The organism is Paenibacillus elgii NBRC 100335 (assembly GCF_004000865.1).
GTDB lineage: Bacteria > Bacillota > Bacilli > Paenibacillales > NBRC-103111 > Paenibacillus_G > Paenibacillus_G elgii.
On record NZ_BIMB01000005.1, the window covers coordinates 1 to 57,671 of the forward strand.

Below are 57,671 nucleotides of genomic sequence, written 5' to 3' on the forward strand. Positions count from 1 at the left end.
AAAATATCTCTCCATTCTTGAGTAGGTTGGGAGGCTAGGTAGGCGGAGTATTGCCTCGTTATTACCTTCTGCGGGTCATTGGTTATGGTCCCTGCTCCTGCTATATAGTTTGTTCCTGTGAAGCTTCCTCGTTCAAACGATTCTACATCATATATATTCTCATATAGTCCATTGGAAATAGATGCTGCTGTAACAAGCCCCTGACTACCGTAACTTATTGGTAAGGAAGGATTTGCATAGCCAATAGTTGGTAATTCGAAAAACAGCCATATACTTATAAAAGGTATTAAAAATATTATTCGTAAATTTCTTACATGTAATAATACAATTAATATGAAGTTATTGTTTATGTGTGATGCCACTTTTCAAAACTCCCCCTCAGCTTTAACAACAAAGTTTATGTCTCACTTGCCTGCTACCGCTTCACTCAACCGCGTATAATCCCTAAATTTACCCTTTAATCTATTTGATTTTACGGTTGTGTTTTAACCAATTGAATCAACGCACTCTCGGTTGTCGCTATTACGGTAAAATAACCTCTTTACCAACCATATTCCCATTACTATCGTATTTAATTTTGGTAATGGGAACTTTGCTGTTATTTTTTTGTATCTCTAATAATCGTCCGTTCGTGTCGTATTTGTAATTTAATCCTGCGCTAATATCTACGTATTCATTCCATTCAATCCCTTTGACCTTAAACTCTACATTTCTGTACAGAACAAATCCTGTAGTACCTGGACTGTTAGCCATAGTGGGATAAAGCAATAGTCTCGCTATGCTGGATGTAGGTTTACCTGTGTGTTCAAAGTGCTGCCATTTACCTTTATTCGCATTGTCATAATATATAGGTACTGTAAATGCTCCTTCGCCTTGAGCGATGGCTGTAGTCCCTGTTTGGGCGATGTTGGCATCCGATGAAATATACGCATCAAAACTCCAAGTATAGATTGCATTTGGATCAACCGGGATATCGAAACCATGCCATGTCCAAGGCAGATTTTGAGCATAGTCATAGCTATATGTATTGTATGTCTTGCTCGTTAATACTCCTCCGCCCCTAATCGTAAAACCCTCATTTGTCGTCGGTTGCGGAAAAAGATTGGAGACCGTATCCGTTTTTCTAAAGTCCACGTTTTTATATAAAATGTACCCTGTTGTTGCCGGAAGATCCCCAAATGTCGGGTATAGCAGAATTCTTGCTACATCAGATGCCGGTTTGCCGGTAAACTCAAAATGCTGCCACGTTCCTTTGTTTGTATTATCGTAACGGAAAAGTGCAGGGAACCCGCCTTCTCCTTGAGCTATAAACGTATTTCCTGTTACAGCAATATCCGCATCCGGAGAAATATAAGCATCCAAGCTCCACGTATACGTTGCATTGGGATCTACTTTGATGTCGAAGCCATGCCACGTCCAGGGCTTTTTTTGCGCATAGTCGTATTTATACATGCTGTTTGCATAGGATTCTGCAGTAAACAAGCCGCCACCTTTGACACTAAAACCTTCATTATCCGAAGGTTGTGGATACAAGTTAGCTGCCGTTCCTGCTTTTCTAAATTCGACGTTTCTATATTCAATGTACCCTGTTGTTGCCGGTAGACTTTCTTTGGTCGGGTAAAGCAATAGTCTGGCTACATTTGAAGTCGGTTTGCCCGTATATTCAAAATGCTGCCATACCCCTTTTCTCGTATTATCATAATAAAACGAGGCGCCACCGAAACCGCCTTCTCCGTTGGCAATAAATGTACCTCCTGTTACTGCAAGGTTGGCATCAGGGGAAATATATGCGTCAAAGCTCCAGGTATAAGTCACATCCGGATCCACTCCGAGATCAAATCCATGCCATGTCCATGTCGTTTTTTGTCCATAATCGTACTTATAACTGTAAGACTGGTTACTATTTATGATTCCATTATCCCGTTTTGTAAACCCACTGTTATCGCTAGGTTGTGGGAAGAGATTAGTTTCTGATGGAGGGTCAAAAAAATATTTACCAGTTGCTGAAGCATCGAAAGGGAGAGCAAGCAGTATTATAAATAAATTCAAAAAAATGATCGAAATTTTTTTAAAACCATCGGGAAAGACCATAAAATATTTCCTCCATATGTCTGATGTAAATTCTACAGGACTTTCTTACTAATATTTTCCGTGTTAAATTATACCTTTGTCAGATAGTGTCTGTATATAGCGGAGTATGTAAAAAATAATAATATTCCCATCACCCGCTGGCATGGTGACCAAATGGGCGGTCCGCTCATAAAATGCATCATTCAAGCCGCGGGAGATGAAGACTATGAGCAAAGCGAAAACTGCCAAAAAGAACGTCCCGGCGTCGTCTATCGACAAAACCAAGTTCAACATGAAAGTGGTGACCTCGGACGTGTGCGCCCGCTGCCGCAAATGCGAGCGCGGACTGCGGTATCTCGAAAAAATGTCCCAGCCGGGCGCCGTCGGCAACGGGGTGCCTTGCATCTTGACCAAAGGCAAGGCTTACGCTTAGCACAATGCCTCTATGACGAATCAGCGCCGGCGAAACGAAAAGGGCAAGGTACGTTTCCGGCGGTTCCGGAATTCGTCCCTTGCCCTTTTGTATGATAGTTTGCGGTTAATCACGATTCCTTGCAGTTCACTATCTGTCCTTCGCTCGTCGTCAGGCTTTTTTCTATCCCTTCAGCACGTACGTCCGCCCGCCTTCCGCCTCGAACGTGAGCACGCCGTCGCGGACCTCAAACGCCACCGCTTCGCCGTCCGCCACCACAGCCGACACGGCCGTCTGAATTCGAACCCGGCAGGTGCCGCTGTATCCGGCGCGAATCGTCGCTTCCGTCAGCCGGTGGTCGTCCCACGTCATGGCGACCTCGTAGCCGCCGCGAGCCCGCAGCCCGTAAACGCGGCCCGATGGCCAAGCCTTCGGCAGCGCAGGCAGCAGCGCCAGTTCGCCTCCGTGAGACTGCAGCAGCATTTCTGTGATCCCGGCCGTGCCGCCAAAGTTGCCATCGATCTGGAACGGGGGATGCGCGTCGAACAGGTTCGGGTACGTCGACTGGGCAAGCAGCGCCGCTACGTTGTCGTACGCCTTGTCGCCTTCGCCGAGCCGCGCCCAGAAGTTGATAATCCACGCCCGGCTCCAGCCGGTGTGCCCTCCGCCGTTCGCAAGACGGCGCTCCAGCGTCCGCTTGGCCGCCACCGCCAGCTCCGGAGTACGGTGAAGGTGAATCATCTCGCCGGGATGCAGCGCGAACAGCTGCGAGATGTGGCGGTGGCCCGGGTCGGCTTCCTCGTAATCCTCCAGCCACTCGATGATCTGACCGTGTCGTCCGATCCGGGTCTGCGGCAGCTTCGCCATGGCTTTCGCGAGCCGCTGACGGAACGCCTCGTCCAGACCGAGCACAGCCGCCGCTTCCCGGCATGCCTCGAACAAAGTGTAGGCAATCTGCGAATCCATCGCAGGCGCCATGCATAGATTGCCCGTGACTCCATTCGGCAGCACGAACTTGTTCTCGGGAGATATCGACGGTCCCGTCAACAGCCGTCCCTGCTCGTCCTCCAGCAAATAGTCCAGCAGGAACTGCGCCGCTTCCTTCATGACCGGATACGCCCGGTCCGACAAGAAGGAACGGTCAATCCCGAAGCGGTAGTGCTCCCACAGATGAAGCGACAGCCAAGCTGCGCCCATCGGCCAAATTGAGGCGCTGACCGGAATGCCCTCTACATGCGTATCGCCCCACAGATTCGTATTGTGGTGTGCCATAAAACCGCCGCAGCCGTATACCTCCCGCGCCGTGACCCGACCATTTTCGCGCATCCGCTCGATCAAATCGAACAACGGCTCGTGGCACTCTTGCAAATGGCACACTTCCGCAGGCCAATAGTTCATTTGTGTGTTGATATTAATCGTATACTTCGATTCCCAAGGCGGCGTGTAGCTATCGTTCCATATGCCCTGCAGCGTGGCTGCGAGGGAGCCAGGGCGCGAACACGACAGCAGCAAATACCGCCCGAATTGGAAAAATGTTTCCACCAATCCCGGATCGTCATGCCCCTCCTTCACGCGCTGCAGTCGCTCGTCCGTTGGCAAAGAGGCTGCCGCATCCGGTTCCGGCTTCGCCAGCTCCAATCCGACCCGTCGGAAATAGCGGGTGTAATCTTCCGTATGCGCGCGCTTCAACTCTTCATACGGCAGTGATGCCGCCCTTGCTATTTGCTCCAGGCAGACGGCTTTCGGATCATCATGCCGAAACGTCGTGCCCGCCGCAAGTAGCAAGGTCACCGCATCCGCACCCTCTACCGAGATAAAGTCGCCGATCGGCTTCACGCTGCCGCCCTCGGCAATCGCTTTCAAGACCGCGCTGAAGCGGACGCCTTCCGTACCGCACTCGCCGTACATGATCATCGTATCTTCGCCGTATTTTTGGCTGCCCATATCGAACGGCCGGCGCATCATATGCGTACTGAACGTCAGGCTCCCCGGCTGGTCTACCGTCAGTCGGACGGCCAGCACCTGATGGACCGCGCTGCTGAAATATTCCCGGGTGTAGCGGACGCCGTCCATGTCATAACGAACCCGTACGAGAGCCTGCTCCAAATCGAGCTCCCGCTCGTAGGCTTGCGGCGGCTTATCATGCCCGAGCATGTACAGGAGCAGATCTCCTAGCGGCTGGTACGGATGCAAATATTTAGGCGCCGACATCAACGCCATCCGGGCCAAATGCTCCGCTTCCTGCTGCTTGCCTTCCATCAGCAGCCGCCGGACTTCTGGCACGTTCGTCCGCGCGTCGGGATTGTTCGCTTTTTTCGGTCCGCCGTACCAGACGGAATCTTCGTTTAATTGAATTTTGTCCTGCCCTACCGTGCCGAATACCATACCGCCGAGCCGGCCGCCCCCGATAGGTAGCGCCTCCTCCCACCTGCGGGCCGGAGCCGAATACCACAGCGCCAATCGACTGGAACGTTCCTTCATCCGCCATCCCTCCCCTATTCTTATTATTGTAGCCGATCGCTCGGCGTAGGGATATGTACTTTCTTACGATGCATTTGGACAAAAATAAGGTCCAGGACGAGGCACGCCCACGACCCGGACTTACGTACGGCATAACGTCAGAGCGATACTTGCTGCTCATTCAGCCACGCTGTGATATGCTTTTTGAACTTTCGCGCAGCCGGAGAAAGCTGCTTGAAGGATACGGCCGCGAGCACGATCGTGCGGTACGGATCGCCTTCGAGGCCGATCATGTGAATGCCGTCCAGCGCTTCGTACAGCACCATCGCCGGCAAAATGCTGATCCCCAGCCCGTTTTTCACCATCGCCATGATCGCTTGATCTTCCAGCACTTCGTATTTGATGTTCAGCGATAGCCGGTTGATTTTGATGATGCGCAGCAGGTCGCTTTCCTTGCCCCACTTCGGCATAATGAACGGCTCCGCTTGCAGTTGGGCAAGCGACATGACCGTCATCTCGCGGTAAGGGGACTCGTCCGGCACGATGCAGAGCAGGTTGTCCTTGGTCAGCGGGATGATGTCGAAAGGCCGGGCTGCCGTTAACGAAACGAAGCCGAAATCGACCGCGCCACTCGTAATCCAATCGTTAATTTCGTCGTAGTCGCCCTCCAGCAGCTTAATCTCGATCGCCGGGTGCTCCGCCTGGAACCGCTTCATGATGCCGGGCAGCCATTGAGTGGAAATGCTCGTGAAGGTGCCGATCCGCACCGTACCGGTCTCCAGCCCTTGAATCGAAGCGACCTCCTGCTTGAGCAGCTCGCTTCGCTGGATAACGTCCCGGACATGCTTCAGCACGCGCGCTCCGTTCGGCGTCAGCCCGATTCCGGCGCGTCCCCGGGTCAGCAGCGCGAAGCCCCACTCGGTCTCCAGACTGGCGATGGCATGGCTGACCGCCGATTGAGTCAGTCCGAGCTTTTCGGCCGTCCGGGTCAGGCTCCCCAGCTCGACAACCGTGCTGAATACTTCGTATTTGGCCAATGACATGGATCGTCTTCCTTTTCATGAAAATAATTCACATATTATATGATAAACATTCATTTTTCTTATTCATAGTGTACCGTTATACTAATCGATGTGTAAATACATATCGTGTTGGGAGCCAGACAGATGAGAACGGAAATGAAAGCGGATTTGATGATGCTGGGAGCGACGATGCTATGGGCGTCTTCGTATTTGTTCACCAAAGTCGGATTGCAATCGTTAGAGACATTCAATCTTATTGCTTTGCGGCTGCTGATTGCATTTCTGTTATCGGCGCTTGTCTTTCATAAACGTGTGAGGAGCGCCAACTGGTCGACGGTGAGTTCGGCTTTTGTGTTGGGCTCGATTTTGTTTCTCTGCTTCGTGTTTATCACCTTTGGAGTCCGGTCGACCTCCGCTTCGAACGCAGGCTTTCTTGTCGGTCTCTCGGTGATTTTCGTTCCGATCCTGTCGATCCTTTTCCTGAAAAAAAGACCGGAGGCGCGTCTTCTTCTGTGCATCGGACTGGCTATCGTCGGGATCGGCCTGCTGACGCTGACCTCGTCGCTGACGATCAATCAAGGGGATATTTACTGCTTGCTCGGCTCTCTGCTCTTCGCCGTGCATATGCTTGTTACGGGCTCGGCCGTCAAACAGGGGGATGCGATCGCCCTCGGCGTACTGCAGCTCGGGTTTGCCGGACTGTGGGCGCTGTCCTTCTCCTTCCTGATGGAGACCCCGAAGCTGCCGGATACGTTCGATGCCTGGACGTCGATCCTCGGCCTGAGCGTCTTATGCAGCGCCGTCGCCTTCGTTCTGCAGGCCAGCGTGCAAAAGTACGCCTCGCCTACGCGAGCGGCGCTGATTTTCGGCATGGAGCCGTTGTTCGCGGCGATCTTCGCTTTTGTTTTTGCAGGGGAAACGTTGACATCCAGAGGATACGTCGGCGCGGCGCTGCTGCTGCTTAGCGTATTTCTCGCGCAGACCGATGTGAAGAAGCTGTTCGATGGGAAACGGCTGGCCGTCAAGAAGCACCGGCCGGTAAGCAAATAGCTTTGAAGCATATAGAGGAACTCCGATGTCTTAACGTCAGCGAACCATCATTGATTTGAAAAATAAGACATCTGCGGTGCGCTAACCAGACTGTGCGAGGGCAAAATTATATTTTTCGACAAGCATAGAGGAACGTGCGTTCCTCTATCGTCCGCGGTCCAATGCAAAAAGCTACGATAGCGGATCCGGGTTCCTCTAATTTTCGCAACGCACATTTTCCTGAGCGCGGCTTCCAATTCGCGAATCCCATTCGCCAGTTTCGGCGCTGCGAGGCTGTCGGTCAAACCCTACGTCGTTACAGGCGTTCAGCCTCACAAAAGCACGCCCCGCGCACTCCGCAAACCACAAGATCCCGCCTGCTTCCTTTTCGGAGCATGTGCGGGATCTTTTCATCGCGCCTCAAATCTTGAACCGGTACCCCGCGCCCCAGATCGTATCGATATACTGCGGATTGGACGGGTCCTGCTCGATTTTGTCCCGCAGCTTGTGGATATGCACGGTGACGGTTGCGATATCGCCGACCGAATCGTAGCCCCAGATGTGCTCGAACAACTGGTCCTTGCTGAACACCCGGTTTGGATTGGAAGCGAGAAAGGTCAGCAGATCGAACTCCCGGGTCGTAAACGTCACTTCCTGGTTGTTCACGAACACGCGGCGGGACGACTTGTCAATGAGGAGACCGCGGATGCGGATTTCCTCCGTCTGCGAAGCCCGGCTGCCGAGCAGCCGCTCGTAGCGCGACAGATGCGCCTTCACGCGGGCGACCAGCTCGCCCGGACTGAACGGCTTGATGATGTAATCGTCGGCGCCGAGGCCCAGGCCGCGGATTTTGTCGATCTCTTCCTTTTTGGCGGACACCATCAGAATCGGAATATCGTGCTTGTCGCGGATTTTCCGGCATATCTCGAAGCCGTCCACTTTAGGCAGCATCAGATCGAGAATGATCAGGTCGTAATTCCCCGTGAGCGCCTTCTTCAGCCCTTCGTCCCCGCTGTGCTCCATATCGACCTGATACCCGTTAATTTCGAGATAATCTCTCTCCAGCTCGGCAATGCTCGTTTCGTCTTCGATAATTAAAATATTTTTCATCGCTCAGTCCTCGCCGCCTGTAGTTTGATGGAGCGTAAAATAAATGCTCGTGCCTTCGCCAAGCGTGCTTTTAGCCTGAATGACGCCGCCGTGCTCCTCGATAATATGCTTCGCAATGGCGAGTCCCAGCCCGCTGCCTCCGGTGCCGCTGTTCCGCGACGGGTCCGCCCGGTAAAACCGGTCGAAAATATGCGGCAGCGCCTCCGGCGGAATGCCTTGCCCGTTGTCCCTGACTTCCACGATGACCCGTTCGCCGTCGGACTGCATCCGAAGCGTGATGAGTCCCTCTTCCTTGTCCATATATTTGATGGCGTTGCCGATCAAATTGACCAGCACCCGCTTCAGCTTCTCCCGGTCAGCCGTAACCCACACCGGAGCTTGCGCCTCCGGAGCGTCGAACCGAAGCGTGACGCCTTTCTTTTCAATGTCGGCGTGCAGCTGCATGTCGAGGGTGCAGTCCTGCAAAAAAGCGTTCAAGTTCACCGGTTCAAAATGAAACGGCAGCTTCTTCAAATCCAGCTTGGAGAACAAAAACAGCTCGTCGATCAGATGATCCATCTGAACGGCTTTGGCATAGATCGTTTTCAAATATTTATCCAGCTTATCCGGCGAATTCGATACGCCGTCCATTATACCTTCGACATAGCCTTTAATGGCGGTCACCGGCGTTTTCAGATCGTGCGAGATGTTGGAAATGAGCTCCTTGCGGTTCTCTTCGTACTTGAGCTGCACGTCGACGGATTGTTTCAGCCTCCGGCGCATCTGCTCGAAGGATGCCGCCAGCTCGCCGATCTCGTCCTTCGCCAGCGGATTGACTTCAAAGTCGAGATTGCCTTCGCGAATTTCGCCTGCCGCCCGCTGCAATTGACGAAGCGGACGAATTACGCTCCGCGACACCCAGTACGTCAGCAAGCCGTTGGTCAACACGAGAATAACGAGCAGGGAAATAAAAAACGCCACGGTGTAGGTGCGGGCGAACTTGCCGATAAAATTGATGTCTGTGGCGACAAAAACAGTCCCCGGACTGCCGTCCTTGAACTGGAAATCGTACTGCTTGGATAAGAACCACGGGCCTCGGTCCTTCATCACCCGGCCGTTGTTTTCCGAATCCGCCGCTCCGTACGGCGGCAAATTGTGAAGCAGCCCCGGCTTATTCAGCTTCTCCGAGACGTAGGCGACGCCCGCCTGCTTGCGGATGATCAGCCCCATATTAATCGGCTTCAGCCGCTCTTCGAACTGCGCCACGACTGCCGGGTTCAGCAGGGAGTCCGGATCTTCCGTCGTCTTGAGCTTCAATTCGGCACTGATGGCGGCTTCCTTCTCGATCACTTCCTCGATGGGATTGTGGCCCTTCATATCGACATCATACAGCGACCGGACGTCGCCGAAAAAAGCGGCGACAATGATCAAAAACGCGACGCCAGCAAGGATGACCGGCACGATAAGCATCAAAAAATAGGAAAGCACCAACCGGACTTTGATGGACATTGCTTCGGTCTCCTAGTATTGTTTTCGCTCGAATAAGGTATAGCCTCCTGTAAAAAACAATATACAACAAGCGGCCAGAAACATAAAGACGTTCAGGATTTTGCCGGACGCCACGGAGGCTCCAAGCCACAGCATATGCCAGTCGGTGTAAGCCGCAGGGGTGTACACCGCCAGCGCAGGCACGAAGTAAGCGCCAAGCTTTGCCAAAGCATACAGCAAAATGCAGACTGTCAGCGCGCCACTGCCGTTTTTGAAAAATTGGGCGATAAAAGCCGCGGCCAGTCCGAGTGTGAACAGAGGCAGCAGTGCCGTAACATAAGCGGCGGCCGTCCGGCCCAGTCCCTGTACAACCGCATATCCGCCGCCCAGAAACAGAAGGCTTGCAACCGATACGACTAGGGCGATCGCCAGATGCAGCGCCGTATACCCGAGCATGGCGGCCAGCTTGGACGCGAACGCTTGAAATCTCGTAATCGGACGGGTTAAGAGCAGCTTCATCGTCTTGTCGCCCGCTTCCCCGGCGAACATATCGGACGCCGTCATGAAGAGCAGCAGCGGCAAGTAGACGGCGGTATAAAAGCCAAGCAGGACGACCGGGAAATCCGCAGAGGTCAGCGCCCCTACGCCGAAGCCGAATTGAAGCCGCGAGGCGGCAGCTGCCGCGATAATCGGGATCAGGGCGGTCAGAACGAGAAAAACAACCGTTTTGCGCCGGGCCAACAGCTTTGCCAGCTCGTTTATCGTATTCGCATAAAAACTAGGCATGCACTTCCGCCCTCCTTTCTTCGCGCACTTGTTCCATAAAATAATTTTCCAGCGTCATCGGGTTCGCGCCGCGGACAATATCCGCTACGAAATCTTCCCGAATCAGTCTTCCGTTATACAAAATGCCGATCCGGCTGCACAGCTGCTCCATCTCCGTAATCAGATGACTGGATAAGAAAAACGTAATGTGCTGCTCACGGGCCAGCCGGGCAATCAATTCGCGCATCTCCACCATGCCCTCGATATCGAGCCCGTTTGTCGGCTCATCCAGGATAAGCAGCTCCGGCTCGGATAGGATCGCTGCGGCCACGCCCAAACGCTGCTTCATGCCCAGCGAATATTGGCTTACTTTCTCGTGCTTGAAGGCGGCAAGTCCGACCAGCTCCAGCACCTCGTCGATCCGTTTGCGGGGCAGCTGCGGGTAAAACCGGGCGGCGAGCTCCAAATTTTTGTAGCCGCTCATATAATCGTAAGCATCCGCCGTTTCGATAAGCACGCCCACCTTGCTCATCGCTTTCACGAAGTCGGCTGAGGCATCTTGCCCGAACAAGCGCACCTGCCCCCGGTCCGCCCGGCACAGTCCGGCAATGATTTTCATCACGGTCGTCTTGCCCGCTCCGTTCGGACCGAAAAATCCGTAAATATCTCCACGCTGCACTTGCAGCGTAATATTTTCTACGCCGCGCCGGTTGTGGTAAATTTTGGTCAATCCACTTAACTCCAAGACAGCTTCCATCGGCTCATCTCCTTCTTCATCGAAGCTCAACCTTTTGCGTGGACGGCGAAGGACGGCTGACGGGCCGCCCCTCTGTCCCGCTGCGGCAATAGCGCTTATTCTCCGTGTTTTTTCACATCGAGCGTCTTCACTTGCTTGCCGTTCAGATCGATATGATCCGGTGTCGTGCCGTTGAAGTTCGACAAGCCGAAATCAGCGGCAACAACGACTTCGTGGGAAACGCCTTGCGCATCCTTACCGCTGATCGTCAGCGTCATTTGCTGCTTCTCGATCCGGTTGTCCGCGTTGACTTGGGCAGCCAGATCGAACTTGTCGATCTTCACGTCCTGCGTCAGCTTCGGCATGCTGTCTTGCAGGCCCTGGAGCTTATCGCCGAACGGCTCTTGGACGCCTTTATGATGCCCTTCTGCGTTTGCAGCCTGCTTCACCACGAGCGATCCGATCGCATTCGCCACTGCCGGAATTTGGCTTCCGCTCAGCTGCATCGAAATGTTCTTCGTCCCATCCGCTTGCGGCGACAAGGTGACATAATCCTTCAGATTGCCGACCAAGGCGTCGACGACATTCTCGACTTCAGTGCTAATGCCGTCCGGAGCTTGCCCCCGGTGTTCGCCCGCTTTACCCTTCCATTGTTTTCCTTCAATGACGTTGTATATATCGTTGTCGCTCGCTTTGAAGATTTGCCTGCCGTCTTGCCGGTATAGATTAATTCCCTGACTTGCTGTGCCGCCATTGAGATTGATATCTGCGCTCATTTCGTTCTTCGCCTTATCTTCTTTGACGGTCGACTGCACGTCGAGCAGCTTCGTTCCGTTATCCTTCACCGTGACATTCATTTGCTTCGTCACATTTTGTACTGCGAACGTTTGCTTGACGGCCGACTTGTAAGCGTCGTACCCCGGGGCATCTCCAAGCCCCGCATAGGCGGAGCCGATCATAAGCAGGCTTCCGACGGCTACGCTGACTCCGGTTAGTGCGACTCGTTTGTTCATGGTTTCTTCCTCCTTGGGATTGGGGTTTGAAAGCATCTCCGGCTTCCATAATTCCATCCTAAACGGAAGAGCTAAACATTCTAGAAACCGGGGATTAGCCGTTTCTAAACAAATCATTAAAACTTTATTAACTGGTCGCCCGATTCTCCCCCAGAAATACGAAAAAACCCGGATCGTTCTGATCCGGGTGGTAGAATTCGGCTAAGATTCAACAAGACGCCGGTAATTTTGTTTGGTCTTCTGAACGCTAACCGCCGGTTCAAGCACGGTTAGCGTGTTGTTGAACGTATTCAGGTTGACGATAGCCCCGATAGGAATAGCCACTTTATAGCGGCCGTGTCCGGTTGCGAGATTCGTCAGAAGAGGCTTGCCGAGAGGAACGACGAATTCGGTGATTACATTTTCATAGGACTTCTCGTAAGCGGCCGGACAATCCGTGCATTCGCCCATGACGATGCCAAGACAGTCTTGGAATTTCCCGGCCAGCTTCAAATGATTCAGATACCTGTATACCGTATTGGCCGGCTCGTGGGTTTCTTCCAGAAACAGCACCCTTCCCCTTGTATCAATCTCGTAAGGCGTACCCAACGTATCGACAATGGAGGTCAAATTGCCGCCGACGATCGGTCCGGTGACATTCCCCGGCACACGGCTGACAAGCGGAACATTCGGCGGATTGACAATGGAGCGGTAAGAAGATAATGACGATACGGCGGTAAAAAACTGGTCGAAATTATACGCAGGGGTTTCCGGTTTGAAGTCAATCAGCATGAGGCTGTGAAAGGTAATAAGCCCGCCATACAAGTACAGCGCGTTCAGAAGAAACGTCACGTCGCTGTAGCCGGAAATGATTTTCGGATTGCTTCGGATGATGCCGAAATCAAGGTAAGGAAGCATGCCAGACACACCTACGCCGCCCCGGGTGGGAAGAATCATGTTGACCTGCGGATTGGCGAACATCGTCATCAAGTCGTACGCCCGCTCTTGGTCGGTGCCGGCAAGAAAGCCGTTGCGGGCATACGCGTACCGTCCCAAGACGACCTGAAACCCCATCCCTCTTAACACCTGGACGCGCGCATCGATTACGTCAGCCTCCAGCGGACTGCCCATGGCAACGACTCCGATGGTATCGCCTCTTTGCAGCGCAGGCGGTCTAATGGCCATATGCCCACCTTCCTCTCCCAAAGCGTCGTGCGACTTTCGTCTTTTCAAGTATATGGGAGTACGTATCCGGGCATCCCTATTTTGCGCGGCAAATAAAAATGATTTATCATGGGCTCGCAATCGTAGAGTTCGCGGAAATCAACCGCACCTATGGCGGGCCGGGACACTAGAATCCGGATTAAATCAACTCTATCTTATTCCACCTTCGCGCCGTGCGAGCGCAGAAACAAAATCGCTTGCGCCGCGTCCATCCGGGCGCCCTTGACCTCAAGCGACTTAAAATCGACGCCGTCCAGGTTCGCGCCGCGCAGATCGGCTCCGTACAGCTTGCATTTGGCCAACTGCGTGCGGGAGAGGTCGGCTTCCCGCAGGTCCGCTTTTTCGAAATTGCATTCGTACAAGTCGGCTTCCGTGAACCGGACTCCTCTCAACTGCTGCTTGGACAAGTTGGCGTGTCTTAGATTTGTGTACGACCAATCGCCCCGCTCGATCGTGATCCCGTCGAAGCTGGCCTCGGAGAAGTCGGAGCCGACCATTTTGCACTCCTCGAATTTGGCGACAAACAGATTCGCGCCTCGAAAGCGGCAGTTCGTGAAAGCCGAGCCGTGATGAACGGACGCATTGAACTGAGCCCCGGTGAAATCGCAATCGATAAATCGGCAGCCTGACGTCAACAGCTCCTCCAAACGAGCGGCGCGAAAACGGCAGCGTGTGAACGTGCAGTTGCGCAGCTCCCCCTCGCGAAAATCCGCCTGACTGAAATCTTTTTCGTCGAACGATTGATCCTCATATTTATACATACGATATCATCCATTCCTATGAATAGTAGGAAAATAACTAATTAAACCCGAACAAAATAAGAACAAATGTTCTGTTTTTATCATAGCAGATATCGGAAAAAGAAACAAGGTTTAGGTCTGACTAGTTCATCCTTCTATCCTTCTGGCAAGAACACGGGGTCATACGTTACAATAGAGCAAAAACTAGTCTCAAGGAGTCGTTAACTCATGATCGATCATGCCCGTCTTATGGAATACGGACTGAAGAAGCCCGGAACAAGCCTCAAGTATCCTTTCGACCCGGACCTGCCCGTCCTGTTCGTCGGCGACAAAATGTTCGCTCTGCTCGGCACCCATCAAGGCATCCCGAGTGTCAATCTGAAATGCGATCCCGACAACGTCTGGCTCGTACGGCAAACATATCCGACCGCCGTGCTTCCCGGCTACCATATGAACAAGCGGCACTGGAATACGGTCGTGCTGAACGGCGAAGTTCCGGACACCGAGGTGCTGGACATGCTGGAGGAATCGTACCAGCTTGTATACCGAAAGCTGACCCGAGCCGTGAAAGAAGCGATCAACGGCGGTTGACGCATTTGCAATGAAAAACAGCATCCGGTTGGATGCCGCTGCTGCACTATTCCTCCCTAAGCCTTAAGCGCGGCGGTCGATTCCCTGATGACCAGCTCGGGCTTCCATTCGACCGTTACGCTTGCCGTCGAGCCGGCTCCGATCCATTTGAGCAGCAGTTCGACGGAGCTCTGGCCGATGCTTTCCGCAGGCTGACGAACCGTCGTCAAATAAGGACGAAGACGGGATGCAATATATTGATCGTCATATCCGATAACCGACATTGCCTCCGGCACCCGCATCCCCTCCTCCGCCAAAGCGTTTACGATTCCGACCGCGATATAGTCGTCGCCGGCGAATACGGCCGTAGGCAGCTTCCCGCTCCTGATCCATGACTTTGCCGTAGCGTAACCGAATCCGATTTCGTAGTCCCCTTGCACCACAGCGAACGGAGAAAGTCTCGCCTCCCGGAGCGCATCCAAAAAGCCCCGCTTTCGCTCCCGCGTGCTCAAAAAATATTCCGGCCCGCATACGTGGGCGATCGAAGTATGGCCTAGCGAGAGCAAGTGCTTCGCCGCTTCGTAGCCTCCGTAGTAATTGTCCGTCAGCACCGAAGGGACCATGTGATCCCGTCTTTGATTATCGATGAGCACGAACGGAATGCTCCGCTTCTTCAATTGGGCGACATATCGGTCCTCTTCCGGCAAAGACAATAGAATCAAGCCGTCCACCCGGTCTTCGTGCATCAAATCGTGACTTTCGCGGGAACGAACATCATTCGAGACAGAAAGCGCCAGAAAATAACCGTACCGGGCAAGCGTGCGGTTGATTTCATTGACGACCATCTCAAAAAAGCGATCATGCAGCGCGGTCATGATCAAACCGATGATGCGGGTATGACCCCGGGCAAGACTTTGCGCTGCGGCATGAGGCCGGTAATCCAAAGCCTCGATGGCGTCCAGCACCTTTCGCCGGTTTTTTTCCCGCACGTTGCCCGTGTTGTTTAACACCCGGGAGACGGTCACCACCGATAATCCGCAATGTCTGGCTACGTCGTATATGCTTGCTTTCATGGGGTAGGCTCCTTCCGATACGCGCTATGAAAATTAAACCGCTTTAATTTTTGAAATAGGCAAATCGAATCGCCGGATGGCGGCAAGAAGCGACAACAATTTAGGAAAAATGTAACAATACTTTACTTTTGTGAGCCTATATTACCATCCTCCCCCTTCGATAGCAATGTGTTTTTTTTGAATGATCCTGGCGTTCGACAGCGCGGCGCCTGTTGAAGCAGCCGCTATGTGGCGCAGCGAACGAGCAGATGATGAGCTCTCCTCGTCATTTTCTTCCGCCACGAAAGCAAAAGACGCTTTTCTCTTTCGCCGGATTGTTCCGCAGCACGGCCGCTTGGCGTTACAATACGGATAGAAAGCAAATGCAGAAAACAATGGAGGAACCGTTCCTATGGAAATTCAACTCATTCGAAACGCAACGCATTATATCGAATACGGCGGAAAAAAGCTGCTCCTGGATCCGATGCTAAGTCCGGCCGGAGCCATGCCTCCCTTCCGGAATACGCCGAATTCTTTTCCGAATCCGACCGTGAATCTAAAAGTCTCCATATTCCATCTGCTGCAAGCCGACGCCCTCCTGCTTACCCATAGTCACCCGGATCATTTCGACGCCGTCGCGGCAGCGCTGCTGCCGAAGGATATCGTCTTTTTCTGCCAGCCGGAGGATGCCGGGAAGCTTCGGGAACAGGGCTTTCGGGATGTGCGGCCTATCGAATCGGACATAACATGGGATTCCGTCAGCATCGTACGAACCTCCGGTCAGCATGGCACGGGCGAGATCGGAAAGCTTATGGGGCCGGTGTCCGGCTTCGTGCTGAATGCGCCGGGCGAGCCCGTTCTTTATATTGCCGGCGATACGATCTGGTGCCCGGAGGTAGAGCAAGCCTTGGCACAGCATAAGCCTGACGTCGTCTTGCTGTTCGGAGGAAGCGCGCAGTTCCTGCAGGGCGGACCGATTACGATGAACGAAGCGGATGTGACGAAGGTCGCGAGCACCGTACCGGACGCTCAAGTTATCGTGGCTCATATGGAGGCTCTGAACCACTGCCTGCTGCGGAGAGAAGATTTGAGAGCGTATGTTGCCGGGCTCGGTCTCTCCGAAAGAGTCCGTGTCCCGGAGGACGGAGAGTCCGTCCGCATCCATCCGTCCTCATCGCGCATGTAATAGAGGAAGCCTTGTTTCCGGAGGACGGACACGGTACAATCGGTTTGAGCAATCTTCCATACAAGTAGGTGTATTCATGGAACTGGATCAAACCGATATTGAGATTATCCGTCTTCTCCGGCAAAATGCCCGTATCCAATGGAAAGAGATCGGGGAAAAAGTATTTTTATCAGGGCAAGCGGTCGGAAACCGGATCAAGCGGCTGGAGGATTTGGGGATCATTCAAGCCTATACGGTTCAGGTGAACGAGGAAAAAATGGGCCGCTCCGTACTCGCCTTTATCACGGTATTTATGAAATCGACGAATCACAGTGGCTTCGAGAGCTTTATTCAGGAACAAGAGGCGGTGCTCGAAGCTTACCGGGTCAGCGGCGAAGGGTGCTATACGGTTAAAGCCGCGGTGTCCGACCCGGCCGCATTAAACGTTTTGCTGGATGCGATTCTCCAGTACGGCAACTACAAGGTCAACCTGGCCATCGGAAAAGTAAAATAGACGGAGTCTCGTCGCCAATAACGCCCCGAATTGCGGGGCGCTATTTCTTTTTTCCTGCCGAGAAGCTGTGCTCCCCCCGCTTCATTTTCACCCAAACGCAAAGTCCCTCTTGCCATTAGTACGAAATCGTAGTAAAATGAAACCGTAAATTAATTCCATATCGTAGTAAACGAATGTCGCAGTACATTGGAGGATACAGCCGTTGATGGAGCAGATGCTGGAGTTATTTTTCAAACACGGTCTGCGGCCCATGAGCTTGATGGCGGAGGCGACCGAGCTGGAGCAAACGCTGAACCGCTCCGAAATTTCCGCGCTCATGTTCCTCGAGTATCGCGGTGAGCTGACCATGTCGGAATTGGCCGCGGAACTGGGAGCGCCGCTTAGCACGGTGACGAGCCTGACGAAGCGTCTTGTCCGCAAAGGTCTTGCCGAACGCAATCAGTCCGACAAAGATCAGCGCATCATTCTGGTCAGGCTGTCCGACGAAGGCCGCAAGCTGGCAGGCCAGGCGAAAGCCATGATGGAAAACATGTTTGCCCGCGTGCAGGCGGCTCTTTCCCCGGAGGAGCTGCACCAATTTCTGACACTGGCGGTCAAAGTAGGCAAAGCGCTGCAGCACAAAGAAGATAAAGACAGCGCGCCGTCCGATCGCACCGTCCGGAAAATCCGGATAGACGATTAAATTCGGTCGAACCGCAGCCCCTATTTTTTTAACTAAATACTACGAAATCGTACTAAATGGAGGGATACGATGAGAATCATTCTATATACCGGAAAAGGCGGCGTCGGCAAAACGAGCGTCGCTGCGGCGACGGGCGTTACGCTTGCGGGGCAAGGACTTCGCACGCTTGTGATGAGTACGGATGCGGCGCATAGCTTATCCGATTCGTTCGATCAGCCGCTGGGCAGCAGCCCTGTTCCCATTGCCGACCGTTTATGGGGGCAAGAGGTGGACAGCTTGCGCGAAACGGAAAGGCACTGGGGCGCGGTCCAAGGCTGGTTGGCCGGTTTGATGAACTGGGCCGATCTTAGCGACGTGACGACCGAGGAAATGCTGGTGTTTCCCGGCATGGAAGAGCTGTTCAGCTTGCTGGAAATCAAACGCCATGCGGCCAGCGGCGATTATGACGTCATCGTCGTCGATTGCGCGCCGACCGGAGAGACGCTCCGGCTGCTCAGCTATCCGAACGTGCTCGGCTGGTGGATGGACAAAATTTTTCCGTACGAGCGCCGGTTAGTAAAGCTGGTGCGTCCCGTCGCCAAAATCGTCACAGGCGGGCTGGAGCTGCCCGACGATAACGTCATGAACAGCATCGAATCGCTTGCCCGCGAGCTGGAGCTGCTGCAAAGCCTGATTCTCGATTCGGAGACGACGTCCATCCGTATGGTGCTCAACCCGGAGAAGATGGTCATTTCCGAGGCTCGAAGGGCGTTCACCTATTTGAACTTGTTCGGCTTCAATACCGATGCGGTGGTTGTAAACCGCGTCTTACCGGAGGAGGCTGGAACCGGTTATTGGGCCGGATGGCGGGCGGCTCACAATAAATATGAAGAAGAAATCCGCGACTGCTTCAGCCCGCTCCCGATCTTTCGCATCCCGCTGATGCAATCCGAAGTACACGGCCTGCCGCTGCTCGCTCAAATGGGAGAGGCCGCTTTCGGCAGCAGGAATGTCTCGGAAGTGCTCCATTCGGGTAAGGTACAGGACATCCGCAAGGAGGACGACGTTTACTTTCTGGATCTGACACTGCCTTTTGTAGACAAAAACGACTTGTCGCTCAGCCAGAAGGGCGACGAGCTGACCGTCCAAGCGGGTTCTTACAAGCGCAAAGTGGTGCTTCCGCGCATCCTGCTCGGCCGTCCGATTGCCGGCGCCCGGTTTACGGAGCAGAAGCTGTCGATCCGCTTCGGCGAAAGGGAGCTGCCGGAAGAACCTTCAAAGGAGGAGAACGATGAGAGCCGATAAGGTAACAAGATTGTTGGATAGCTTGTCGGAGGCGCAAGAAACGTTGCTTGCCGAATTTATTCCCGCCGGGGCACGCAGCCATTTTCTCGCTTCCCGCAGAGAAGCCCTGCTCGGCCTTCGCAGCCTGCTCGATGCCGCAATCGACCGGGCGAAGGAGCCAACGGAGGCAGCCGGCAAAAAATCACCCCCCAGCCGTTCCCGTGGTGTGATCGACATTTCCGATTGAGCCATAGCACAGTCCGCCGCCCAGAGCTTAGAGCTTGATACGAGGAGGAATTGCCCATGCTGATCGACCGCTATTTGCCGGTCTACCATTACCACGAAAAGCATTCGATCGACGTCCGCGCACCGAGGGATGCGGTCTATCGTGCGATTCGCGAAGTAAAATACGGCGATATTCCCGTACTGAATCTGCTGTTCGGCATTCGGATGCTTCCGGCCTGGCTGGCCGGCAAAGTGAAAACAGGGGCTTCGGATGGCGACGACCCGTTTATAAAGCGAATGATGCGCTATGGATTCATGCTGCTGGAAGAAGCCGAAGGGCAAGAGCTCTTGGTCGGCGTAGTCGGCCCATTCTGGAGACCCATCCGCAACGAGCCGATCCACTTGGATTCGGCACAGGCTTTTATCAATTGTGACTCCCCGCGTCATGCGAAGGCGGTCATGAATTTCCAAGTGCGGGAGCAGTCGAGCGGAACGATGACGGTCATGACCGAGACGCGGATTCTAGCGCAGGACAGGTCCGTTCGGCTGAAATTCGGACTGTATTGGCTGCTGATCTATCCCGGCAGCGCCTTGATCCGGCGCGGCCTGCTCAGAGCGATCAAAACCAATGCGGAAAAGGAGCGAGTTGTTTATGGCAGCCAAACTTAAATCTTATTCGGGCACGATGCTTGCATGGACGGCAGTACTGCATACGGTAGTCGGCATTATCATTTATTGGCAGCCGCTCACAGATATCGGACGGAGCGGATTATTTAACAGCATTGGTCCTCATTACGACAGGGGTTCGGCCTCCTGGTTCCTGCTATTCGGCGCCCTGCTGTTTATGCTGGCCAGACTGATCCACTGGCTGACCCAGGTCAAAAGAATGGAAATCCCGAAATTTATCGGCGTCTACATGCTTGTGCTTTGTCTCGTCGGCGTCTTTTTCATGCCGGTGTCAGGCTTCTGGCTTGTCATTCCCCAAGCGCTTATCATAATGCGGGATTGAGCCGGATGTAAGCGTACGGTATTAATAAAAAAAGAGCCGTGCGCCAACACGACTCCTACACAATAGCCGCTTTTAAGGGCGGTGGCTAAGTAAAAATATGGATGAGTAATGAAACGACCGCTACCTTTGCCTTTGCCGAGGGCGGTCTACTTCTTTTTGTTTCGGGAAATCGCATTGACAATGGTCACAACCAGAGTCAACAGCGCAATTCTATTGTGATTGCCTAACTTAAACCATAATTCCGGCATAGAAAAAAGGGGCGGTTTCCCGCCCCTCAGACTGTTGAGAAAGAGGTTTTTGACTGAGATAGAGAAACATACGGAGGTGGGGTATCTACTGGAGAAGCGATAGCGGCCGCCTTTGTCTTCGGGAAATGTCCGCTATTAAGCGGCTTCTAATCAAATTTCCCGAGGACCCGGGGTCCCCGCAAAGTACTCGGACTAAGCTTCCCTGATTCAACTTCACTTTGTGGGGTGGAGCAGCGGTCGGAAGTAGATACCCCACCCCCTCGTACTTGTCTATCACTCACTTAACCACTTTCTCCACAAGCACAGGGGCGGTTTCCCGCCCCCTCACATCAATGCGCTACCGCATTGTAAGTCATAATCCAGATCGAGCCTGCTACGATCGTAAGCAGAATGATCATGCCAAGCAGCAGCGCCATCATGTTCCAACGTGCGTTCTCGCCTTCGCGCAGGTGCATGAAGAAGACGAGCTGCACGACGAACTGAAGGATTGCCATCGCAAGAATCACGACTAGCGTCGCGGTCTTGCTCAGCATGCTGTTCATTACGATGGTAATCGGAATGATCGTCAAGATGATCGAAAGCACGAACCCGATCGTATAAGACTTCAGCGAGCCATGGGAGCCGTGCTGGTCATGCGAAGAAGCTCCATGCGAATTCCCCATCTTACATCACCCCCATCAAGTAGACGACCGTAAGGACGAAAATCCAGACGACGTCAAGAAAGTGCCAGTACAAGCTGAGATTTTCCACTTTGCGCTTGGTGACGGGAGTAATGCCGCGTTTGCGGAGCTGAAGCATGAGCCCGATCATCCAAACCAAGCCGAGCGAAACGTGCATGCCGTGCGTCCCTACCAGAGTAAAGAAGGAGGACAGAAAAGCGCTGGTGGAAATCGTCGCGCCCTCGTGCACCATATGCACGAACTCCGTCACTTCCAGTGCGATGAACGCCGCGCCGAGCAGCGCCGTAACCGCAAGCCAGCCGATCAGCTGCTGCTTGTTGCCGCGATGCATCGCAAGCACCGCAATCCCGCTCGTAAAGCTGCTTGTCAGCAAGATGAATGTTTCGGCAATAATGCCGGGCATTTGAAACAATTCCTCGGGCGTCGGTCCCGCATTCGTATTGCCCCGAAGAACGATATAAGTCGCAAACAACGTGCCGAATAAAATAACGTCCGTAATCAGAAAGAGCCAAAAGCCGAACGTCTTCAGCGACTCTTGATCATGATGATCGTGGTCGTGAGCGTCGTGTCCGTGATTTGCCGCTGTATGTGCCATTAAGCTTTTGCCCCCCTTGCCAGTTGCTCGGTCCGCTTTACTTCATCGACCGGAATGTAATAGTCGGTATCGTACGAGAACGAACGCGCCAGCATGCAGATCGCGATGCCGACAAGCGCCGGAATCGTCAGCCACATCCAGTTCCATACGAACCCAAACCCGGCGAAGAACCAAAGCGCCGACTTGATGAACGGAATCGCCGAGTTTTTCGGCATATGGATCGGCTCCAGCTTCGCATCCGGAATCGGAGCGAGCGGCTTCTCGCCTCTTTGCTTCCGCTCCCACCAGTCGTCCGTTTCCTGCACGGTCGGCGTAATAGCGAAGTTGTACATCGGCGCCGGCGAAGGAATCGTCCATTCGAGCGTGCGGCCGTCCCAGGCGTCGCCTGTCGTATCTTTTTCATGATTCTTGATGCTATAAGCAATCTGCCATACTTGGAAAATGAACGCAATCCCCATCAGGAAGCCGCCGATCGTCGAAACGAGGTTGAGCGGTCCCCAGCCCATATCAAAGCTGTACGTATACGTACGGCGTGTCATGCCGTCCAGTCCAAGAAAATATTGCGGCATGAAGCACACGTAGAAGCCGATGTTCCAGAACCAGAACGCCCATTTGCCGAGACGCTCGTTCAGCTTGAAGCCGAACATTTTCGGCCACCAGTAGTAAAGACCTGCAAAGTATCCGAATACGACACCTCCGATGAGCACTTGGTGGAAGTGCGCAATCAGGAAGTAGCTGTTGTGAAATTGGAAGTCAGCCGGTGCAACCGACAGCAGCACCCCAGTCATCCCGCCGATGACGAAGCACGGAATGAATGCGACCGCCCACATCATCGGTGTAGTGAAACGAATCCGGCCGCGGAACATCGTAAACAGCCAGTTGAACACCTTGACCCCCGTCGGTATGGCGATCAGCATGGTCGTTATCGCGAAGAACGCATTGACATCCGCGCCGGAGCCCATGGTGAAGAAGTGATGGACCCACGTAAAGAACGAAAGTACGCTGATCCCGATCATGGCGAATACCATCGAAGAATAGCCGAACAGCTTTTTCCTGGAGAAGGTCGCAACCACCTCGGAAAAAATACCGAACGCCGGCACGACGACGATATACACTTCGGGGTGACCCCACATCCAGATCAAGTTGATATACATCATCGGGTTGCCGCCGCCGTCGAGCGTGAAGAAATGCGCGCCGACAAAGCGGTCAAGGAACAGCAGGAACAACGTGACGGTCAAAATCGGGAACGCGAAAATGATCATGATACAGCTGGACAGCACCGACCAGGTAAACATCGGCATTTTCATCAGCTTCATGCCGGGCGCGCGCATTTTGAGAATCGTAACGATAAAGTTGATCCCCGTCGCCAAGCTCCCGATCCCCGAGATCTGAATGCCCCAGATGTAGAAGTTTTGACCGACGCCCGGGCTGTGAGACAGCTCGGACAGCGGAGGATATGCCAGCCAGCCCGCATCCGGCGAGCCGCCGATAACGAACGAAACGTTAAACAGCATCGCTCCAAAGAAGAACATCCAGAAGCTGAGCGAGTTCAGAAACGGAAACGCAACGTCGCGCGCGCCGATTTGCAGCGGAACGACGACATTGAACAAACCGAACATAAGCGGCATCGCCATGAACAAAATCATGATAACGCCGTGCGTCGTGAAGATGGCGTTATAGTGATCCGCCTGCAAAAATTCGACGCCAGGCATCGCCAACTGCAGCCGCATAAGCAGCGCATCGACGCCGCCGCGGAACAGCATCAGAATGGAGCAAATAATATACATGATGCCGATCCGCTTATGGTCGACGGACGTCAGCCATTCGCGCCACAGCCAGCCCCATTTTTTGAAAAACGTAAGCACGAAGACGATGGCTACCATCGCAAGCCCGATGCTTACCTGTGCCCCGAGAATTAGCGGATCCCCGGTGACGAAAAACTCCGATGCGAATTGTTTAATGGTATCCAGCATGAGTGGGCCTCTTTTCTGTTAAAAATAAATCTAGCGTTGCGTTTATTTTCCGGAGGCGCTGTGAACCGCTCCATGAACCCCGTGGGCTTCGCCTGCGGTTACGTCCTCCATCTTGTTGCTGCTGACTGCAGCGCCCTGCTTCCCGCCAGATTCGTTTCCGCTGCCGCCGGATGTCGCTCCGTGAGCGCCATGAGCGCCGTGTGAGCCGCCGACTGCATATTTCGTAACGATGTTGTAGAACAGGTTATCCGGGAACGCCGAGAAAAACTGCTCGCCGGAGCGTCCCGGTTTGGCTAACGCGTCATACCCGGCTTGCGTCAACGGACTTGCCGACTTTTTGACCCCTTCGGCCCACTTGTCGAACTCTTCCCGCGACGTCGCGTGAACGTCGAATTTCATATCGTTAAAGTGCTCCCCGCTGAAGTTCGCGGCGGTGCCGAAATATTTGCCTGCCTCATCGGCTTGCAGATACAAGGTCATCGCCATGCCGGACATTGTGTACATTTGTCCGCCAAGCTGCGGGATCCAGAACGAGTTCATCGGAGCGTCCGACGTCAATTCGAACTTAATCGGCACGCCCTTCGGAATTTGCAAATAGTTCACCGTTGCAATTCCCTGCTCCGGATAAGTAAAGAGCCATTTCCAATCCAACGACGTCGCTTGAACGACAATCGGTTTCTGGTCCGATTGAATCGGCTTGGAAGGTTCCAACGCGTACGTATATTTTACCGTCACGCCGCCTAGAATAAGGATGATGACGATCGGAATCCCCCACCAGATCATCTCCAGCTTGGTGCTGTGCGCCCAGTTCGGCTTGTAGGCCGCCTTGTTTCCTTTCGCGTCACGATAGCGCCATACGATAACCGCCGTCATGGCCAGCACGGGCACCAATACGATAAGGCAAAGCACGGTCGAGATCACGATCAGGTCTCGCTGGTCTTGGGCAATCGGCCCTTTTGGGTCGAACACCATCATTTCTTGTCCGCAGCCGGTTAGCAGCGCCATCATCAGGATGAACAGCAGCGCTAGCGAAATTCGGCCGATTTTTACCGGTTTTCTCATGTCGATCCTCTCCCAAGCTCTCCGAAATGCTATGATTGTTCTGACTGTGAGCCAGATCACTCTATAGAACCACCATAACAGATTGCGACAAAATGTTCGCGGCAGTTAACAAATACGTCAATGTTTCGTCATTTTTCTGCAAAATAATTTTCACGAAGCTGACAAATATTTTGCAATTGTTAAAATATGACACCCCAAATAACACCAAAAACCCCTCCGGGAGGTCCCGAAGGGGCTAAAATTTGTGTGTTATGTCACTTATTTACTGTCGTCTTCCGCTTTCGCTCTGGAATCAACGAGATGGATAGCTGTACGGATCACATAAATATGAACGCTGCCGACCATGAACCCGACCCCGACCATGAGGGACGTGTTACGATCGCTGAAATCATGCAGGTTAAATAAACTAAACAGCAATCCGATTCCAAGCAGCACCCATGCTGTTGCCGTCATCAAAGCTACTAGTCTGCCCACGTTGCGCTCGTTTCCGGTTCCTTCGGCCAATACTGCCGTTTTCGTCGTCATAGCGATCACTCCTAGCTACTGAAAGTGCTTTCTCTTCCAATAGTATACCACACTTTTACGATTTTGTTCATACAAAATTCAATTTTTGATCAAATTTCAGACAAAAATTTATTTGTCTTTACTATTATATATGAAGTGCCTGCCAGTTATGCCACGACATCGAAATTTCGTAATAAAACTTTACCTCGCAGCTTTCAGACATATAGTTCTCAAGTAGGGTATTTATGCCATTAGACTATGAAATTCGACACGATTTACCAATCATTCCTTTTCAAATCTATTTTTTTGTAATAGAATAAGCAATGTTGCAAAAATAGAGTCAGATTTGGAGAGGGGATCAACACAGATGTACAGGAAGAAAATTGCACTTGCACTTTGCGCGCTGCTGGTTGTGATGGCAGTCCTCGCCGGCTGCGGAGCAAAGCCAGCACCGAAGGAAACGCTGGAGAAGGCATTCCAGACGGCTGCGGATATGAAATCGGCCGATTATAAAATGACCTTCGCGATGAACATGGACTTCCCTGCCGACGCGTTGGCAGAAAATCCGCAGCTTGCCGTAACGGCGCAAATGCTCAAAAACATGGAAGTGGCCGTAACCGGCGCTTACCAGCAAGAACCGTTCCAAATGGAAATGAACATCGAAGCCAAACTCAAAGGCGATATGGCGATGAACATCAATCTGCCGATCGTGATGACCGATCAAAAAATTTGGGTGAAGGTACCGAACATTCCGATGCTGCCGCTGCCGAAAGATGTGGTAGGCAAATTTGTGGAGCTTGATCCGAAGGAACTGGCGAAGCAATCCGACCAAAAAGTGAACTTCGACGCCGCTACCATTAAGAAGCAGCAGGAGCTGGGACAAGAAATCGGCAAAATCTTCTTCAAGCACGTGGACGAGAAAACGTTCCTCTCCTCCGTGGACAAGAAGGACGCCAAGCTGCCGGAAACGGTTGAAGCGAACCAGATCGTGAAATTCGCGGTTACGAACGAAAACCTGGAGCCGTTCATCACGACGGTCGCCGAAAAAGTGCTGCCGGAAGTGCTCGATCTGATGATGAGCGACAAATACGCGAAAGTGTTTGACTTCAAGAAAGAAGACCTGGAGCAAGCGAAGAAAGATTTGACGGCCAACTCCGGAGACAAGCTCAAATCCGAAATCGCCAAAATGAAGGAAGACGTCAAGATCAAGGACCTGCAAATCACGACTGCCGTCAACAAAAAAGGATTCCCGGTTTACCACGATGTAAACGTAGGCCTGGAAGTCAAAGAAAATGGCAAACCGTCTCAAATCGGCGCCAACATCAAAGCGGAATATTCCAAGATCAACGAAAAGCCGGAGTTCAAAATCGGCATCCCGAAAGACGTTATTACCCTCGAGCAGCTGATGGCCAAAACGAACGGCATGTAATTCAACGCAAAAGCCGCGCCTCTAATCGGAGACGCGGCTTTTGTGTACATAGAATCGGTTCTTCTTGGAAAATCTAGCACTAGCGGATTTAGGCCGTGGGCTTCAGCGTTTGCTTCGACGTTTCCTTGACCGTAGCGACGTAAGCGAGTCCTTTTTGCTTGTCGTACTGTCCTTCCCACTTGGACATGACTACCGCAGCCAGAGAGTTGCCAAGCACGTTAACGACCGTGCGGGCCATATCGAGAAGTCGGTCAATCCCGGCAATGAAAGCGAGTCCTTCGACCGGAATCCCCACCGAACCGAGCGTCGCAAGCAGAACAACGAACGAAACTCCCGGCACGCCGGCGATACCTTTGGACGTCACCATAAGCACGAGCATCAGCGTAATTTGCGAGCTGATCGGCATGTGAATGCCGTACATCTGAGCGATGAACAGCGCCGCAAGCGCCTGATACAAGGTCGACCCGTCGAGATTGAACGAATAGCCGGTCGGGACGACAAACGACGTAATCGCTTTAGGACAGCCGAACTTCTCCATTTTCTCCATCACTTTAGGCATGACCGATTCGGAGCTGGCCGTGGAGTAAGCGAGAATGATTTCGTCCTTAAGCAGTTTGATGATCGTCCAAATGCTGGTGCCGGACATTTTGGCGATCGCCCCGAGCACGACGAGAATAAAGAACACCATGCTGGCATAGACAACGATGACGAGCTTGCCAAGCGGAATTAGCGAGCCTACGCCGAATTTGGCAACGGTGACGCCGATCAAGGCGAATACCCCGAACGGTGCGAATTTCATCACTTGATTCGTCACCCAGAACATCGTGTCGGCCACGCCATGGAAGAAGCTAAGCACCGGCTTGCCGCGTTCTCCGATGGCCGCAACGCCAAGTCCGAACATGACGGAGAAGAAAATGATCGCGAGCATATCGCCGTTCATCAAAGATTCGAAGATGTTTTTCGGTACGATGTTCACAAAGGTACTGGCGATGCTGTGGCTTGCTTTCTCTGCCGTATCGACATAGGTTTTGATATCGGTCTTCGCGAGGTGCGACATATCGACCCCGGCGCCCGGCTTAAAGATGTTGGCAAACAGCAGGCCGACGACAATGGCAATTGTGGTAACGATTTCAAAATACAAAATCGTTTTGCCGCCGAGCTTGCCCAGCTTCTTGATATCTCCTACCCCCGCGATACCGACAATCAGCGAAGAGACAACGATCGGAACGACGATCATTTTGATTAAGCGGATGAAGATATCCCCAACCGGCTTCAGGTACGTTTCGACAGCAGGATTCCCGTAAAAGATGGCTCCAACGGCGATCCCGAGCATTAAACCGATCACGATTTGCAGAGCCAATCCGAATTTTTTCATGACTGTTTCCCCCTCTTTTGTTACTAAAAGCGCTTCCAAATCAGTGGCGTCTATGAAATAATAGGTTTGAATATTATCATATGGATCGTCTACACTAAACTACAAAAACCTACAATTGCGAGTTGATGCGAATTTTGAAAAAGGCTGTTTCTTGGCAAAGCCGCCTGCTCTCGCTCGCCCTTGTCGCCATTCTCGTACCGCTGGCCGCCGAGCTGAAATTTTATCCGTTCTCGGATTCGTTCCGCGTCGGCATGGGGCCTCCCGTGCTTTTTTTCAGTTTGCTGTGGCTTCGCGGGTTAACGCCCCTTGCAGCGGGATTCGTAACCGGCCTCACGGTGCCGGCCTTTCGGATCGGACTGGATGCGCTGGGCGGGGCAGCGCTTGAAGCTTCATTCTATCAGCATGTTCCTGCTTTCTTTTTTTATTTCTCTTATGGGGCCTTGTTCGCCGCGGCGCAGGTCAACAACTACCGGCAAAGTCCGCTGCTGATCGGGCTGATCGGCATGGGATTGGAAGTCGGTTCCAATGTGGCGGAGCTGTTTTTTCGCTATTCGCTTCCCGGCCGCACGATCATACTGCACGAGCTGGAGCAAATTATCGTAATCGCCGTATTCCGGAGCTCGTTCGTGCTGGCGATCTTTAACATTATCCAACTGAGGCAGGTGCGTGCGCTGCAGGAGCGGGAGCGGCAGGAAAACGAGCATCGGCTGATGCTGATCTCGACGTTGTACGAGGATTCCGTGCATTTGCAAAAAACGCTGCAGCAGGCCGAGCAGATCACCCGCTCGTCCTATGAGCTTTACCGCGGGCTGAAAGACGCGGCCGAGTCCGATTTCGCCCGGCAAGCCTTGGGCATCGCCGGACAGGTGCACGAGATCAAGAAGGATAATCAGCGGATCTACGCCGGATTGTCGCAGCTCATCACAAGCGAGCAGCGGGCCGATTTCGGCCTGGCAGAAGAGCTTGGCGGCGTGGTGGTCCGCTCGAATGAAAAATACGCCCACTTGCACGGCAAATCGATCCACATTGCGTTGAGGGTTAAAGGGGAGCATCCCCCTTATCACGCCTACACGCTGCTGTCGCTGCTGAACAATCTCGTCTCGAACGCCGTAGAGGCGATTGCGAAGGACGGGAATATCGAAGTCGTCATCGACCGTACGGACAAACGCACGACGGAGCTGCGCGTCCGGGACGACGGTCCGGGCATTCCGGAGCCTTCGCGGGATATCGTTTTTCATCCCGGCTATACGACCAAATACGATTCTTCCGGCGTTCCGTCGACGGGTATCGGCCTCTCCTATGTACAGGAAACGGTGGCTCGGCTCGCCGGAACGATCGCCATTCGGGAAGGAATCGGTGGAAAAGGAACGGAATTTATCATACAATTGCCGTTAGCAAGTTTAACGACGAATAAGGACGGGTGAAAAAGGAGTGCGATTTTTTATAACCGATGACGACCCGGCGGTACGCCGGATGCTGGCGCAGCTGATCGAAGACGAAGACCTCGGCGAGGTGGCGGGCGAAGCCGCGGACGGAGCGGATGTGGATGCCGGGCTGCTGGCGGTCACGCGGACCGATATTTGGCTCATCGACCTGCTGATGCCGAAGCGGGACGGAATTGAGACGGTGCGGGAGATCGCCCCGTCGTTTCCCGGCAAAATCATCATGCTGTCGCAGGTCGAATCGAAGGAAATGATCGGCGAGGCCTACGCCTTGGGCGTTGAATATTACATAACGAAGCCAATCAACCGGTTGGAGGTGCTCTCGGTTATCCGCAAGGTCGAGGAGCGGATGCGGCTTGCACGGTCCATTCAGAACATTCGCCAGTCTCTGCTCGGACTGGACGACGGCGGCCTAGGGCAGCCCCCGGCCCCACGCGAACGGGATCGCGGTTCTGACGGAATCGGCGCGGCAGGCCGCTATTTGTTCTCGGAGCTCGGCATCACCGGAGAGATTGGCTGCAAAGATTTGCTGGTGATGCTGCAAATTCTATTGGAGCATGACGACGCCGCTGCGGGCCAACGCGATTTCCCCCAGCTGCGGGAGCTGTTCCGCGCAGCGGCCGTACGCAAGCTGGGCGATAAGGCGGACGAAGCGGTGATCAAGAAAGAAATCAAAGCAGCCGAACAGCGCGTGCGCCGGACGATTCATCAAGCGTTAAGCCATTTGGCTTCGCTCGGATTGACGGATTATTCGAATATCAAGTTCGAAAATTACGCATCGAAGTTTTTTGATTTTACGGAGGTTCGCAAGCGGATGCTGGAGCTGGAGGACGAGAGCGGGGACACCGTCTCGCAAGTGCGGATCAACGTCAAGAAATTCATTCAGGTCCTTTATTTAGAAGCTAAGCAGCACATGCGGGAACATTGATTTGAAAAAGGGCTCTCCCCAGGTCTGTATCGGACCTTATAGGAGAGCCCCCTTATTCAGTTGATCATCTTACCAATATCTTCTGGAAATGCAATGCTCCTTCGCCAGCTTGTAGCCGTCCAGATCGACAAGCTCTATGCATCCTTCGGAATCAGGAGAATGAAGCATCCGATTGTCACCCGCATAGATTCCGACATGATGCACGCGCCCCTTGCCTTCTTCGTAGGCGAAGAAGAGCAGATCCCCCGGTTCCAGACGGTCCCGCTCCACCCTCTGCCCCTGAACGGCTTGATCAGAAGCGTCCCGCGGAATGAGTATGCCTTGCGATTTATGCATGCTGTAAGCAAAGCCGGAGCAGTCGTACCCGAAGGAAGACATGCCTCCCCAGAGATAAGGAAGACCGATAAACCGCATCCCCTGCCGGACGAGCCGCTTGCCCGCATGCTCTTCTTCCATGCCGGAAGATGCCGGACGGCCGGCGACCCACACTTGCTCCTTCGGCAAAAAGCCCGCTCCGTGCGGGGTATCCACCACGACGCCGTCGTTCGTCTCTTCGATGACGGGCAGCCGGGTGAGGAAGCTCAGCTCGATTTCGGCTTGAAGCGAGCGGAAGGTCAACAGCGCCCGAGGAGCGGCCACCTCCGCCCATCGGTCAGCGTTGGCTTCGGCGCTTGCTTCCATCAGCTGGCATTTCGGCACCCATCCGGGATAGCCTGCTCCCTCCTTCCGGGTGCTTTGCTCGGGAATGAGCACCTTGACCCAGTCGCCGTTTTCTTCGGCAACTATCGCCCCGGTTCCGTACAGCATTTGCGTCTGAATCCGATTGGCGCCGTACAAATCCAGCTTATCCTTAACGTTCATCGCCCCTAGCCATTCCGTTATGGCTGCCGGATGCCGCAGCGCGGGTTCGTCCATCGGACGCGGGGAATCGGGAGACGTCCACACGGTGGCGACGGACACCGCCGCTCTCACTCGCTTCGGCCCGCTCATGATACGGCTCCCATCCCGTCCTGACAGCGCACATTCCGGATGCCGAGTCCGGCATCGTCCGGGAAGGTCATGACCCGCCCGTCGTATCGGACGCCACCGTCGACGATATCGTGAAGCATCATGAGCGGCGCATCGAAATCGAAGCGGGTAATGTTCTTTTTACTCGCCGCAAAATGAGCCGCCGCCGTGACCGCAAGACGGGATTCGATCATGCTGCCCACCATGCATTCCACGCCGTATTCCTCTGCAATTTGGTTGATGATTTGCGCCTTGTAGATCCCGCCCGATTTCATCAGCTTGATATTAATCAGATCGGCCGCGCGCCGCTGCAGCACTTCAAGCGCCTGAACCGGAGAGAACACGCTCTCGTCCGCCATAATCAGCGTTTCGACCGCGTCCGTGACGGCCTTCAAGCCTTCGATATCTCCAGCCTTCACCGGCTGCTCCACAAGCTCGATATTGAGGCCCATGTCTTCCATCCGCCGGATCGATTTGACCGCATCCTTCACCTGCCAGCCTTGGTTCGCATCCAGCCTGATTTTGACCCGGTCGCCTACGCGGCTGCGGATTTCTCTGATCCGTTCGATATCTTCGCAGATATCGTCCTTCCCTACCTTGATCTTCAGTACGTTGAACCCGGATTCCACATAGCGGGCCGCATCCTCGCCCATTTCTTTTGGCGAATTGACGCTGACGGTAAAGTCCGTCTCGATCCGATCCTTGTAGCCTCCGAGAAATTGATACAGCGGCACCCCACAGGTCTGCGCCACCAGGTCGTAGACCGCCATATCGACCGCGGCTTTGCCGCTGCTGCAACCTACCATCGCCTGATGGACGGATTGAATGATTTGTTCATAGGCCAGCAGACTTTTGCCGACTAACAGCGGTGTGAACGTATGGACAATGGCAGATTCGATGCTCTCCAAGCTGTCCCCCGTAATCACAATCGTAGCCGGCGCTTCGCCCCAGCCGACCCGGCCATCGTCCGCTGTGATCCGAACGAATACGGATTCCGCTTGAAATACGGTCCGCAGCGCGGTTTTGAACGGTTTGACGAGCGGGGTGGACTGGCGCATTACGTCTATTCTTTGAATTTGCATCCAGGGCGCCTCCTTACGCTTCTACTTTACAGCCGGCTCGATAAACTCCAGCTTCTTTTGGGTGGTATTCATCCTCGCCTCTATGCCTAACGGCACGGCGATGTTCGGCGAGCAGTGGCCGATTTTAAACCCTGCGAGCGCGGGTCTTCCCGCCTGAACGATATGATGCCGGATGACCTGCTCCAACGTTAGTGAAGGGTTGTACTTGTTCGGCTCGCAGTCGTGAAAATCGCAGACGAGAATTCCCGAAGCATCGGCCAGCTTTCCGGCCTGCCGCAGTTGGTTCAGCATCCGATCGACGCGGTACGGCTCCTCGCCAATCTCTTCTATAAACAAAATACGTCCGCGGGTATCCAATTCATACGGTGTCCCGAGCGTGCTGACAAGCAGGGACAAATTGCCTCCGACCAGCGGTCCGTACGCTTCCCCTTCCACCAAGGCGACAAGTGGCGAGATGTTTTCCGTGTAGACGACCGGCTTCGGATGAAACATCTGCTCAAAGCCCTGCAAGGTCAGCGGATGGACAGGCTCTTCGGCAAGACAGGTCAGCATAGGACCGTGAAACGTGACGAGCCCCGACCGGTTTCCGATGGCGGTGTGGAGGAACGTAATATCGCTGTAGCCCCAAAAAATTTTCGGGTTATCGCGGATACGATCGTAATCCAGCATATCGGCCATTCTTGCCGACCCGTATCCGCCGCGCGCGCATACGACGGCCCGAATGTCCGGGTCCGCGAACATCGCGTTCAGCTCCGCCGCCCGCTCCTCGTCCGTCCCCGCCAAATAACCGTACTGGCCGGACAGCGTGCCGCCGAAGCGGACGTTCAGGCCCATCCGGTTCAAATAACCGGCCGCTCGCTCGATTCTGCTCCGGTCTCCCCAACTGGCCGGGGCCGTAATACCCACCGTATCGCCCACGACGAGACGCGGAGGTTTGATGCGCTGGCGCATGGTATCTTCCTCCCTTCGTTTGCGGAGCCGACGATGGCTCGGATTAACCGATGATGCAGTATTGCGAGAACCATGCTCGGCAGGCAGTATCCGCTTCATTGGCGACGCAGGTACTCTAAGCGATAAGTCGGCTTAACGCTTTTCTACAATTGCGGGTATTGGCGCGACAGGCCGAACGATTAGGCATTGCAGGCACTGACGCCACAGTCGGGTTGACCGGCTTTTTGCAGCACCACAGGAAACTATCGCGATACCTGGTCTTACGGCTATTCAGCATTGCAAGAACCATCGCATAAAGGTTTTTGAGAATCGCAGGAGCTATCGTATGCCCCATTGGACACTTTTTTCAGCATCACTGGCACTGGCGAACAGTTCTGTACTACCGTATTCAGCATAGAGGAACTGCGATGCGTTATTGTGCCTGATTTCGGCGCCTTGTGCAAAATAGAGGAACTGCCGTTCGCTATCGCTCCCATTTCGTGGGTCATGAACATTTTTCGACACAACTAAAGCACCTGTCTTCCGCTATATTCCAACGGGCGCTGAATGCTGCTCCTTAACGCATCCTACTTCCTTTATATGCTCAACTGATCCCCACGATCCGCCCGCCCACCGCCTGCTTCCGACTTTAGAGTGCCGGGGATACTCGCCCTGCAACCTGCAAGCACCTGCCCATCAGGCCACACCGCCCCGGTGCCGTCTATTTCAAATCGGCCCACTTGAAGTCGATATAGCCGTAAGCGTGCCGGACGACTCCTTCCAGTTTGTCGCTTTGCATATAAGCGGAGTTGTAAAAGTACAGCGGCATGATCGGCGCTTCGTCCAGTAATATTTTCTCCGCTTCGTGCAGCAGCTTGAACCGCTTGGCATTATCCGGCTCATTGTAGGCGTCTTGAATCAGCTTGTCATACTGCGCGTTACTCCAGCCGGTCCGGTTGTTCGGATTGCCGGTCTGGAAGATGTCCAGGAAATTGATCGGATCGGCAAAATCCGGCAGCCAAGACGAACGGGAAAATTGCAATTGCAGCTTCTTCTGCTCGGCCGTCAACACCTTGCCTTCCTTGCTCTCGATTTTCACGTCGACGCCCAGGCTTTCTTTGAACATCGCTTGAGCCGCCTCGGCAATTTTCTGGTGCAGATCGTTCGTATTGTAGGTCAGCGTCACCTGCGGGAGCGTTTTGTAGCCGGCCTCGGCCATTCCTTTCTCCAGCAGCTTTTTCGCTTCTGCGGCGTCGTATTTCACCAGCGTTCCGCCAACCTTGCGGAAGTCGTCCCCTGCCGGATCTTTGAGTCCGTACGAGACGAATCCGTCGGCCACCTTTTGCTTCTGCTTGACGACGAGGTCGACGATTTTCTGGCTGTCCACAGCCATCTGGAACGCTTTGCGGATATTGACGTTATCGAACGGCGGCATCTTGGTGTTGAACCGGTAAAAATACGTTCCCGCCGAATCCTCCACTTTGACCTTGCCATCCGCGAACAGCTTCTGGCTCAAATCGGCCGGAATGACGCCGTCAATATGCAGCCCCCCGCTCTGATACAGCTGATACTCCGTATTCGTGTCGTTAACCATCTTGAACGTAACGCCGTCCAGCTTGACGCTCGCCGCATCCCAGTACTGGTCGTTTTTGACCATCTTCAGCTCGGAATCGTGCTTCCATTCGGTGATCTTGAACGGACCGTTACTCACGATCGTGGCGGCTTCGCTTGCCCATTTGTCGTTTTTCTCTACGGTTGCCTTATGTACCGGGAAAAATGCCGGATTGGATACCATTCCGAGCAGCCACGGGGCCGGCTTGGTCAATACGACCTCCAGCGTCTTGTCGTCCGTCGCTTTGATTTTGACGCCGTCGGCCGGACCTTTATCCGAATTGTACGTTTCAGCCCCTTCGATGACGTAAGCCAGAGGCGCGGCCGGCGAAGGCTTCTTCGGATCGAGCATCCGCTTCCAGGCGAATTCGAAATCGGACGCCTTCACCGCGTCCCCGTTCGACCACTTGATGCCGTCCCTCAGCGTAAACGTATACTGCTTGCCGTCGGGACTAATCTTCCATTCCTTGGCCATCGCGGGCTCGGGGGATTGGCTTTTGCCAAGGCGCGTCAAACCTTCCATGGCGTTGTTCAGAATGTCGTACGACACTTGGTCGAACCCGACCGGCGGGTCCAGCGACGTAGGCTCCCGCAGATTGTTGTACAGCAGGATTTTGGCCTGCTGTTCGCCCCGGGCCGGATCGGTGCCTGCCCCTTCTTTGCCGCTGCAGCCTGCCAGCGCCGTGCCGGATAACAAGATACAGCCGAGGAGTAAAGCCGTTCTTTTCTTCATGCAACGTCTCTCCTTCACATTGTATGATAGGAATCGCTAACCTATTGCCGATCGGATAAAAGTATTCGCGTTCGGCGGAACCATCTGTTTGGCGCGCGCGTCCTGCAGCCAACAGGCAACGCCGTGCCCGCCAGACAAGCTGGTTGTGTCCGGCTGGAAGTCGGCGCACACCTCCATGGCGAGAGGGCACCGGGCTGCGAACGCGCAGCCTTTGGGCGGCGCGAACAGATCCGGAGGAGTACCCGGAATCGATTGCAGCGGGGTATTCCGATCGCTGTCCAGACGCGGCATGGAGGCAAGCAGCCCTTTCGTATAAGGATGCTGCGGATGCTGGAACACCTCGTCCACCGTGCCCGACTCAACCACCTTGCCGGCGTACATGACGTTCACGCGGTCTGCGATATTCGCCACCACGCCCAGATCGTGGGTGATCATGATGATGGATACGCCGGTTTTGCGCTGCAGCAGCTTGAACAGATCGAGAATCTGCGCCTGAATCGTCACGTCGAGCGCCGTGGTCGGTTCGTCAGCAATGAGCACCGACGGATTGCCGACCGCTGCGATCGCAATCATGATGCGCTGCCTCATGCCGCCGCTGAACTGGTGCAGATGCTGCTTGAGCCGGCTTTCCGGGTTCGAAATACCGACCAGCTCCAGCATCTCCACTGCCTGCTTGCGGGCCTCGGACCGCGACAGCTTCTGATGGCGGATGATGCCCTCCATAATCTGCTCGCCGATGGTGATCGTCGGATTGAGCGCGGTCATCGCATCCTGGAAAATCATCGTGATGGCCGAGCCCCTGATCTCCCGCATCTGCTTCTCTGTCAGCCCGGTCAGCTCCCGTCCCTGAAACCGGATGCTGCCCTGCCTGATTTTCGAGGTTTGCGGGGGCAGAAGCCGCATCAAGCTGCGGGCGGTAACGCTTTTGCCGCAGCCGGACTCACCTACGATGGCGAGCGTCTCGCCGCGGCGAAGCGTCAAGCTCACGCCGCGGACTGCCTGCACCTCGCCGCCGTACGTGGTGAAGGAGACATGCAGGTCTTTCACTTCGAGCAGGACGTCCGAGGGAGACAATGAATCGGGTCCATTCATGGAGCTTACCTCCTCTGCTTCGGATTAAATGTGTTTTGCAGCCCGTCGCCGAGCAGGTTGAACGCCAGCATCGTCAGCGAGATGAAGAACGCCGGAAAGAACAGCCGCCACCAATAGCCGGATAAAATCGTCGGCAGCGCATCGTTTGCCATCGTCCCCCAGCTAGCCAGCGGAGGCTGAATGCCGAGACCGAGGAAGCTGAGGAACGCTTCCGCGAAGATCGCCGACGGGACGGAGAACGTCACCTGCACGATAATGACGCCGAAAGCGTTCGGCAGCAGATGTCTGCGGATAATGCTCCACGCCCCTGCTCCGAGCGTCCGCGAAGCCAATACGTACTCGGACGACGATAGTTGAAGCACCTGCCCGCGCACGATCCGGGCCATGCCGATCCAGCCGGTCGCCGTTAGCGCGATGATGATGGTGAACAAGCCCGGGCCCATGACGACCATCAGCAGGATCACGATCAGCAGGTACGGAATGCCGTACAGGATGTCGACAATCCGCATCATGATGTTATCGACCCGCCCGCCAAAATAGCCGGCGATGCCCCCGTAAACGACGCCGATGAGAAAATCGATGAGCGCGGCGACGACGCCGACGGTCAGCGAAATGCGCGAGCCGAACAGGATGCGCGCGAACACATCCCGGCCGAGCTCGTCGGTGCCGAACCAATGCTCGGCGGACGGGGCTTGATTGCCGTTCAGCAGATTTTGCTTGGAATAGCTCTGGTCCGTCAGCCAAGGCCCGAAGATCGAAAGCGCCGCCAGCGCAACGATGAAAATAAGCCCGAGCAGAGCCAGCTTGTTCTTGAACAGCCGGATGCGCGCCTGCTGCCAGAACGTCAGCTGCGGCCGGACGATCGCTTCCATAGGGCCGACGCGTTTTTGCATCGGCACAAACAAATGATCGGGAACCGACATCCTCACCTCTCCTTTCCATGCAGCTTGATACGGGGGTCGATCAGACTGTAGGCGATATCGACCAGGAACATCATGAAGATGAGCAAGGCGCTGTAAAACACCGTCGTTCCCATGATGACTGCATAATCCCGGTTGTTGATGCCGTCCACAAAATATTTCCCCATGCCCGGAATCGCAAATATTTTCTCGATGACAAAGCTGCCCGTCAGCACGTTCGCAAGTAATGCGCCGACTAACGTAACGACCGGCAGCACCGCGTTGCGCAGAGCGTGCTTGAACACGATCGTCACCGGAGAAAGCCCTTTGGCCCTGGCCGTCTCAATGTAGTCCTGCGTCAGCACTTCGACCATATTGGCCCGCGTCAGTCTTGCAATGATCGCGATCGGTCCGGTGGACAGTGCGACCGCAGGCAGCACGACATGCTTCCATGTCCCCCATGTCGCCACCGGCAGCAGCTCCCACTCCACCGCAATGTATTTGATTAGCAGCGGCGCCACGACGAAATTGGGCACCGCGATGCCGATGACGGCGAGCACCATGGCGATGTAGTCGATCAGGCCGTTTTGCCGGAGCGCGGCCGCCGTTCCGAGCGCAATGCCCGATGCGATCGCAAGGAGAAGCGCCACGATGCCGAGCTGGAACGAGACCGGGAAGCCGCGCTCGATCATCGCGTTCACGCTTTCCGGATAGTGCGAGATCGACGGCCCGAGATCCAGCGTGAGCAGCGACTTCAAATAAAGCGCATACTGGACGTACACCGGCTTGTCTAGATGATAGAACGCCATCATGTTCTGAACGACGGCGGGGTTGGCTTCTTTGCCGTCCCGGTCGAACGGCGAGCCCGGAATCGTATGCATCAGGAAAAACGTAATCGTGACGATGAGCCACAGCGTCACCAGCATGGACACAAATCTTTTCAATAGGTACGGCGCCACTCGATCACCCGCTTCTTAACAAAATGAAGTTCGCATGGCCAGTTCCGTCATGACAAGCATTGCTTGGTACGCTTCCAGAATGTTTTTGGCTTGAAAGGAAACGACCGGCGAGCCCTGCTCGATCGTCGTTCCCGGCATCAGGTGCGCCCACTCCGCCTGCCCGTAATTGGCGAATTCGATCGACAGCATCGGACTCTCCGGGGGCGTCAAAGGCTTCACGCGGCCGCGGGCCTCGAGCGCTTCTCTCGTTTTGTCGCGAAGCAGCTGCCCGCTTTTCTCCGGCGTCAGGCAGAGCGCCGCCGTCCGCGAGATGCGTCGCTTGACGATGGCCGTCGTCACCCCCGGGATCAACGCCTCCGCTTCCTCCGCCGTCTCGTCGTCTCCCGCCACGAGCAGCACCGGCACGCCGTAATGACCCGCGACGAACGCATTGAAGCCGAGCTCCCCAACCGCCGTATCGTTGATGTACATGTTCCGCACGCCGAAAATCATCGTGTGGCTGAGCACGCCCTTCCTTGCAGCCCGTGTATGATAGCCCAGAAAAGCGGCCCCGGCGAAGCTGGCGTCAAGCCCCTGCACCATCGAAAACGGCTTGACGTCCCCCGAAATCAGCTGCGTCTCCGGATGAAGCTTCTCGATCAGCAGGTTGTTCATCTTGGAATGGCTGTCGTTGACTACGACTTCCCCGCATCCCTCTTGGAATGCCGTTTCAATGACATGATTGGCCTCTGCAGTCATAATGAGCCGGCCTCTTTCGTAGTTGTGCTTGCCGGAATCGACAAACGTAGCATCGACCAGTCCGGTAATGCCTTCCATATCAATCGAAATGTACAGTTTCATCGCTCAATCCTCCAATTTAGATATGTAATAAGAAAAGCTTCTTATCGAAGCCACTTCGAGGAAGATACATTCGTGTCTTAGAGGAAGCTTTTCTTGCGATATAGAATTCAATCAGCTCCGCTGATAACTTATAAATTCTATATCTATAAAAAAATCCAGCAAACGACAACCGGCAGCCGCAAGGCTTCCAAGCGTATCGTTTGCTGGATTTTATTTACGCGTATGTCGCCATACTAATAAACAAAGCAGCGTTATGCGGACCCTGACGCACCGGAATCGCAATCCCGGCCGTTTAAGGCCAATTTGTATTTTTTTTGCGCATCCTTGAAGGCGACGATGATCGCTTTCTGCGACGAGCCGTGGTACCTTCGCTTGATTTCGTCGGCGACCGGCTCGAAGGCCAGAATGCTCTGCCCGACGAATAAGGAGCGGACAAATTGCGAGGTTAGCGGAATGGTGGACGAGCAGCCCGCATCCACGATTTTGTGGTTGGTCGTATCCACGACAAGTCCGATGAAAAATGCGCTGTACTGCTGAGTAATCGGATTATTGAGAGATGTCTGCGCATCGCCGACCACGTAAACCGTGTCTTTATCGTAATCCATACCCGTCTCCCTTAATCGGCGTCCTTGGACCGGACGAACAGGGATGAGGGAAGGGAAGCTTCCCACGACCTGCCGCCTTCGGACGCACAATGAAGAATATGTAACTTATTCTAACAACAAACTAACATATTGTAAACATGAAATCAAATTATTTTGTATGCGCTTACTAATTTGGTCTCTGAAATTTGCACAGGAACGCTTTGGTACAATTGTTAAACATTTGTGAAAATTCTCATACCCAATTCTATTATAATAAACTCCGCTGCGTCTGAATAGCTCTATTTCACAATTTTACAATGATTTGTCGATGATACGGCAATGATACGGTACAAAAGAAAAAGCCGGACATCCCATACGAATGACCGGCTTTCGGCTTCATACACTACTCCAGACGGTAATCGTCGATCTTCTCCCCGTCTTCCCACACCTCGACAAACAAGGCATCGCAATCCTCAAAATCGGACGGCTTGAACGAGAGAGCTTTCTCCTCGTCCTCGCCCACATACACATTTTCCATCCCGTCTTCATTGAACGAGAGGATAACATACAGCTTCATTCCAGAACCTCCAGCAGCTAAGCGTATTTTATAGTGATGCCAAAATATACAACCGATTAAACGTTGTTCTTCAAAATTTGACCGTTAAGATGGTATTCCATATGTTCCACGTAATCGTCAATGATCCACTGCAAGCTTTTCGTTTCCTGATTGGCGGTGACACATTGGTAAGATAGTTTTTCCGCTGGTATTTTTTCGATGGCCTTCAAGATCCGGTTATTTAAGCCGGACCATAAATTCAGAATCTCTTCCGCCGGAGCGTTCTGATAATCCTGCAATGTCACCCATTGATCCTGATCGTAAGGGATGAGGACATACGGCTGCTTTTCGTATTGAATTTTGATAAATCTCGGAAGATTGTTGACGGCCGAATCGCATAAGTGTCCCAGCGCTTCTTTCGGAGACCATTTACCGGGCATGGGTCGCTCGGATACCTCCGCTTCGGACATCCGGCCGAACTGCTCCGGGACCGCATGCAGCCAATGCTTTAAACGTTCCGCTGCATTCTCCATCGTATTCCCTCCCTCATCTCAAATGATTGACAGCCTTCTCTACATACTATTTCTCCGTTCGTTCGGACTCTCCCTTTTTCTAACTTAAATAAATCCGACATCCCGGCAGTACCTCATCATATCGTCCATCTGCTTATCGCTGATCACCCGCCATTCGAAGCCGAGCTTCTTCAGCAGCAGGACGGTCTTCTCCGAAGCGAGCGTAAACCGGGTTTGCTCCTGCTGCTCCAGCCAGCCGTAATGAAGCATCAGGCTCTCAATCTCCTCCCGGCAAAAGCCTTCTTCGTACCTGCTCTTCATGTAATCGATGAACTCGTCGAGCGTCCCTGACGCCATTCTTCCTCCCGAGCGGCCGTCGGCCAGCACACGGTGCATACTCTCGTAATGTGGGTTGTACAAATGGAATATTTCGTCCCGCAGCGCAGCGGGCTTCATCAGTTGAACGATCGCTTCGCTGACCCGATCGACGCAGGAAAAATCGATATCAGCCTCCAGCCGGGGCACCATGCCGAGACGTACAAACGACTTGAGCGTAGCGTAAAAGGCGTTTTCCTCGATGTTCTGCTGGAACTTACCCGTATCCGATTGAAAGACAAGGTTCCCTATCCGGTAAATGCTGGTGCGGAGCCCTTGAGCCCGCGCCTGAACGACCCGCTTTTCCGCTTCGAACTTGGATTTGGCGTAATAGTTCTCGTACTGCTGCCCCCGGTCCAAATCGTATTCGGTAAAATAAGCCGCAGCCTGTCCCGGAATATGTCCGGTCGCGACACCCAAAGTGGAAATATGATGCACGTCTTTGGCCCGGTGCGTACCGGCAAAGGCCAGCAGCCGCTCGGTCGAAGCGATGTTATGGCTTTCGAAATGCGAATAGCTGCCGTAGTGCTTCACGGTCGCCGCCGAATGCACGATGCAGTCGACGGTGCTCGCAAGCTCCAGATACGCTTCCTCTGCGAGTCCCAAGCTTTCCCGCGACAGATCTCCCCGGTAAATCCGAATCCGGCGGTCAAGCTGCGCTTCCATGGCATCGCCTGCGAAATAAAAGGCCAGCTTCGCAAGCAGTCGTTCCCGCGCTTCCGCCTCCGTCGCCGCACGCACAAGAACGTGAACCGTCGCAGCAGTTCCGGCTAACAACTCCCGCAGCAAATGGATGCCCAAATACCCGGTGGCTCCCGTCAGCAAAATGTCGTTGTACCCGCTGTCCCGCGTCAGGTCGAGGCGGGCATACTGTTCGTTCCTCGCCCGGTATACGGCAATCTCTTCGTCGAATCGTTCCATCGCGTCGTCACGGCGGACTGTCTTCAATTGCTCCAGTTTAGCGGTCAAATAGTTGGCCTTCAGCTTCACCTTGGCGGACAAGGACGCTATCGTCTGGTGCTCAAAGACGTCGTTGACTCCGATATCCAAGTCCTGCTGCAGCCTTGCGGTCATCGCAGCCGCCTTCAGCGAATGGCCGCCGAGCTTGAAGAAGTTATCGTGAATGCCAATGCCGCTAATGTTCAGCAGCTGCTCCCACACGGTCGCGATCCTCCTCTCGATGTCCGTACGCGGAGCGACGCGTTCGCGCTTGGCTGCGGTACGCTCGCCCGGATTGGGCTCGGGCAGCGCCCTGCGGTCGATTTTGCCGTTGGGCGTGAGCGGCATACTCTTTAACGGCACGAAATACGAAGGCAGCATATACTCCGGCAGCGCCTTGGACAAATGCTCCCTGACAGCCATAACCGGGAGCTCTTCCGTAACGGCGAAGTAAGCGCATAACTCCTTGCCGCCGCCTTCCTCCCGGGCGACCACGATCGCTTCCCGGATCGAAGGATGGCTCAGCAGCGCGTTCTCAATCTCTCCAAGCTCGATCCGATACCCGCGGATTTTCACCTGATGGTCCAGACGTCCCAAAAACTCCAGCGTACCCTCCGGCGTCCAGCGTGCGAGGTCGCCTGTCTTGTACATGCGTCCCTCTCCGGCGAACGGGTCGGGCACAAATTTCTCCGCCGTCAGGCGCTCGTCGTTGAAATACCCTCTGCCCACGCCATCTCCCGTGATGTACAGCTCTCCTGGCACACCGAACGGCTGAACCTGCAACCGGTCGTTCAACAGGTAGATGCTCGTGTTGGCAATCGGCCTTCCAATCGGTGGAAGCTCCGGGATCGGGCCGTTCGGGTCGATCGTATGAGCCGTCGCGACATGCGTTTCCGACGGGCCGTAATGATTGTGCAGGAAAATCTGATGCCGCTGGAGATGCGCCTTGAACTTGTCCGGGACGGCCAACGGCTCCCCGGCCGTTATAATATGGCGCACCGACACCGGAAGCTTGTTCGCGTACGCGCTCTCGTTCAGGATAAGCTTCAAGTACGAGACGGGCATAAACAAGACGTGAATTCGGCGTTCTTCGATAAGCCGCAGCAGCTTGTCCGGGCTTCGCCGGGTTTCGTTCGTCACGAGATGCAAGGCGCCCCCCGCCAGCAAAGTGGACCATATTTCCTGCGAGCTTACGTCGAAGCTGAGCGTCGTAAATTGCAGCACGCTGCCGCTGTAATCGACGTTCGTGTGCCGAAACTGATGGTGAAGCAGATTGACCATATTGCGGTGCTCGATCATGACGCCCTTCGGCTTACCGGTCGTTCCCGACGTATAAATCACGTACAGCAAATGGCTCGCACGGCTGCGTGGAGGAGAATTATCTGCCGCTTCCTTGTAGGCGGCATCCGTATCCAGGCATAGCATCATGCCGTCAAACTCGACCCGATCCTTCAAGTGCGTCTGTGTCAGCAAGAGACGGGCCCGGCTGTTGTCCAGCATATATTTTATACGGTCGGCGGGATAATCCGGATCGATCGGAAGGTAAGCCCCTCCCGCCTTCAAAATGCCAAGCAGACCGACAATCATGTCCGGAGACCGCTCGGTCATCAGTCCGACGAGCTGCTCCGGCTGCACGCCGTGGCGAATCAAAGCGGCCGCCAGCCGGTTCGCCCGCTCGTTCAACTGCCGGTAAGTGAGCGCTTCGTCCCCGAATACGACAGCCGGCCGATCCGGCGTCTGCCGGGCTTGCTCCTCAAACCATCCGTGAATCGTCAAGTCGCGGTCGTACGCGGATTCGGTTTGATTCCGCCCCTCCACCTGCTCCTTTATTTCCGCTTCCGAAAGCAATCGCAGCTCGGACAGCCGCTTTTCCTCCGAAGCGACTGCATCCTCCAAAATCCGCACATACTGGCTCGCCATCCGCTCGACCGTATCCCGCACGAACAGATCGGTGCAGTATTGGAAATCGATCCGAAGCGTATCTTCCGTTTCCTCCGCATCAAGCATCAGATCGTACTTGGAGATCGGGTCCACGTACCGCTGAACGGTGATTCGGCTCCCTTCGATCGACGGCGTCGTCGTGCGGCCCGTATTTTGCATGACAAACATTGTATCGAAAAGCAGGCTGCGTCCCGGCACTCGGGGAATGCGCAGCGACTGCACCAGCCGTTCCAGATCGTAGTCCTGATGCTCGAAGGCGGTAAGCAGAATCGACTTCAGCTCCTGCAAATAGTCGGCGAACGTCTTGGTCCGCTCCGGGAAGCTCCGGACCGGCAGCGTGTTGACGAACATGCCGATCAGCGGCTGCAGTTCGGTTTGCGGGCGGCTGGCGACAGGAACGCCGACGATGATGTCCTCCTGGCCGGAATACCGGGCAAGCAGCACTTTGTAAGCAGCGAGCAGGATCATGTACATGGTGGTGTCCGTCCGAAGGGCGAACTGCTTCAAGCGCGCTGTCAATCCGGCATCCAGCCGAAGCGGGTAAGTGTCGCCCTTAAAGCTTTGGAAGCCCGGTCTTTCCTTGTCGGTCGGCAGCTGCAGGACTGGGAGCTCCCCGGACAAGGCCGCCATCCAATACTCGCGCTGCTCCGCCTCCTCCTCCGATTTGCGGCCGTTCAGCCAGAAGGCATAATCTTTGAATTGAATCGTCGGGCTAGGCAGCTCCTCCCCCCGGTACAATCGGCTCCATTCCTCGAAAAACACATGCATCGAAACGCCGTCCACAATAATATGGTGAAAATCCAGCATCATAAAATGCAGCTCCTCGGAGCAGCTAATGAGCCCGGCCCGGAATAACGGCGACTTCCCGAGATCGAAGGGAACGACGAACGCGGACATCAGCCGCTCCGCCTCTTCTTCCGCCGCCGCATGAAACTGCATTTGAAACGCCGCACGGGGCCAGATGGTCTGCGCAAGCTCCCCGTCCACCCATGCGAAAGCCGTACGGAGCGATTCGTGACGCTCGATCATTTGCTCGAAAGTCCGCTCCATCCGCCGCCGGTCGACGCTCCCTTCGATCTTGAGCAGCAGCGGAGTGTTATAGGCCGTCCCCACCTGCTCCACCTGCCCGATGAAGAAGAGGCGCTTTTGCGCCGGATGAAGGGGGTAATGCTCCCGCTCGGGCGCCTTTTCAATCGCCTGACTGCCTCCGGTCGGCTTGTCCGCTTGACCGATCCGCTCCGCCTGCTTCCGGATCGTCACATGCTCGAACAACTCCGCAATCGACAGCCGGACGCCGAAGTGCTGTTCGATCTGTCCGCGCAGGACGGCGGCATGCAGCGAGTGGCCTCCGGCGTCGAAGAAGCGGTCATGAACGCCGACCGTCCGCAAGCCGAGCAGCTCCTTCCACAGCTCCGCCAGTCCCCGTTCCGTCTCGCTATCCGGAGGCGCGTAAGAAGCCGACTCCGCTTCTCTCTCAGGCTCGGGCAGCGCGCGCCAGTCGACCTTGCCGTTCGCATTCACAGGTAGCCTCGGAAGCATGACGAACCAGGACGGAATCATGTAATCCGGCAGCTGCTCCGCCAGAAACGACGACAGCTCGCTGCGGGCGAAGGGCTCTTCGGATACGACATATGCGCATAGGTACGCACGGCCGGCGTCGTCTTCGCGCGCGATCACGATGCAATCAAGCACCCGGTCGTGCAGCCGGAGCCGATGCTCGATTTCGCCGGTCTCGACCCGAAAACCGCGTATTTTCACCTGATGATCGAGGCGTCCCACGTATTCGACGGACCCGTCCGGCAGCCACCGGGCCAAGTCCCCCGTCCGGTACAGCCGCTCCCCCTCGCGGAACGGATGGGCAACGAATTTCTCCTCCGTCAGCTGCGGCCGGTTCAAATATCCTCGGGCCAGGCCGATGCCGGAAATGCATAATTCCCCGGGAACCCCTACCGGCTGCGGCTCGCCGCAGGCATCCAAAATATACAGCCGAACGTTATTCAGCGGCTTCCCGATCGGAATATTATCCGAGTGCGCCGTAACAAGCTGCGTCGTGGTGAAGATCGTATTTTCGGTAGGCCCGTATACGTTATAAATAAGGTAGCTTTGCGGGTGGAATGTCTTCAGCTTCTCTCCACCCGTCATCAGCACGCGAAGCGAGCGATTGGGAAGCTTCATAAAGTGCTCGCCGAGCTGGGTCGGCAAGAAGCTGACGGTAATGCCATGTTGGTTGAAATACTCGTTCAGCTCCACAGCATCCAGCCGGATATGCTCGGGAATGACATGAACCGCCGCCCCGGAAATCAGATAGGGGAATATTTCCAGTATCGAGGCATCGAACCCGACACTGCAATATTTGCTGCTGCGATCCTCCATCGTGATCTGAAAATGCGAGCAATGCCATTCGCAAAAATTGACCAGCGACCGGTGCTCGATCAGCGTGCCTTTCGGCTGCCCGGTGGAGCCGGACGTATAGATGACATAAGCCAAGTCCGATGGTCCTGCAAGCTCCGGCAAAGGGGACGAGTCCACATCATGCATCTGCAGGTCTGCAAGATCGACAATCTGTCCATGAAAGGCAAATGGAAGCTCCGACTGCCCTTCCGTGAGAAGCAGCTTCGCTCCGCTATCCTCCAAAATGTAGCGTATGCGGTCCAGGGGATAATTCGGATCAATCGGCACATAGGCGGCGCCCGCTTTCAGAACCGCCAGCATACCGGCGAACATCGACAGCGTGGGGCGAGTCATGACGGCGACAAGGGTATTTGCTTCTTGTGCGCCGAGTTCTGCCAGCGTTCTGGCTATCCGGTTCGATTGCTCGTCGAGCTGCCGATAAGTCAAGCGGCCGGTCCCGTCGACGATCGCGGGGCGATCCGGCGTACGCCGCGCCTGCTCCGCAAACAGCCGGTGAATGGTCGCATCGGAGGAAAAAGGAACATCCGTTTGATTGAACCCGACCAGCAGCTGCTCTCTCTCGTCTTGACTCAGCAAAGCGATGCGGCCGACAGACGTATGGGGAGATTCGATCCAAGCCATGACGATATTTTCCAAATGCCCCAGCAGCCTGCGGATCGTTGTCGGCTGAAACGCGTCCGGCTTGTACTCCGCGCGGACTTCAAGAACGTCCGACAGCACGAACCGGATCGCAAGGTCGCATCCCGGAATGGCCTGCCACGTCCGGACGGCGCCGGGAGCTTCCACGGCTGCGGCCGTATTGAAAGGGAGCTGCGGCGAGGCGGACCCGCTCAGGTCGCGAAGCTCGCTGCGTGTAAGCGCGTAAGCCTTCTCTTGGGCCAGCGTATCCTCCGCCCGGGCGACCAGCAATTCGAGCGGCAGCGAAGCTGCGCCTGCGATTCGGGCAAGGATGATCCGGTCTTCCTCGGGCGTGACCGCCGCAAACCGTACCTCTTCGGTACGCAAATAGCGCTGCAGCAATACGGCCCACGCCGTATAAAGTACGGTGCTTACTTGGACCCGATGCAAGCCGCAAAGCTGACGCAAACGATCGGACGGCGCATTTTCGAACGTGTGATTAAGTGTCCGATACGCATCCGTGTCGCCCGCCGGACCGCGATCCAAACGGAGAACGGTTGCTTCCTCCGCGTCCTGCATCTCCGTTATCCAGCGGTCAACAACGCTGATCGTCCCTTCATCCAATTTCTGTGACATCCTCTTATTCCCTCCCGAATTCAATTGGTTATGAAGACAAAAAGCAACCCGTTCCAAATCCGAAACGAGTTGCTGTTCAAAACGAAGGCGTTTCCTGCAACCGTCAGGCCCGTGCGTTGACGCATACGGCCCTCCATGACTCCCCCTGCAATGAAATGACGGAGCCCTTTTTATTCAATTCGTTGAACTATCGATTCATGTCGAATCGTTAAATAATATTGCGTATACAGTTATATTTTACCATATTTCGTCGAATTTCCAAATACTTTTTAAGGATTCATCCGTTATCTCCGGAACCGCGCTGTCTGTGCAAACCATCCAACGCGAATGTGATAAATACCACTTTCGTTCCCCTTTTTTTGCGGTAAAATGAGACGACAGGAGAAACTGGGCGTTAGCACACCGTTGATTGTGAATATTTTCACAAATAGAATGGAAAGGTCGTGTCACGACATGTCGTATCGCAAACCGGAAGAAATTGCGCATATTACCGCAGCCATGGGCGAGAAGAAAGCGAATATGCGTCCACTGCAAGCTTGTACGCTGGGCTTTTTGGCAGGGGCTTTTATCGCTCTAGGCTTTCTTCTATATCTGAGAGTAGCTGCGAGCGTTCCTGCGGCTTGGAGTGGGCTCGGCTCCTTTCTGGGCGCGGCGTTGTTCCCCATTGGCCTGATCCTCACCATTATTGCCGGGGGCGAGCTGCTAACTGGAAACATGATGGCGGTGCCGCTCGCACGACTCCAAGGTAAAATTACGACGAAGCAGCTCGCCGTCAACTGGCTGCTGATTACGCTATCCAACTTTGCCGGGGCGCTCTTTGTCGCTTACCTGTTCGGTCACGTTGTCGGCTTGACGGAAGCGGAGCCGTACTTGTCCAAACTGGTCAAGGTGGCAGGCGCCAAGCTTGACGAGAGCTTCCTTCAAGCCTTTATTTCGGGGATCGGCTGCAACTGGCTTGTCGCCTTGGCCGTCTGGCTCGCCTACGGCGCAGACGACGTCGCGGGCAAAATGCTCGGCATCTGGTTCCCGACGATGACCTTCGTCGCCATCGGCTTCCAACACGTCGTCGCAAACATGTTCCTGATCCCTGCCGCGATCTTCGCGGGGCACTATACGTGGTGGGAGTACTTGGGCAACTTTGTCCCCGTCTTTCTCGGTAATGCCGTCGGAGGCAGTGTATTCGTCGCCACCGCCTATTGGATAGCGTATCTGAGAACCAAAGAAAAATCCGTGCTAAACCGAGAATCGGCTCTTCCGCAGCCGCAGACTCGACCGACGGGTGAACGAGCGGTGGCGGAAGGTAAGGCCTGAAGGAAGCCGGACAGGAGCGCACCCGCCAACCTCCAGCCAGCTTCACACAAGCTTAAGATACAAATCGAACGTTCGACTTAATATATCGCTAACCAGACCAATAAAACGGGTATTATCGCCTGTCGTGTGAGCGTCATCCAACGCAGAATAATAAGCGAGTCTGTTTTCTTTCTCAACGACAATGGGCGGATACCCGTTCTTCATTAACTCAAAATTCAACAATAATCGCGCCGTCCGACCGTTCCCGTCGATGAACGGATGAATTTTCACAAAGTCGCTATGCACCATTGCCGCTTTGGCTACAGGGTGGAGCTGCTCCCCCTCACTATCGTACCATTGGATGAATTGCTCCATGGCAAGGGGAACCTGCAGGGCGTCCGGCGGAATATGCCTGGCTCCGCTGATCAGCACATTTTCCTTCCGGTAAATGCCTGCAAAATCATCCTGAATTCCTTTGAGGATCAGCCGATGAATACTTTTGATTTGCCACTCGGATAAAGGTTCCTGTCTTCGAACAATGTCCTCGACATATAGAATGGCCTCTTTGTGGTTAATGACCTCCAAGTGTTCCTTAATCGTTTTCCCGCCAATTGTGATTCCTTCCAATGCTACCTTTGTTTCCGAGAGGGTTAATGTATTTCCTTCGATAGCGTTGGAATGATACGTCCAATTCACGATAAGATGCTCCCGGATGCTGCGCAAGGTATGCGTCGGCAGAGGCCTTTTTTGATCCAATTGACGTTTCTTCTCATCAATAAGCTCGAACATGAGCATCCACTCCAAATATAGAATCCATCATTTCTGATGATTGAACGAAAGAAACCTACCGCATCCCGGCTCCAAAATAATGCAGCATGCTTGCTTTGGCGTCTTCCAACGCGGGCAATTCGTCCGTCAAATAAGCCTGCGGCTCAAAAGCCCGGAGAACCTGCCGCAAGTAAACGTAAACTTCTTCATTTGTGGCCCATATTTCGCCAGGAACAAGCTTTAGCTGCTCGACCAGCGCAAGAAAAGCATCGACAAGCCCGTTCGCTATTTGCGTTTTTTCGCTTAAGCCATGTTTTAAAATTTGCCCCGAGCTCCCGTCTACGATCAGAAACATCTTCGGATAAAAGGGACGCTCTCCCTCATCAACAGGTATGGGTGCGAAGAAGCAGTCAATCTCCCAAATGCCCGCCGAACCTTTCGCCGATTTTTTCGCCTTGGTCAAACGAAGCTCGTCGACCGGGTCAGCTTGCAGCGTAGGCATTTCCTCCAAGGGCTCCGGCTGCAGCCATTGATTCGACCAGACGATCCCGCCTTCGGTTCGGGAAGGCACCCGGACAAGAAACGTTTCTTCGTCTTCATGAAACAACGCACCCGGGTCATGACGATGCTCCATTGCGATTTCACGCGCCTGCTGAATCGCCCATGTGAAGAAAAGCGCTTGCTCCTGCGTTAAGACCGGCCACGGCACAAAGCCGGGTTCGTACACCCGCAATGTCGGCCAGGCATGAGCGCCGCGGAATTTGAGCCCAAGCTCCTTGATTTGTTTCAGCTCCCGCGGATACAGCTCGTCCCGATTGTCGAAGGAAAGCAGCAGAGCATCCTGGGTAAATCTGGGGTCTTCGTCCGATTCGCCCGAGAACATCCTCATAATTGAATTCAAGCCTTTGGTCCCCATATAAACGGACAGCCCGAAAACCTCGCCTCCGTTGCCTAAAATGCTGCAGTACCCGACTTCTCCGCTTTCCGGATTTTTCACGCCGAACATATGCGCGTTGGTCATCCATTCCCAGCACTTGCTTTGCTTGAAAGATATATCCTCTTCGTATAATGATTTCCACTGTTCTATCGTAGGATTCATCGGTACACTTCCTCATTTTCGAAAATGGTAAAAATATCGTCCCTATTCGAAAAGTTCTTTGCCCACCATGATTATACCATACTTATCCAAATGAGCCTTCTCATAAACTAGAATCGGCTTCTGCAAAATGGAGGCCTGCTGAATCTTCTGAATGCGGTGCCAAAAAATCCGCTCCTCCCCCGTTCACATATCCCTCCGGCACTTGAATATATTTAGTAACAAGCACTTTTTTCAAGAGCTTGTCAGGTTTAGTTAACATGCTGTTTTACACGCTTTATCGTCCATCCGGTCCCCAACACCGTTTAAGCTTTCGACGCCGGCTCAGCCGCTTTTTGACCGCGCTATCGAAGCCAGCTTTGATTCAAAAGCTTTCAGGAGGTGTTCCGCATGACAGAGCCTTTATTTACCGTATCCCGCGAGGATTGGTCCCTGCACCGCAAAGGATATCAGGATCAAACCCGCCATCAGCAGAAGGTCCGGGAAGCGATTAAGCAAAATCTGCCTGATCTGGTGACGGACGAAAGCATCATCATGTCGGACGGTAAACAAATCGTCAAAGTGCCCATCCGCAGTCTGGATGAGTACCGTTTCCGCTATAACTACAACAAGAGCAAGCATGTGGGGCAAGGCGACGGGGATAGCCAGGTCGGCGACGTGCTCGGGGTAGACCCGCAGCCCGCTTCCGGTCCGGGCAAGGGCGAGGGCGCCGGTAACCAGCCGGGAGACGACTATTATGATGCCGAGGTGCAGATGGAGGAGCTGCAGTCCCTGCTCTTCGAGGAGCTGGAGCTGCCGAACCTGCAGCAGAAGGAAAAGCATAATGTCACAACCAAAGAAATCGTTTTCAACGACATCCGTAAAAAAGGAATTATGTCCAACATCGACAAGAAGCGGACGATTCTCGAAAATCTGAAACGGAACGCCACCTCGGGGGTCCCCGGCATTCATCATATCAGCCCGGACGATCTGCGCTACAAGACGTGGGACGAAATCGTCACCCCTCACTCGAACGCGCTGGTGCTCGCGATGATGGACACGTCCGGCAGTATGGGGTCCTTCGAAAAATATATCGCGCGCAGCTTCTTCTTCTGGATGACTCGATTCCTGCGGACGAAATACGAGCAGGTGGAAATCATTTTCATCGCCCACCATACCGAGGCCAAGCAAGTGACAGAAGAGGAATTTTTCACCAAAGGCGAAAGCGGCGGTACGATCTGCTCTTCGGCCTATCAGCTTGCGGTCGACTTGATCGATCGGAGCTATCCGCCGTCCCGCTTCAATATATATCCGTTTCATTTCTCCGACGGCGATAACCTGACATCGGACAACGAGCGGTGTGTGCGGCTGATCGGCGAGTTAATCAAGCGGGCGAACCTGTTCGGATACGGCGAAGTAAATCAATATAACCGCAGCAGCACGTTGATGTCCGCTTACCGGAACATTCACGATCCGAAATTCGTGCACTACGTCATTCGTGAGAAAGGCGAAGTGTACAAGGCGCTCAAAACCTTTTTCCCGAAGGGTGCGGAGGGGAGGATCGCTCAGTGAATGCGGATGACATCAAGCAGTTGGAATACGCCATCGCAGAGATAACCGAGGTCGCCCGCGGCTTCGGTCTCGACTTTTACCCGATGCGCTATGAGATATGCCCTTCCGAGATTATTTACACCTTTGGCGCTTACGGGATGCCGACCCGCTTCAGTCACTGGAGCTTCGGGAAAACGTTTCATAAGATGAAAATGCAATACGATTTCGGACTCAGCAAAATTTACGAGCTTGTCATCAACTCCGACCCGTGCTACGCTTTCCTGCTCGACGGCAATTCGCTCATCCAGAACAAGCTGATCGTGGCGCACGTGCTGGCGCACTGCGACTTTTTCAAAAACAACGTCCGCTTCTCCAAGACGAACCGCAACATGGTCGAGAGCATGTCCGCCACGGCCGAGCGCATCCGCCAGTACGAGATCGATTACGGGATGGACGAGGTAGAACAGTTTATCGATGCCGTGCTCGCCATTCAAGAGCATATCGATCCGCTGATCACAAAGCCGTACCGAGGACGCGGCAGCGGCCGGGAAGAAACGGCGGACGATCAGAAAAAGCCTACGGAGCGCAAGTTCGGCTACGAGGATTTGTGGGATTTGGATGAGAAGCCCGCGGCCAAGACCGCCAACTCCAAAGAAGCCCCGGCCAAGTTTCCGGCCGAGCCGGAGAAGGATCTGATGCTGTTTATCGAAGAGCATGCTCCCTATCTGAAGGATTGGCAGCGCGACATCATGACGATGCTGCGGGACGAAATGCTGTATTTTTGGCCGCAGATGGAAACGAAGATTATGAACGAAGGCTGGGCCTCCTACTGGCATCAGCGCATTATGCGGGAACTCGATCTGACCGACTCCGAGACGATCGAATACTCCAAGCTGAACTCCTCCGTCGTCGTTCCTTCCCGCCATACGCTGAATCCGTATTACCTGGGACTGAAAATTTTCGAGGACATCGAGAAGCGCTGGGATAAGCCCTCGCAGGAGGACCGCGACCGGTTCGGCTATAAAGGCGGCGAAGGCCGGCAGAAAATATTCGAGGTGCGCGAATTCGACTCCGATCTATCGTTCATCCGCAACTACATGACCAAGAAGCTGTGCGACGAGCTCGATTTGTACATTTTCGAGAAAAAGGGGCCGGAGTGGAAAATTACCGACAAGTCCTGGGAACAAATCCGCGACCAGCTCGTGTATTCCCGAGTGAACGGCGGCTTCCCTTATATCGTGGTCGACAACGGGGATTTCGAGAAGAACGGCGAGCTGTACTTGAAGCATATGTACGAGGGTATCGAGCTCGATTTGAAGTATGTGGAACGGACTCTTCCGTATATTCACCGGCTGTGGGGGAAGACGGTGCATCTTGAATCGATCATTGAAACGAAGCCGGTGCTATTCACCTATGACGGGAAGAAGCAGAACAGGAAATTTTTATAAAAAAACAACAGAAGCCGCGGCGGCAAATGCTGTTGCGGCTTCTGTCTGCTGAGAAGAACAGACATAGTGGATTGCCGGAGAATAAATGTTGTAACTTGCTGCCCGCTCTGACGCTCATGATCGGCTTCGGTTCGCTTCTTATTGCGCTGCTGACGCTGGTTGTGACCATTGTCATCGTGCTTGCCCAAAACAAGAAGAAATAGACCGCCCGCTCTGGTAAGGTAACGGTCTATTTCCACTTTACTTTGAAGCCGTCCCCCGCTCATTTACGACATTAAAAAATATGTTCGTACTCCGAGGCAACGCTGCCAACCTTACTGCTGAATTTCTCGGGAGTACCGCTTGGATACTGGTAGTCGTTTGGTGAAGGGACTTTCTCTACTTTTTCCTGCTTATTCACCCGCTCAACCATTTCCGAGGCAGCAGCCTTAACCTCCTTGGCCGCATTTACGTATTTTTCATATTTATATTTATCTATACTATCTTTATCAACCATGACCTGATACTGCTGAGTGACAATCTTGAGATCTTCCACAAGCACGTCGTATTTCGGTTTGAAAACATTCATATCCAAATCCAGCACGTTGTCGGCCGTAATGCCCTGACGTGACAACTCCGCGGACATCGCTTCGGCATCGACCACCAATTTTAAGGTACTGTACCGGAAATCCTGCTTGTCGCTCGTATAGTTTTCCAGGTGCGCTTTTCTGAGCTCCGCGCCCAGATTTCTCATCGCTGCGGAAAATTCTTCTCTGATTGGGTATAACGCCGCCCACGCCTGTCTTATTCTCACATGCAGTTCTTTGCCCTTGGCGAAATTATCGTCGACATAGTTTTTCATCTCGTAGTAATCGTATGCTTCAGCCAACGCGGCCTTCAACTCATTGATCACCGGCCTCATTCGGATCACGATCGGATCGACGGTTGGAAAGACCGGTTTTTTGTCGACATAGCTTAAGCTCTTTCAAGAAGCTCAGTCTTATTCGTTCGACTTCCTTTATACGTTGAGAACGAGCGCATCTTGTAGTCGAAATCCTTTGGGATCACCGGCTGCTCGCCGTCGCCCAGATTTTCGAAGTAATCGGACAGCACTTTTTCTATCAAATGCGAGTCGATGTAATCCTTCATTGCCCAATAAGCCCTTTCCTTTTCCGGCTCTGTTGCCGCCATCGGTCTCGGTCCGCCACAAGCGGTGATCAGGGCGCTTAATAAAATGAGTGTAAGAAATAACCTGACTTTGTTCAATTTTTCCTAAGCCTCCAAGCTAGTAGTAACCTAACGCGTTCCAATGGATAGGACTCAGCTTGTATATCGGCTCGATAACTAGAAATCTTTAGAGCGAATGCCAATAAAGTGGTAAAAAAAGAAACCTCGGCAGCAATGCGCCGCGGCTTCATGCCTCAAGCTAGCTTATTTGGAAATAAAGAAGACAACATAGTACAACCAAGTTTAAAACCATTATCCATCGATTGGCGGCCTTGCCCTGAATAAACGTGGAGAAAAAGAACAGCAACCCAAAGTACAGTAGAGCGAATAAAGCATTCATCGGTTTGCCAGCCATCACTAGAAATAACAAGATTACAATCACAAGAAACATGTAAAAAAAAGATTTGTAGTTCATTATCCTCGCAGTCCTGCCCAATCATTTTCAATGTAGTATATATATCGGACGATGGACTCCAATTTTTCACCTTACGACGACACCTCTACCCCCCGCGGCGCTTTCCACCGGGTCAGCGCATACGCAATCCCATAGGCAACCACGGTAAGGCCCGCTGCCGCTTCCGTGACGCCCGCGCCGATCCGCTCCCACTCGCCGATGAGGATAAGAAAAGCGGGAATCGTCGCTGTCACCCACGCTTGAATAAGCGTCACCCATCCGACAAATGCGCCAATATTGCGCTTGAGCGCCAGCAGAACAAAAAACAAGGTCCACAGGAACGACCACATGAGCCAGATGAAGCCGAACTTTTCATCGTGAAAGTGAAGGAAATTCATGGCCGCATAGCCAACGGCAAGAACGGCGACCCATAACGAGTACCAGCCGACGCCGCTCGCATCCAAGCCTTGCAAGTTTGTAATACCTACGTATAAATAGGTAAGTCCGAACAAAAAAATACCGCCCGCCTGAAATATCGTCCATGCGTCTCCCCCGGAAGTAAAGATCATATAAAACGGGGTGATCACCTGCATGGCACCGATAAACAGGTTGAACACGCCCGCGCTCTTGCCGTCTATGCGGCCAAGCAGCATCAAGCCGTTCAGAAACAGTACCGCGCCGACATACAGCAGACCAACGGCGCTCATCTTCTCACCTCCTCGGCCTCGTACACCAGCCGCTCGTCGTCCTCGTACCACGCCAGCCCTTTCCGTTTCCCCCGTACGTAATATGTCACAAACGGATCATCCTGCCGCCGGTTTCCGAGAAGTCCGGCCAGCGGGATTTCGATGCAGGCTCTGACGGCTCTTTTCAGCGAGCGTGCGCCATACTGCTTGTCGAATCCTAGAGCCGCAACGAGCTCTTTGGCTGACGAATCGAGCAGTACCATGCAGCGGTGCTTCAGGACCCGACGGTTGAGCGAATCCAGCAGCGAATCCAGAATCGGTCCGAGCCCGTCGCGCCGGAGCCAGTTAAATACATAGATATCGTCGATACGGTTGATAAATTCCGGCGAAAACCGGCGTTCCGTCTTTTTCTGCACGACGGCCCGCAGAAGCTCGTGTTCGGAAGCCCCCCAATGCCGGGGCTGTGCAACCCATCCAAGTTTTTTCCAGAATGCCTTCAAGCTCCCGTCGGCAAATGCCGTAATGTCCTGCGCCCCCAGATTGCTCGTCATAAAAATAATACTGTTGCGGAAATTGATCGTTTTCTCTCCTGATGACAAGACCATCATCCCGTTGTCCAGCACGCCCAGCAGCGAATAAATGACCTGGTCGTTCGCCTTCTCCAGCTCATCGAACAGCACGATGCCGGGTTTGCCGTAAGAGCCCTCGATGCGCTGCGTATCGAACAGCGACGTGCCTTCCTTGCTGCCTACGTAGCCGGGAGGCGCTCCGGTCAAGGCGGCG

General features: G+C 54.0%; 53 protein-coding genes and 1 pseudogene (1 of these 54 running past the window's edge). 17 read left to right on the plus strand and 37 right to left on the minus strand.

Annotated features, from left to right (window positions below; translation table 11 throughout):
- Together PEL01S_RS34900 and PEL01S_RS05085 are read right to left on the minus strand one after the other, a co-directional pair.
- Positions 1-362 (minus strand): hypothetical protein (locus PEL01S_RS34900; protein WP_218032544.1); only part of this gene is annotated, 362 nt, incomplete at its 3' end.
- A gap of 160 nt (positions 363-522) precedes the next feature.
- Positions 523-2,091 carry a carbohydrate binding domain-containing protein gene (locus tag PEL01S_RS05085; RefSeq protein WP_127459593.1) on the minus strand — a complete coding sequence of 523 codons (1,569 nt, stop codon included), beginning with the start codon at positions 2,089-2,091 and terminating at the stop codon, positions 523-525.
- Positions 2,092-2,296: 205 nt separating this feature from the next.
- Here PEL01S_RS05085 and PEL01S_RS05090 point away from each other — a divergent pair, with 205 nt between their 5' ends.
- A complete protein-coding gene (locus PEL01S_RS05090) occupies positions 2,297-2,503 on the plus strand; it encodes a hypothetical protein (protein WP_174806902.1) in 207 nt (68 codons plus the stop codon).
- A gap of 162 nt (positions 2,504-2,665) precedes the next feature.
- Here PEL01S_RS05090 and PEL01S_RS05095 read toward each other — a convergent pair whose 3' ends face one another.
- Positions 2,666-4,963, minus strand: a complete 2,298-nt coding sequence (locus tag PEL01S_RS05095; RefSeq protein ID WP_127459594.1) for a glycoside hydrolase family 95 protein — start codon at positions 4,961-4,963, stop codon at positions 2,666-2,668.
- A gap of 137 nt (positions 4,964-5,100) precedes the next feature.
- Positions 5,101-5,985 carry a LysR family transcriptional regulator gene (locus PEL01S_RS05100; RefSeq protein WP_127459595.1) on the minus strand — a complete coding sequence of 295 codons (885 nt, stop codon included), beginning with the start codon at positions 5,983-5,985 and terminating at the stop codon, positions 5,101-5,103.
- Positions 5,986-6,108: 123 nt separating this feature from the next.
- Here PEL01S_RS05100 and PEL01S_RS05105 point away from each other — a divergent pair, with 123 nt between their 5' ends.
- The gene (locus tag PEL01S_RS05105) at positions 6,109-7,014 is read left to right on the plus strand and encodes a DMT family transporter (RefSeq protein ID WP_063181724.1); all 906 of its coding nucleotides are present in this window, start codon (positions 6,109-6,111) and stop codon (positions 7,012-7,014) included.
- Between the two features lie 399 nt (positions 7,015-7,413).
- Here PEL01S_RS05105 and PEL01S_RS05110 read toward each other — a convergent pair whose 3' ends face one another.
- The 7 genes from PEL01S_RS05110 to PEL01S_RS05140 form a co-directional block, all read right to left on the minus strand.
- A complete protein-coding gene (locus PEL01S_RS05110; RefSeq protein ID WP_127459596.1) occupies positions 7,414-8,103 on the minus strand; it encodes a response regulator transcription factor in 690 nt (229 codons plus the stop codon).
- Between the two features lie 3 nt (positions 8,104-8,106).
- Positions 8,107-9,591 carry a sensor histidine kinase gene (locus PEL01S_RS05115; protein ID WP_127459597.1) on the minus strand — a complete coding sequence of 495 codons (1,485 nt, stop codon included), beginning with the start codon at positions 9,589-9,591 and terminating at the stop codon, positions 8,107-8,109.
- A gap of 12 nt (positions 9,592-9,603) precedes the next feature.
- Positions 9,604-10,356, minus strand: a complete 753-nt coding sequence (locus PEL01S_RS05120; RefSeq protein WP_127459598.1) for an ABC transporter permease — start codon at positions 10,354-10,356, stop codon at positions 9,604-9,606.
- On the minus strand, positions 10,349-11,092 hold the full coding sequence (locus PEL01S_RS05125) for an ABC transporter ATP-binding protein (RefSeq protein WP_127459599.1): 744 nt from the start codon (positions 11,090-11,092) through the stop codon (positions 10,349-10,351). Before PEL01S_RS05125 ends, PEL01S_RS05120 begins: the two co-directional genes overlap by 8 nt.
- 95 nt (positions 11,093-11,187) lie before the next feature.
- Positions 11,188-12,084 carry a hypothetical protein gene (locus PEL01S_RS05130; RefSeq protein ID WP_127459600.1) on the minus strand — a complete coding sequence of 299 codons (897 nt, stop codon included), beginning with the start codon at positions 12,082-12,084 and terminating at the stop codon, positions 11,188-11,190.
- A 201-nt stretch (positions 12,085-12,285) separates the two neighbouring features.
- Positions 12,286-13,248, minus strand: a complete 963-nt coding sequence (locus PEL01S_RS05135; protein WP_127459601.1) for a S66 peptidase family protein — start codon at positions 13,246-13,248, stop codon at positions 12,286-12,288.
- 194 nt (positions 13,249-13,442) lie between these two features.
- Positions 13,443-14,048: a pentapeptide repeat-containing protein gene (locus PEL01S_RS05140; RefSeq protein ID WP_127459602.1), complete on the minus strand. Its 606-nt coding sequence runs from the start codon at positions 14,046-14,048 to the stop codon at positions 13,443-13,445.
- Positions 14,049-14,255: 207 nt separating this feature from the next.
- Here PEL01S_RS05140 and PEL01S_RS05145 point away from each other — a divergent pair, with 207 nt between their 5' ends.
- Complete coding sequence (locus PEL01S_RS05145) at positions 14,256-14,618, plus strand: MmcQ/YjbR family DNA-binding protein (protein ID WP_174806903.1); 363 nt, start codon at positions 14,256-14,258, stop codon at positions 14,616-14,618.
- A 56-nt stretch (positions 14,619-14,674) separates the two neighbouring features.
- Here the strand turns inward: PEL01S_RS05145 and PEL01S_RS05150 are convergent, their stop codons facing one another.
- Positions 14,675-15,670, minus strand: a complete 996-nt coding sequence (locus PEL01S_RS05150) for a LacI family DNA-binding transcriptional regulator (protein ID WP_063181711.1) — start codon at positions 15,668-15,670, stop codon at positions 14,675-14,677.
- 391 nt (positions 15,671-16,061) lie between these two features.
- Between PEL01S_RS05150 and PEL01S_RS05155 the strand changes: the two genes are divergently transcribed.
- The 7 genes from PEL01S_RS05155 to PEL01S_RS05185 all read left to right on the plus strand — a co-directional run bounded on the left by PEL01S_RS05155 (position 16,062) and on the right by PEL01S_RS05185 (position 20,507).
- A complete protein-coding gene (locus PEL01S_RS05155) occupies positions 16,062-16,835 on the plus strand; it encodes an MBL fold metallo-hydrolase (protein ID WP_127459603.1) in 774 nt (257 codons plus the stop codon).
- 76 nt (positions 16,836-16,911) lie between these two features.
- A complete protein-coding gene (locus PEL01S_RS05160) occupies positions 16,912-17,328 on the plus strand; it encodes an Lrp/AsnC family transcriptional regulator (RefSeq protein WP_127459604.1) in 417 nt (138 codons plus the stop codon).
- 205 nt (positions 17,329-17,533) lie between these two features.
- Complete coding sequence (locus PEL01S_RS05165) at positions 17,534-18,010, plus strand: MarR family winged helix-turn-helix transcriptional regulator (RefSeq protein WP_127459605.1); 477 nt, start codon at positions 17,534-17,536, stop codon at positions 18,008-18,010.
- 69 nt (positions 18,011-18,079) lie between these two features.
- Positions 18,080-19,294: an ArsA family ATPase gene (locus PEL01S_RS05170; RefSeq protein WP_127459606.1), complete on the plus strand. Its 1,215-nt coding sequence runs from the start codon at positions 18,080-18,082 to the stop codon at positions 19,292-19,294.
- The gene (locus PEL01S_RS05175; RefSeq protein ID WP_127459607.1) at positions 19,281-19,520 is read left to right on the plus strand and encodes a hypothetical protein; all 240 of its coding nucleotides are present in this window, start codon (positions 19,281-19,283) and stop codon (positions 19,518-19,520) included. Before PEL01S_RS05170 ends, PEL01S_RS05175 begins: the two co-directional genes overlap by 14 nt.
- A gap of 56 nt (positions 19,521-19,576) precedes the next feature.
- Positions 19,577-20,167 (plus strand): hypothetical protein, encoded by a 591-nt coding sequence (locus tag PEL01S_RS05180; RefSeq protein WP_127459608.1) that lies wholly within the window; start codon positions 19,577-19,579, stop codon positions 20,165-20,167.
- Positions 20,151-20,507 (plus strand): DUF6463 family protein, encoded by a 357-nt coding sequence (locus PEL01S_RS05185; protein ID WP_127459609.1) that lies wholly within the window; start codon positions 20,151-20,153, stop codon positions 20,505-20,507. Before PEL01S_RS05180 ends, PEL01S_RS05185 begins: the two co-directional genes overlap by 17 nt.
- A gap of 577 nt (positions 20,508-21,084) precedes the next feature.
- On the opposite strand, the gene cyoD is transcribed toward PEL01S_RS05185, so the two are convergent.
- The 5 genes from cyoD to PEL01S_RS05210 form a co-directional block, all read right to left on the minus strand.
- Complete coding sequence (gene cyoD / locus PEL01S_RS05190; RefSeq protein WP_010492361.1) at positions 21,085-21,417, minus strand: cytochrome o ubiquinol oxidase subunit IV; 333 nt, start codon at positions 21,415-21,417, stop codon at positions 21,085-21,087.
- A gap of 1 nt (position 21,418) precedes the next feature.
- On the minus strand, positions 21,419-22,030 hold the full coding sequence (gene cyoC / locus PEL01S_RS05195) for a cytochrome o ubiquinol oxidase subunit III (RefSeq protein WP_063181694.1): 612 nt from the start codon (positions 22,028-22,030) through the stop codon (positions 21,419-21,421).
- Positions 22,030-24,003 (minus strand): cbb3-type cytochrome c oxidase subunit I, encoded by a 1,974-nt coding sequence (locus tag PEL01S_RS05200; RefSeq protein WP_063181693.1) that lies wholly within the window; start codon positions 24,001-24,003, stop codon positions 22,030-22,032. The genes cyoC and PEL01S_RS05200 overlap by 1 nt, the downstream gene beginning before the upstream one ends.
- A 42-nt stretch (positions 24,004-24,045) precedes the next feature.
- Positions 24,046-25,065: a ubiquinol oxidase subunit II gene (cyoA, locus tag PEL01S_RS05205; protein ID WP_063181692.1), complete on the minus strand. Its 1,020-nt coding sequence runs from the start codon at positions 25,063-25,065 to the stop codon at positions 24,046-24,048.
- A gap of 258 nt (positions 25,066-25,323) precedes the next feature.
- The gene (locus tag PEL01S_RS05210) at positions 25,324-25,590 is read right to left on the minus strand and encodes a hypothetical protein (RefSeq protein WP_063181691.1); all 267 of its coding nucleotides are present in this window, start codon (positions 25,588-25,590) and stop codon (positions 25,324-25,326) included.
- Positions 25,591-25,936: 346 nt separating this feature from the next.
- Here PEL01S_RS05210 and PEL01S_RS05215 point away from each other — a divergent pair, with 346 nt between their 5' ends.
- Entirely contained in the window at positions 25,937-26,998 is a 1,062-nt protein-coding gene (locus PEL01S_RS05215; RefSeq protein WP_010492373.1) for a DUF6612 family protein, read from the plus strand.
- A gap of 88 nt (positions 26,999-27,086) precedes the next feature.
- On the opposite strand, the gene PEL01S_RS05220 is transcribed toward PEL01S_RS05215, so the two are convergent.
- Complete coding sequence (locus tag PEL01S_RS05220) at positions 27,087-28,373, minus strand: cation:dicarboxylate symporter family transporter (protein ID WP_108534811.1); 1,287 nt, start codon at positions 28,371-28,373, stop codon at positions 27,087-27,089.
- Positions 28,374-28,507: 134 nt separating this feature from the next.
- Between PEL01S_RS05220 and PEL01S_RS05225 the strand changes: the two genes are divergently transcribed.
- Both PEL01S_RS05225 and PEL01S_RS05230 read left to right on the plus strand, forming a co-directional pair.
- Positions 28,508-29,797, plus strand: a complete 1,290-nt coding sequence (locus tag PEL01S_RS05225; protein ID WP_239551343.1) for an ATP-binding protein — start codon at positions 28,508-28,510, stop codon at positions 29,795-29,797.
- A gap of 7 nt (positions 29,798-29,804) precedes the next feature.
- A complete protein-coding gene (locus PEL01S_RS05230) occupies positions 29,805-30,743 on the plus strand; it encodes a response regulator (protein ID WP_127459611.1) in 939 nt (312 codons plus the stop codon).
- Between the two features lie 69 nt (positions 30,744-30,812).
- On the opposite strand, the gene PEL01S_RS05235 is transcribed toward PEL01S_RS05230, so the two are convergent.
- The 12 genes from PEL01S_RS05235 to PEL01S_RS05285 all read right to left on the minus strand — a co-directional run bounded on the left by PEL01S_RS05235 (position 30,813) and on the right by PEL01S_RS05285 (position 48,470).
- Positions 30,813-31,733: a C40 family peptidase gene (locus tag PEL01S_RS05235; RefSeq protein ID WP_127459612.1), complete on the minus strand. Its 921-nt coding sequence runs from the start codon at positions 31,731-31,733 to the stop codon at positions 30,813-30,815.
- On the minus strand, positions 31,730-32,833 hold the full coding sequence (locus PEL01S_RS05240; protein WP_127459613.1) for a mandelate racemase/muconate lactonizing enzyme family protein: 1,104 nt from the start codon (positions 32,831-32,833) through the stop codon (positions 31,730-31,732). Before PEL01S_RS05240 ends, PEL01S_RS05235 begins: the two co-directional genes overlap by 4 nt.
- Positions 32,834-32,854: 21 nt before the next feature.
- Positions 32,855-33,784, minus strand: coding sequence for a S66 peptidase family protein (locus PEL01S_RS05245; RefSeq protein WP_127459614.1), 930 nt, complete (start codon positions 33,782-33,784; stop codon positions 32,855-32,857).
- Between the two features lie 700 nt (positions 33,785-34,484).
- Entirely contained in the window at positions 34,485-36,107 is a 1,623-nt protein-coding gene (locus PEL01S_RS05250; RefSeq protein ID WP_127459615.1) for a peptide ABC transporter substrate-binding protein, read from the minus strand.
- A 36-nt stretch (positions 36,108-36,143) separates the two neighbouring features.
- Positions 36,144-37,199: an ABC transporter ATP-binding protein gene (locus PEL01S_RS05255; protein ID WP_163767982.1), complete on the minus strand. Its 1,056-nt coding sequence runs from the start codon at positions 37,197-37,199 to the stop codon at positions 36,144-36,146.
- A gap of 5 nt (positions 37,200-37,204) precedes the next feature.
- Positions 37,205-38,122, minus strand: a complete 918-nt coding sequence (locus PEL01S_RS05260) for an ABC transporter permease (protein ID WP_127459616.1) — start codon at positions 38,120-38,122, stop codon at positions 37,205-37,207.
- 2 nt (positions 38,123-38,124) lie between these two features.
- Positions 38,125-39,057 (minus strand): ABC transporter permease, encoded by a 933-nt coding sequence (locus PEL01S_RS05265; protein ID WP_063181549.1) that lies wholly within the window; start codon positions 39,055-39,057, stop codon positions 38,125-38,127.
- 15 nt (positions 39,058-39,072) lie between these two features.
- Positions 39,073-39,897 (minus strand): D-aminopeptidase DppA, encoded by an 825-nt coding sequence (gene dppA, locus PEL01S_RS05270; protein WP_127459617.1) that lies wholly within the window; start codon positions 39,895-39,897, stop codon positions 39,073-39,075.
- A gap of 251 nt (positions 39,898-40,148) precedes the next feature.
- Positions 40,149-40,502, minus strand: coding sequence for a DUF3870 domain-containing protein (locus tag PEL01S_RS05275; RefSeq protein ID WP_063181545.1), 354 nt, complete (start codon positions 40,500-40,502; stop codon positions 40,149-40,151).
- Positions 40,503-40,884: 382 nt separating this feature from the next.
- The gene (locus tag PEL01S_RS34355; RefSeq protein ID WP_010492398.1) at positions 40,885-41,058 is read right to left on the minus strand and encodes a hypothetical protein; all 174 of its coding nucleotides are present in this window, start codon (positions 41,056-41,058) and stop codon (positions 40,885-40,887) included.
- Between the two features lie 56 nt (positions 41,059-41,114).
- Positions 41,115-41,570, minus strand: coding sequence for a DinB family protein (locus PEL01S_RS05280; protein WP_127459618.1), 456 nt, complete (start codon positions 41,568-41,570; stop codon positions 41,115-41,117).
- Positions 41,571-41,654: 84 nt separating this feature from the next.
- Positions 41,655-48,470 (minus strand): non-ribosomal peptide synthetase, encoded by a 6,816-nt coding sequence (locus tag PEL01S_RS05285; RefSeq protein ID WP_127459619.1) that lies wholly within the window; start codon positions 48,468-48,470, stop codon positions 41,655-41,657.
- Positions 48,471-48,923: 453 nt separating this feature from the next.
- On the opposite strand from PEL01S_RS05285, the gene PEL01S_RS05290 reads away from it, so the two are divergent.
- Positions 48,924-49,781, plus strand: coding sequence for a formate/nitrite transporter family protein (locus PEL01S_RS05290; protein WP_127459620.1), 858 nt, complete (start codon positions 48,924-48,926; stop codon positions 49,779-49,781).
- Between the two features lie 42 nt (positions 49,782-49,823).
- On the opposite strand, the gene PEL01S_RS05295 is transcribed toward PEL01S_RS05290, so the two are convergent.
- Entirely contained in the window at positions 49,824-50,549 is a 726-nt protein-coding gene (locus PEL01S_RS05295) for a Fic family protein (protein ID WP_063181537.1), read from the minus strand.
- 55 nt (positions 50,550-50,604) lie between these two features.
- Positions 50,605-51,627: a DUF7309 domain-containing protein gene (locus PEL01S_RS05300; protein WP_127459621.1), complete on the minus strand. Its 1,023-nt coding sequence runs from the start codon at positions 51,625-51,627 to the stop codon at positions 50,605-50,607.
- 387 nt (positions 51,628-52,014) lie between these two features.
- Here PEL01S_RS05300 and yhbH point away from each other — a divergent pair, with 387 nt between their 5' ends.
- From yhbH to PEL01S_RS35125, 3 genes are all read left to right on the plus strand, one after another.
- Complete coding sequence (gene yhbH, locus PEL01S_RS05305) at positions 52,015-53,175, plus strand: sporulation protein YhbH (protein ID WP_063181533.1); 1,161 nt, start codon at positions 52,015-52,017, stop codon at positions 53,173-53,175.
- Complete coding sequence (locus PEL01S_RS05310; protein ID WP_127459622.1) at positions 53,172-54,602, plus strand: SpoVR family protein; 1,431 nt, start codon at positions 53,172-53,174, stop codon at positions 54,600-54,602. Before yhbH ends, PEL01S_RS05310 begins: the two co-directional genes overlap by 4 nt.
- A gap of 116 nt (positions 54,603-54,718) precedes the next feature.
- Positions 54,719-54,805 (plus strand): putative holin-like toxin, encoded by an 87-nt coding sequence (locus PEL01S_RS35125; protein ID WP_239551042.1) that lies wholly within the window; start codon positions 54,719-54,721, stop codon positions 54,803-54,805.
- Between the two features lie 71 nt (positions 54,806-54,876).
- Here the strand turns inward: PEL01S_RS35125 and PEL01S_RS05315 are convergent.
- The 5 genes and pseudogenes from PEL01S_RS05315 to PEL01S_RS05335 form a co-directional block, all read right to left on the minus strand.
- Positions 54,877-55,545 (minus strand): annotated as a pseudogene (locus PEL01S_RS05315) (DUF3829 domain-containing protein); the annotation flags it as partial.
- Between the two features lie 11 nt (positions 55,546-55,556).
- Complete coding sequence (locus PEL01S_RS05320) at positions 55,557-55,847, minus strand: hypothetical protein (protein WP_127459624.1); 291 nt, start codon at positions 55,845-55,847, stop codon at positions 55,557-55,559.
- Between the two features lie 155 nt (positions 55,848-56,002).
- On the minus strand, positions 56,003-56,293 hold the full coding sequence (locus PEL01S_RS05325; RefSeq protein WP_127459625.1) for a hypothetical protein: 291 nt from the start codon (positions 56,291-56,293) through the stop codon (positions 56,003-56,005).
- Between the two features lies 1 nt (position 56,294).
- Positions 56,295-56,909, minus strand: coding sequence for an AmiS/UreI family transporter (locus PEL01S_RS05330; RefSeq protein ID WP_127459626.1), 615 nt, complete (start codon positions 56,907-56,909; stop codon positions 56,295-56,297).
- Positions 56,906-57,671 carry the 3' portion of an AAA family ATPase gene (locus PEL01S_RS05335; protein ID WP_127459627.1) on the minus strand. It continues 368 nt past the right edge of the window, so the window shows 766 of its 1,134 coding nt (coding positions 369-1,134); its start codon lies off the right edge, out of view — the gene reads right to left on this strand; it ends in the stop codon at positions 56,906-56,908. The genes PEL01S_RS05330 and PEL01S_RS05335 overlap by 4 nt, the downstream gene beginning before the upstream one ends.

What these genes read in the sequence shown, in the direction of transcription:
- PEL01S_RS05085 (WP_127459593.1), bottom strand. Translation starts at nt 2,091, where the DNA reads ATGGTCTTTCCCGATGGTTTTAAAAAAATTTCGATCATTTTTTTGAAT.
- PEL01S_RS05090 (WP_174806902.1), top strand. Translation starts at nt 2,297, where the DNA reads ATGAGCAAAGCGAAAACTGCCAAAAAGAACGTCCCGGCGTCGTCTATC.
- PEL01S_RS05095 (WP_127459594.1), bottom strand. Translation starts at nt 4,963, where the DNA reads ATGAAGGAACGTTCCAGTCGATTGGCGCTGTGGTATTCGGCTCCGGCC.
- PEL01S_RS05100 (WP_127459595.1), bottom strand. Translation starts at nt 5,985, where the DNA reads ATGTCATTGGCCAAATACGAAGTATTCAGCACGGTTGTCGAGCTGGGG.
- PEL01S_RS05105 (WP_063181724.1), top strand. Translation starts at nt 6,109, where the DNA reads ATGAGAACGGAAATGAAAGCGGATTTGATGATGCTGGGAGCGACGATG.
- PEL01S_RS05110 (WP_127459596.1), bottom strand. Translation starts at nt 8,103, where the DNA reads ATGAAAAATATTTTAATTATCGAAGACGAAACGAGCATTGCCGAGCTG.
- PEL01S_RS05115 (WP_127459597.1), bottom strand. Translation starts at nt 9,591, where the DNA reads ATGTCCATCAAAGTCCGGTTGGTGCTTTCCTATTTTTTGATGCTTATC.
- PEL01S_RS05120 (WP_127459598.1), bottom strand. Translation starts at nt 10,356, where the DNA reads ATGCCTAGTTTTTATGCGAATACGATAAACGAGCTGGCAAAGCTGTTG.
- PEL01S_RS05125 (WP_127459599.1), bottom strand. Translation starts at nt 11,092, where the DNA reads ATGGAAGCTGTCTTGGAGTTAAGTGGATTGACCAAAATTTACCACAAC.
- PEL01S_RS05130 (WP_127459600.1), bottom strand. Translation starts at nt 12,084, where the DNA reads ATGAACAAACGAGTCGCACTAACCGGAGTCAGCGTAGCCGTCGGAAGC.
- PEL01S_RS05135 (WP_127459601.1), bottom strand. Translation starts at nt 13,248, where the DNA reads ATGGCCATTAGACCGCCTGCGCTGCAAAGAGGCGATACCATCGGAGTC.
- PEL01S_RS05140 (WP_127459602.1), bottom strand. Translation starts at nt 14,048, where the DNA reads ATGTATAAATATGAGGATCAATCGTTCGACGAAAAAGATTTCAGTCAG.
- PEL01S_RS05145 (WP_174806903.1), top strand. Translation starts at nt 14,256, where the DNA reads ATGATCGATCATGCCCGTCTTATGGAATACGGACTGAAGAAGCCCGGA.
- PEL01S_RS05150 (WP_063181711.1), bottom strand. Translation starts at nt 15,670, where the DNA reads ATGAAAGCAAGCATATACGACGTAGCCAGACATTGCGGATTATCGGTG.
- PEL01S_RS05155 (WP_127459603.1), top strand. Translation starts at nt 16,062, where the DNA reads ATGGAAATTCAACTCATTCGAAACGCAACGCATTATATCGAATACGGC.
- PEL01S_RS05160 (WP_127459604.1), top strand. Translation starts at nt 16,912, where the DNA reads ATGGAACTGGATCAAACCGATATTGAGATTATCCGTCTTCTCCGGCAA.
- PEL01S_RS05165 (WP_127459605.1), top strand. Translation starts at nt 17,534, where the DNA reads ATGGAGCAGATGCTGGAGTTATTTTTCAAACACGGTCTGCGGCCCATG.
- PEL01S_RS05170 (WP_127459606.1), top strand. Translation starts at nt 18,080, where the DNA reads ATGAGAATCATTCTATATACCGGAAAAGGCGGCGTCGGCAAAACGAGC.
- PEL01S_RS05175 (WP_127459607.1), top strand. Translation starts at nt 19,281, where the DNA reads ATGAGAGCCGATAAGGTAACAAGATTGTTGGATAGCTTGTCGGAGGCG.
- PEL01S_RS05180 (WP_127459608.1), top strand. Translation starts at nt 19,577, where the DNA reads ATGCTGATCGACCGCTATTTGCCGGTCTACCATTACCACGAAAAGCAT.
- PEL01S_RS05185 (WP_127459609.1), top strand. Translation starts at nt 20,151, where the DNA reads ATGGCAGCCAAACTTAAATCTTATTCGGGCACGATGCTTGCATGGACG.
- cyoD (WP_010492361.1), bottom strand. Translation starts at nt 21,417, where the DNA reads ATGGGGAATTCGCATGGAGCTTCTTCGCATGACCAGCACGGCTCCCAT.
- cyoC (WP_063181694.1), bottom strand. Translation starts at nt 22,030, where the DNA reads ATGGCACATACAGCGGCAAATCACGGACACGACGCTCACGACCACGAT.
- PEL01S_RS05200 (WP_063181693.1), bottom strand. Translation starts at nt 24,003, where the DNA reads ATGCTGGATACCATTAAACAATTCGCATCGGAGTTTTTCGTCACCGGG.
- cyoA (WP_063181692.1), bottom strand. Translation starts at nt 25,065, where the DNA reads ATGAGAAAACCGGTAAAAATCGGCCGAATTTCGCTAGCGCTGCTGTTC.
- PEL01S_RS05210 (WP_063181691.1), bottom strand. Translation starts at nt 25,590, where the DNA reads ATGACGACGAAAACGGCAGTATTGGCCGAAGGAACCGGAAACGAGCGC.
- PEL01S_RS05215 (WP_010492373.1), top strand. Translation starts at nt 25,937, where the DNA reads ATGTACAGGAAGAAAATTGCACTTGCACTTTGCGCGCTGCTGGTTGTG.
- PEL01S_RS05220 (WP_108534811.1), bottom strand. Translation starts at nt 28,373, where the DNA reads ATGAAAAAATTCGGATTGGCTCTGCAAATCGTGATCGGTTTAATGCTC.
- PEL01S_RS05235 (WP_127459612.1), bottom strand. Translation starts at nt 31,733, where the DNA reads ATGAGCGGGCCGAAGCGAGTGAGAGCGGCGGTGTCCGTCGCCACCGTG.
- PEL01S_RS05240 (WP_127459613.1), bottom strand. Translation starts at nt 32,833, where the DNA reads ATGCAAATTCAAAGAATAGACGTAATGCGCCAGTCCACCCCGCTCGTC.
- PEL01S_RS05245 (WP_127459614.1), bottom strand. Translation starts at nt 33,784, where the DNA reads ATGCGCCAGCGCATCAAACCTCCGCGTCTCGTCGTGGGCGATACGGTG.
- PEL01S_RS05250 (WP_127459615.1), bottom strand. Translation starts at nt 36,107, where the DNA reads ATGAAGAAAAGAACGGCTTTACTCCTCGGCTGTATCTTGTTATCCGGC.
- PEL01S_RS05255 (WP_163767982.1), bottom strand. Translation starts at nt 37,199, where the DNA reads ATGAATGGACCCGATTCATTGTCTCCCTCGGACGTCCTGCTCGAAGTG.
- PEL01S_RS05260 (WP_127459616.1), bottom strand. Translation starts at nt 38,122, where the DNA reads ATGTCGGTTCCCGATCATTTGTTTGTGCCGATGCAAAAACGCGTCGGC.
- dppA (WP_127459617.1), bottom strand. Translation starts at nt 39,897, where the DNA reads ATGAAACTGTACATTTCGATTGATATGGAAGGCATTACCGGACTGGTC.
- PEL01S_RS05275 (WP_063181545.1), bottom strand. Translation starts at nt 40,502, where the DNA reads ATGGATTACGATAAAGACACGGTTTACGTGGTCGGCGATGCGCAGACA.
- PEL01S_RS34355 (WP_010492398.1), bottom strand. Translation starts at nt 41,058, where the DNA reads ATGAAGCTGTATGTTATCCTCTCGTTCAATGAAGACGGGATGGAAAAT.
- PEL01S_RS05280 (WP_127459618.1), bottom strand. Translation starts at nt 41,570, where the DNA reads ATGGAGAATGCAGCGGAACGTTTAAAGCATTGGCTGCATGCGGTCCCG.
- PEL01S_RS05285 (WP_127459619.1), bottom strand. Translation starts at nt 48,470, where the DNA reads ATGTCACAGAAATTGGATGAAGGGACGATCAGCGTTGTTGACCGCTGG.
- PEL01S_RS05290 (WP_127459620.1), top strand. Translation starts at nt 48,924, where the DNA reads ATGTCGTATCGCAAACCGGAAGAAATTGCGCATATTACCGCAGCCATG.
- PEL01S_RS05295 (WP_063181537.1), bottom strand. Translation starts at nt 50,549, where the DNA reads ATGTTCGAGCTTATTGATGAGAAGAAACGTCAATTGGATCAAAAAAGG.
- PEL01S_RS05300 (WP_127459621.1), bottom strand. Translation starts at nt 51,627, where the DNA reads ATGAATCCTACGATAGAACAGTGGAAATCATTATACGAAGAGGATATA.
- yhbH (WP_063181533.1), top strand. Translation starts at nt 52,015, where the DNA reads ATGACAGAGCCTTTATTTACCGTATCCCGCGAGGATTGGTCCCTGCAC.
- PEL01S_RS35125 (WP_239551042.1), top strand. Translation starts at nt 54,719, where the DNA reads ATGATCGGCTTCGGTTCGCTTCTTATTGCGCTGCTGACGCTGGTTGTG.
- PEL01S_RS05330 (WP_127459626.1), bottom strand. Translation starts at nt 56,909, where the DNA reads ATGAGCGCCGTTGGTCTGCTGTATGTCGGCGCGGTACTGTTTCTGAAC.